Source organism: Shewanella saliphila (genome assembly GCF_014648295.1).
Lineage (GTDB): Bacteria > Pseudomonadota > Gammaproteobacteria > Enterobacterales > Shewanellaceae > Shewanella > Shewanella saliphila.
Genome location: NZ_BMQV01000019.1, coordinates 1 through 57,671 on the forward strand (window position 1 = coordinate 1; position 57,671 = coordinate 57,671).

55 protein-coding genes and 1 pseudogene (1 of these 56 running past the window's edge) are annotated in these 57,671 nt (G+C 42.8%); 21 read left to right on the forward strand and 35 right to left on the reverse strand.

All coding sequences use genetic code 11. The annotated features are described in order from the left end of the window. Positions 1-182: pseudogene (locus tag IEY48_RS20425) on the forward strand (hypothetical protein); the annotation flags it as partial. Here the strand turns inward: IEY48_RS20425 and fdx are convergent. The 9 genes from fdx to trmJ form a co-directional block, all read right to left on the reverse strand. Continuing rightward, complete coding sequence (gene fdx, locus IEY48_RS10550; protein WP_188920057.1) at positions 169-504, reverse strand: ISC system 2Fe-2S type ferredoxin; 336 nt, start codon at positions 502-504, stop codon at positions 169-171. The pseudogene IEY48_RS20425 and the gene fdx overlap by 14 nt on opposite strands. Before the next feature lie 8 nt (positions 505-512). After that, positions 513-2,372 carry a Fe-S protein assembly chaperone HscA gene (hscA, locus tag IEY48_RS10555; RefSeq protein WP_188920060.1) on the reverse strand — a complete coding sequence of 620 codons (1,860 nt, stop codon included), beginning with the start codon at positions 2,370-2,372 and terminating at the stop codon, positions 513-515. Between the two features lie 64 nt (positions 2,373-2,436). Next, positions 2,437-2,961: a co-chaperone HscB gene (gene hscB / locus IEY48_RS10560; RefSeq protein WP_188920063.1), complete on the reverse strand. Its 525-nt coding sequence runs from the start codon at positions 2,959-2,961 to the stop codon at positions 2,437-2,439. A gap of 48 nt (positions 2,962-3,009) precedes the next feature. Then, entirely contained in the window at positions 3,010-3,333 is a 324-nt protein-coding gene (gene iscA / locus IEY48_RS10565; protein WP_188920066.1) for an iron-sulfur cluster assembly protein IscA, read from the reverse strand. Between the two features lie 20 nt (positions 3,334-3,353). Beyond that, positions 3,354-3,737 (reverse strand): Fe-S cluster assembly scaffold IscU, encoded by a 384-nt coding sequence (gene iscU / locus IEY48_RS10570; protein ID WP_188920068.1) that lies wholly within the window; start codon positions 3,735-3,737, stop codon positions 3,354-3,356. Between the two features lie 32 nt (positions 3,738-3,769). After that, positions 3,770-4,984, reverse strand: coding sequence for an IscS subfamily cysteine desulfurase (locus IEY48_RS10575; RefSeq protein ID WP_188920071.1), 1,215 nt, complete (start codon positions 4,982-4,984; stop codon positions 3,770-3,772). 82 nt (positions 4,985-5,066) lie between these two features. Next, on the reverse strand, positions 5,067-5,528 hold the full coding sequence (iscR, locus tag IEY48_RS10580; protein ID WP_160054303.1) for a Fe-S cluster assembly transcriptional regulator IscR: 462 nt from the start codon (positions 5,526-5,528) through the stop codon (positions 5,067-5,069). Between the two features lie 231 nt (positions 5,529-5,759). Continuing rightward, the gene (gene cysE, locus IEY48_RS10585) at positions 5,760-6,581 is read right to left on the reverse strand and encodes a serine O-acetyltransferase (RefSeq protein ID WP_188920073.1); all 822 of its coding nucleotides are present in this window, start codon (positions 6,579-6,581) and stop codon (positions 5,760-5,762) included. A gap of 17 nt (positions 6,582-6,598) precedes the next feature. Continuing rightward, a complete protein-coding gene (gene trmJ / locus IEY48_RS10590) occupies positions 6,599-7,321 on the reverse strand; it encodes a tRNA (cytosine(32)/uridine(32)-2'-O)-methyltransferase TrmJ (RefSeq protein ID WP_188920186.1) in 723 nt (240 codons plus the stop codon). 149 nt (positions 7,322-7,470) lie between these two features. Here trmJ and suhB point away from each other — a divergent pair, with 149 nt between their 5' ends. From suhB to IEY48_RS10635, 9 genes are all read left to right on the forward strand, one after another. Beyond that, positions 7,471-8,274 (forward strand): inositol-1-monophosphatase, encoded by an 804-nt coding sequence (suhB, locus tag IEY48_RS10595; RefSeq protein ID WP_188920075.1) that lies wholly within the window; start codon positions 7,471-7,473, stop codon positions 8,272-8,274. Positions 8,275-8,434: 160 nt separating this feature from the next. Further along, positions 8,435-8,845: a phosphate-starvation-inducible protein PsiE gene (locus tag IEY48_RS10600; RefSeq protein ID WP_188920079.1), complete on the forward strand. Its 411-nt coding sequence runs from the start codon at positions 8,435-8,437 to the stop codon at positions 8,843-8,845. Positions 8,846-9,028: 183 nt separating this feature from the next. After that, complete coding sequence (locus tag IEY48_RS10605) at positions 9,029-9,331, forward strand: PilZ domain-containing protein (protein WP_188920087.1); 303 nt, start codon at positions 9,029-9,031, stop codon at positions 9,329-9,331. 100 nt (positions 9,332-9,431) lie between these two features. After that, positions 9,432-10,100, forward strand: coding sequence for an AAA family ATPase (locus IEY48_RS10610; protein WP_188920090.1), 669 nt, complete (start codon positions 9,432-9,434; stop codon positions 10,098-10,100). Then, positions 10,087-10,431: a replication protein RepA gene (locus IEY48_RS10615; protein ID WP_188920093.1), complete on the forward strand. Its 345-nt coding sequence runs from the start codon at positions 10,087-10,089 to the stop codon at positions 10,429-10,431. The genes IEY48_RS10610 and IEY48_RS10615 overlap by 14 nt, the downstream gene beginning before the upstream one ends. Positions 10,432-10,534: 103 nt before the next feature. After that, positions 10,535-12,211: a sensor histidine kinase gene (locus IEY48_RS10620; protein ID WP_188920095.1), complete on the forward strand. Its 1,677-nt coding sequence runs from the start codon at positions 10,535-10,537 to the stop codon at positions 12,209-12,211. Beyond that, on the forward strand, positions 12,208-12,918 hold the full coding sequence (btsR, locus tag IEY48_RS10625; RefSeq protein ID WP_188920097.1) for a two-component system response regulator BtsR: 711 nt from the start codon (positions 12,208-12,210) through the stop codon (positions 12,916-12,918). The genes IEY48_RS10620 and btsR overlap by 4 nt, the downstream gene beginning before the upstream one ends. Positions 12,919-13,083: 165 nt before the next feature. Next, positions 13,084-14,544 carry a carbon starvation CstA family protein gene (locus IEY48_RS10630; RefSeq protein ID WP_188920099.1) on the forward strand — a complete coding sequence of 487 codons (1,461 nt, stop codon included), beginning with the start codon at positions 13,084-13,086 and terminating at the stop codon, positions 14,542-14,544. Positions 14,545-14,652: 108 nt separating this feature from the next. After that, entirely contained in the window at positions 14,653-14,997 is a 345-nt protein-coding gene (locus IEY48_RS10635) for a VF530 family protein (RefSeq protein WP_188920100.1), read from the forward strand. A 76-nt stretch (positions 14,998-15,073) separates the two neighbouring features. On the opposite strand, the gene IEY48_RS10640 is transcribed toward IEY48_RS10635, so the two are convergent. The 3 genes from IEY48_RS10640 to IEY48_RS10650 are packed head-to-tail and all read right to left on the reverse strand — an operon-like array spanning position 15,074 to position 17,023. Beyond that, entirely contained in the window at positions 15,074-16,000 is a 927-nt protein-coding gene (locus IEY48_RS10640) for a hypothetical protein (protein WP_229786402.1), read from the reverse strand. A gap of 20 nt (positions 16,001-16,020) precedes the next feature. Then, positions 16,021-16,629, reverse strand: coding sequence for a GTP cyclohydrolase II (ribA, locus tag IEY48_RS10645; RefSeq protein WP_188920102.1), 609 nt, complete (start codon positions 16,627-16,629; stop codon positions 16,021-16,023). 37 nt (positions 16,630-16,666) lie between these two features. Beyond that, positions 16,667-17,023, reverse strand: a complete 357-nt coding sequence (locus tag IEY48_RS10650) for a YibL family ribosome-associated protein (protein ID WP_188920104.1) — start codon at positions 17,021-17,023, stop codon at positions 16,667-16,669. A 471-nt stretch (positions 17,024-17,494) separates the two neighbouring features. Here IEY48_RS10650 and IEY48_RS10655 point away from each other — a divergent pair, with 471 nt between their 5' ends. Together IEY48_RS10655 and IEY48_RS10660 are read left to right on the forward strand one after the other, a co-directional pair. Beyond that, complete coding sequence (locus IEY48_RS10655) at positions 17,495-19,945, forward strand: TonB-dependent receptor (protein ID WP_188920106.1); 2,451 nt, start codon at positions 17,495-17,497, stop codon at positions 19,943-19,945. A 345-nt stretch (positions 19,946-20,290) separates the two neighbouring features. After that, positions 20,291-21,529 (forward strand): NADH:flavin oxidoreductase/NADH oxidase family protein, encoded by a 1,239-nt coding sequence (locus tag IEY48_RS10660; RefSeq protein ID WP_188920107.1) that lies wholly within the window; start codon positions 20,291-20,293, stop codon positions 21,527-21,529. Here IEY48_RS10660 and nrdG read toward each other — a convergent pair. The 3 genes from nrdG to rssA all read right to left on the reverse strand — a co-directional run bounded on the left by nrdG (position 21,516) and on the right by rssA (position 25,289). Further along, complete coding sequence (gene nrdG / locus IEY48_RS10665) at positions 21,516-21,986, reverse strand: anaerobic ribonucleoside-triphosphate reductase-activating protein (RefSeq protein WP_188920109.1); 471 nt, start codon at positions 21,984-21,986, stop codon at positions 21,516-21,518. The two genes, IEY48_RS10660 and nrdG, sit on opposite strands and share 14 nt — an antisense overlap. After that, complete coding sequence (nrdD, locus tag IEY48_RS10670) at positions 21,986-24,103, reverse strand: anaerobic ribonucleoside-triphosphate reductase (RefSeq protein ID WP_188920111.1); 2,118 nt, start codon at positions 24,101-24,103, stop codon at positions 21,986-21,988. Before nrdD ends, nrdG begins: the two co-directional genes overlap by 1 nt. Before the next feature lie 241 nt (positions 24,104-24,344). Continuing rightward, complete coding sequence (gene rssA, locus IEY48_RS10675) at positions 24,345-25,289, reverse strand: patatin-like phospholipase RssA (RefSeq protein WP_188920113.1); 945 nt, start codon at positions 25,287-25,289, stop codon at positions 24,345-24,347. A 191-nt stretch (positions 25,290-25,480) separates the two neighbouring features. Between rssA and IEY48_RS10680 the strand changes: the two genes are divergently transcribed. From IEY48_RS10680 to IEY48_RS10690, 3 genes are all read left to right on the forward strand, one after another. After that, positions 25,481-26,836: a DEAD/DEAH box helicase gene (locus IEY48_RS10680; RefSeq protein ID WP_188920115.1), complete on the forward strand. Its 1,356-nt coding sequence runs from the start codon at positions 25,481-25,483 to the stop codon at positions 26,834-26,836. A 114-nt stretch (positions 26,837-26,950) separates the two neighbouring features. Next, positions 26,951-27,388, forward strand: coding sequence for a DUF3010 family protein (locus IEY48_RS10685; protein ID WP_160054323.1), 438 nt, complete (start codon positions 26,951-26,953; stop codon positions 27,386-27,388). A gap of 176 nt (positions 27,389-27,564) precedes the next feature. After that, positions 27,565-28,119: a YgjP-like metallopeptidase domain-containing protein gene (locus IEY48_RS10690; protein WP_229786405.1), complete on the forward strand. Its 555-nt coding sequence runs from the start codon at positions 27,565-27,567 to the stop codon at positions 28,117-28,119. A 69-nt stretch (positions 28,120-28,188) separates the two neighbouring features. On the opposite strand, the gene IEY48_RS10695 is transcribed toward IEY48_RS10690, so the two are convergent. Continuing rightward, a complete protein-coding gene (locus tag IEY48_RS10695) occupies positions 28,189-28,563 on the reverse strand; it encodes a VOC family protein (protein WP_188920117.1) in 375 nt (124 codons plus the stop codon). A 374-nt stretch (positions 28,564-28,937) separates the two neighbouring features. On the opposite strand from IEY48_RS10695, the gene IEY48_RS10700 reads away from it, so the two are divergent. After that, a complete protein-coding gene (locus IEY48_RS10700) occupies positions 28,938-30,203 on the forward strand; it encodes an MFS transporter (protein WP_188920119.1) in 1,266 nt (421 codons plus the stop codon). Positions 30,204-30,285: 82 nt separating this feature from the next. Here IEY48_RS10700 and IEY48_RS10705 read toward each other — a convergent pair whose 3' ends face one another. The 10 genes from IEY48_RS10705 to IEY48_RS10750 all read right to left on the reverse strand — a co-directional run bounded on the left by IEY48_RS10705 (position 30,286) and on the right by IEY48_RS10750 (position 42,928). Further along, positions 30,286-31,542, reverse strand: a complete 1,257-nt coding sequence (locus IEY48_RS10705; protein ID WP_188920121.1) for a glycoside hydrolase family 5 protein — start codon at positions 31,540-31,542, stop codon at positions 30,286-30,288. A gap of 158 nt (positions 31,543-31,700) precedes the next feature. After that, complete coding sequence (locus IEY48_RS10710) at positions 31,701-32,117, reverse strand: GNAT family N-acetyltransferase (RefSeq protein WP_188920123.1); 417 nt, start codon at positions 32,115-32,117, stop codon at positions 31,701-31,703. 120 nt (positions 32,118-32,237) lie between these two features. After that, positions 32,238-32,654: a VOC family protein gene (locus IEY48_RS10715; RefSeq protein WP_188920125.1), complete on the reverse strand. Its 417-nt coding sequence runs from the start codon at positions 32,652-32,654 to the stop codon at positions 32,238-32,240. Between the two features lie 119 nt (positions 32,655-32,773). Further along, entirely contained in the window at positions 32,774-33,349 is a 576-nt protein-coding gene (locus IEY48_RS10720) for a hypothetical protein (protein ID WP_188920127.1), read from the reverse strand. Positions 33,350-33,365: 16 nt separating this feature from the next. Beyond that, a complete protein-coding gene (locus IEY48_RS10725) occupies positions 33,366-33,701 on the reverse strand; it encodes a hypothetical protein (RefSeq protein ID WP_188920129.1) in 336 nt (111 codons plus the stop codon). Between the two features lie 309 nt (positions 33,702-34,010). Further along, entirely contained in the window at positions 34,011-35,123 is a 1,113-nt protein-coding gene (locus IEY48_RS10730) for an NADH:flavin oxidoreductase (RefSeq protein ID WP_188920131.1), read from the reverse strand. A 316-nt stretch (positions 35,124-35,439) separates the two neighbouring features. Next, positions 35,440-36,714, reverse strand: a complete 1,275-nt coding sequence (locus IEY48_RS10735; protein WP_188920133.1) for a peptidoglycan DD-metalloendopeptidase family protein — start codon at positions 36,712-36,714, stop codon at positions 35,440-35,442. 327 nt (positions 36,715-37,041) lie between these two features. Continuing rightward, complete coding sequence (locus tag IEY48_RS10740) at positions 37,042-40,734, reverse strand: AAA family ATPase (protein ID WP_188920135.1); 3,693 nt, start codon at positions 40,732-40,734, stop codon at positions 37,042-37,044. Then, positions 40,731-42,086, reverse strand: coding sequence for an exonuclease subunit SbcD (gene sbcD / locus IEY48_RS10745; RefSeq protein WP_188920136.1), 1,356 nt, complete (start codon positions 42,084-42,086; stop codon positions 40,731-40,733). The genes IEY48_RS10740 and sbcD overlap by 4 nt, the downstream gene beginning before the upstream one ends. An 80-nt stretch (positions 42,087-42,166) precedes the next feature. Then, complete coding sequence (locus IEY48_RS10750) at positions 42,167-42,928, reverse strand: TSUP family transporter (RefSeq protein WP_188920138.1); 762 nt, start codon at positions 42,926-42,928, stop codon at positions 42,167-42,169. A gap of 206 nt (positions 42,929-43,134) precedes the next feature. Here IEY48_RS10750 and IEY48_RS10755 point away from each other — a divergent pair, with 206 nt between their 5' ends. Next, positions 43,135-43,812 carry an SDR family NAD(P)-dependent oxidoreductase gene (locus IEY48_RS10755; RefSeq protein ID WP_188920140.1) on the forward strand — a complete coding sequence of 226 codons (678 nt, stop codon included), beginning with the start codon at positions 43,135-43,137 and terminating at the stop codon, positions 43,810-43,812. 46 nt (positions 43,813-43,858) lie between these two features. Here the strand turns inward: IEY48_RS10755 and IEY48_RS10760 are convergent, their stop codons facing one another. Continuing rightward, positions 43,859-44,065 carry a hypothetical protein gene (locus IEY48_RS10760; RefSeq protein ID WP_188920142.1) on the reverse strand — a complete coding sequence of 69 codons (207 nt, stop codon included), beginning with the start codon at positions 44,063-44,065 and terminating at the stop codon, positions 43,859-43,861. A gap of 92 nt (positions 44,066-44,157) precedes the next feature. Between IEY48_RS10760 and IEY48_RS10765 the strand changes: the two genes are divergently transcribed. Further along, positions 44,158-44,355 (forward strand): hypothetical protein, encoded by a 198-nt coding sequence (locus IEY48_RS10765; RefSeq protein ID WP_188920144.1) that lies wholly within the window; start codon positions 44,158-44,160, stop codon positions 44,353-44,355. A gap of 98 nt (positions 44,356-44,453) precedes the next feature. On the opposite strand, the gene IEY48_RS10770 is transcribed toward IEY48_RS10765, so the two are convergent. The 8 genes from IEY48_RS10770 to smc form a co-directional block, all read right to left on the reverse strand. After that, a complete protein-coding gene (locus IEY48_RS10770) occupies positions 44,454-44,849 on the reverse strand; it encodes a ribonuclease E inhibitor RraB (protein ID WP_188920146.1) in 396 nt (131 codons plus the stop codon). Between the two features lie 11 nt (positions 44,850-44,860). Continuing rightward, positions 44,861-45,094, reverse strand: a complete 234-nt coding sequence (locus IEY48_RS10775) for an RNA-binding S4 domain-containing protein (protein ID WP_188920148.1) — start codon at positions 45,092-45,094, stop codon at positions 44,861-44,863. Positions 45,095-45,144: 50 nt separating this feature from the next. Further along, the gene (locus IEY48_RS10780) at positions 45,145-45,951 is read right to left on the reverse strand and encodes an SDR family oxidoreductase (RefSeq protein WP_188920150.1); all 807 of its coding nucleotides are present in this window, start codon (positions 45,949-45,951) and stop codon (positions 45,145-45,147) included. Beyond that, complete coding sequence (locus IEY48_RS10785; protein WP_188920152.1) at positions 45,948-47,159, reverse strand: HD-GYP domain-containing protein; 1,212 nt, start codon at positions 47,157-47,159, stop codon at positions 45,948-45,950. The genes IEY48_RS10780 and IEY48_RS10785 overlap by 4 nt, the downstream gene beginning before the upstream one ends. A gap of 71 nt (positions 47,160-47,230) precedes the next feature. Next, positions 47,231-47,731, reverse strand: coding sequence for a DUF2919 domain-containing protein (locus IEY48_RS10790; RefSeq protein ID WP_188920154.1), 501 nt, complete (start codon positions 47,729-47,731; stop codon positions 47,231-47,233). Positions 47,732-47,785: 54 nt separating this feature from the next. Continuing rightward, a complete protein-coding gene (gene ligA, locus IEY48_RS10795; protein ID WP_373293724.1) occupies positions 47,786-49,798 on the reverse strand; it encodes an NAD-dependent DNA ligase LigA in 2,013 nt (670 codons plus the stop codon). 138 nt (positions 49,799-49,936) lie between these two features. Next, positions 49,937-50,992: a cell division protein ZipA gene (gene zipA / locus IEY48_RS10800; protein WP_188920158.1), complete on the reverse strand. Its 1,056-nt coding sequence runs from the start codon at positions 50,990-50,992 to the stop codon at positions 49,937-49,939. A 21-nt stretch (positions 50,993-51,013) separates the two neighbouring features. Next, the gene (gene smc / locus IEY48_RS10805) at positions 51,014-54,439 is read right to left on the reverse strand and encodes a chromosome segregation protein SMC (RefSeq protein ID WP_188920159.1); all 3,426 of its coding nucleotides are present in this window, start codon (positions 54,437-54,439) and stop codon (positions 51,014-51,016) included. Positions 54,440-54,599: 160 nt separating this feature from the next. Between smc and cysZ the strand changes: the two genes are divergently transcribed. The 3 genes from cysZ to IEY48_RS20590 form a co-directional block, all read left to right on the forward strand. Beyond that, entirely contained in the window at positions 54,600-55,373 is a 774-nt protein-coding gene (cysZ, locus tag IEY48_RS10810) for a sulfate transporter CysZ (protein WP_188920161.1), read from the forward strand. A gap of 168 nt (positions 55,374-55,541) precedes the next feature. Then, the gene (locus IEY48_RS20585) at positions 55,542-57,053 is read left to right on the forward strand and encodes a carbohydrate binding family 9 domain-containing protein (RefSeq protein WP_308424895.1); all 1,512 of its coding nucleotides are present in this window, start codon (positions 55,542-55,544) and stop codon (positions 57,051-57,053) included. A gap of 3 nt (positions 57,054-57,056) precedes the next feature. Continuing rightward, positions 57,057-57,671: the 5' portion of a hypothetical protein gene (locus IEY48_RS20590; protein ID WP_308424896.1), read on the forward strand. It continues 222 nt past the right edge of the window; only the first 615 of its 837 coding nucleotides appear in the window; its start codon is at positions 57,057-57,059; its stop codon lies beyond the right edge, outside the window.

Here is a 57,671-nt window from a genome sequence, read left to right on the forward strand (position 1 = left end):
TCCTTCAGACCCTGCCGTTGGCCAGCAACGCCCTTGCCATTCGGATTATCTTCCCCTCAGTCGGGGTGATTCAGGTTTCTTTCAACCTGACGGGTTTGCCAGCTTCGCTGGGCAAACAAAAAAGGGTAATGACATTATCATTACCCTTTTTACTATCCAATACGTTGTTTAGCCTTCGCTAACCATGTTAATGGTGTATTTAGGAATATCAATCACCATATCGCAGTCAACCACTTTAGCTTGGCAAGACAAGCGGCTTTCAGGCTCTAAACCCCATGCTTTATCTAGCATGTCATCTTCAAGCTCATCACTTTCTTCTAGTTGGTCAAAGCCTTCACGCACAACCACATGACATGTAGTGCAAGCACATGACTTCTCACAAGCGTGTTCGATGTGAATACCGTTACGCAGTGCAACATCTAAAATGGTTTCACCAATTTCTGCTTCAAGTACTGCGCCGTCAGGACAAAGCTCTTGATGGGGTAAAAATACTAACTGTGGCATTATTTCACCTATATGTTTTCGACCGACTGCCCTTTTAGCGCCGATCTAATAGAATTATCCATGCGTCGTGACGCAAAATCTTGAGTTTGTTCATCTAAATTAGCAATGGCTTTCTCGATTGCATCAACATCATCTTGTTGTGCTGTTGCTGCTAGCTCAGCAATGGCAGAAGCTAATTGCTGACGCTCTTGCTCTTCGAGTAAATCACCGTCTTTAGCCAGTGCAGCATTGAGCGACTCAATAACACGTGCGGCTTCGACTTTTTGCTCAGCCAGCATACGACGAGTGATGTCGTCTTTTGCGTGCTTCATTGAATCTTTAAGCATGGTGGCAATTTCAGTGTCAGACAAACCAAATGAGGGTTTAACCTGAATGGTGGTTTTCACCTCGGTTGATTTTTCCATCGCGGTAACACTTAACAGGCCATCGGCATCGACTTGAAACGTCACACGAATATGCGCAGCACCCGCAGCTAACGGTGGAATACCGTAAAGCGTAAACCGGGCCAATGAACGGCAATCTTCAACCAGTTCACGCTCACCTTGTACCACATGGAATGCCATCGCAGTTTGACCGTCTTTAAACGTAGTAAACTCTTGCGCACGGGCAACCGGGATTGTGGTATTACGGGTTACGACTTTTTCAACCAGTCCGCCCATGGTTTCTACACCAAGCGATAATGGAATGACATCTAACAATAACAAGTCTGATTCAGGTTTATTACCCACCAAAATATCAGCTTGAATTGCAGCGCCAATCGCCACGACGCGATCAGGGTCAATGGAGGTCAGAGGGGCTTTTTTAAAGAAGGCTTCGACTTGCTCGCGCACTAACGGTACACGCGTTGAACCACCCACCATGACGGTTTCAATGACTTCATCAACACTCACGCCAGCATCACGTAAAGTACGGCGGCAACTGCTAATGGTCTTTTTAACTAATGCGCTAATCAGTTCATTAAATAACGATTTATCAACTGAAGTCGTTAATGTTTGATTATCAATCACCACACTAGCATCAGTGCTGTCATTTTCTGTTAGGGCTTCTTTAACACGACGTGCTTCAATTAATAACTGACGCGCCAACTGATTGTTGGGCTCAGTGATATTCCACACTTGTTGTAAATGGCTCACTAATAGATGATCAAAATCATCGCCGCCCAATGCAGAATCACCGCCAGTGGCCAATACTTCAAAGACACCACGATTTAAACGCAGTACTGAGATATCAAAGGTACCACCACCTAAATCATAAATCGCAATCACGCCTTCTTGCTTAGAATCTAATCCGTAAGCAATCGCAGCAGCTGTTGGCTCATTGAGTAAACGCAGTACCTTGACGCCGAGTAATTCAGCCGCATCTTTTGTGCCTTGACGTTGAGCATCATCAAAATAGGCCGGCACGGTAATCACAATACCTTGCAGCTCGCCGCCTAACGTTGTTTCTGCTCGAGCAATTAACGGCTTGAGAATTTCTGCTGACACTTGTACAGGGTTAACCTGGCCCATTGGTGTGCTAAATACAGGTAAACCGTTTTCACTTGCGTGTAATGCATAAGGTAATTTATGAACGCCCGATTGCACATCAGCCAAGCTTCGGCCCATAAAACGTTTAACCGATACAATAGTGTTTTGTGGATCTAACGCTGATTTTGCTTGGGCTTCATAACCCACTTGCACAGCTTCTTCACCATAATGCACTACCGACGGTAATGAATGACGGCCATCGTCATCTTCTAGGGTCGATGCAAGTCCGCTTCTCACTGTGGCCACAAGTGAATTAGTGGTGCCAAGATCGATCCCCACAGCCAAACGATGTTGGTGCGGTGCGGCGCTTTGGCCAGGTTCTGCAATTTGCAACAGTGCCATAGTGTTCCAACTTGTTGTGTTATTGACCAGCATTGCTAGTCATAAAATTTAATGTATGCCTTACTTAGTCAAGCAAACTATCTTCAATGCGGCTTAACTCATCTTGCAATTTTGCCATAAACTTAAGCTTACGTATTTGATCTGCTGCTAATAATGCGTCAGTTTGATCGTTTGAGGCGAGTAACGTGGCTAATTGAACCGATAACGATGATTCAAATTCGCTGAAAGAGTCGTATAACTCGTCAATTAAGTCTTGTGGTTGCTGGCTATGCTGGATGTCTTCTAATGCTTCACGCCACTCCATTTGCTGCATTAAAAATGCACCATCTTTTAGGGTGGTGGTTTCATGGCTTAATTCAATGCCACGTAAACTCAACATGTGCTCAGCACGACGTAAGGGATTTTTAAGCGTTTGGTAGCCATCGTTAATTTGCGCTGTACGTTGTACAGACAACATTTTTTGTTGTTCAGTATCGTTGGCAAATTTATCGGGATGTACCGCCCGTTGCAGCTCGCGGTAGCGCTCTGCAAGTAAGGCGGTGTCGATATCAAAGGCAGGTTCTAGATTAAACAGATCGAAATAATTCATGGGCAGATATCATGCTTACTGTTTTCGATAAAACGGCTCAGGTAATGTTTAAACGGTAAAGCTTTCACCGCAACCACATTCGCCTTTTGCATTCGGGTTATTAAACTGAAAACCTTCATTTAGGCCTTCTTTGACAAAGTCGAGTTCAATACCTTGCAAATAAATAAAGCTTTTAGCATCGATGATGATATTAACACCATCGATGTTATAGACTTCATCATCGTCATTGAGTTCGTCAACAAACTCAATAACGTATGCCATACCTGAACAACCTGATGTTCTCAATCCAAGGCGTAAACCTAAGCCTTTGCCGCGGTTAGCAAGAAACGATCTGACTCGGTCTGCTGCCGCTGGTGTCATTGAAATAGCCATCTACACTCCAGGTCTAAGTCTTACTTAGCTTGCTTACTTTTATACTCTTCAATTGCTGCTTTAATGGCATCTTCAGCCAAAATTGAACAATGAATTTTAACCGGTGGCAATGCAAGTTCTTCAGCGATATCAGCGTTTTTGATTGTTGCTGCTTCGTCGACACTTTTGCCTTTAACCCATTCAGTAACCAGTGAGCTTGATGCAATCGCACTACCACAACCGTAGGTTTTGAATTTTGCATCTTCAATAATGCCATTAGCACCAATTTTAAGTTGCAGCTTCATTACGTCACCACAAGCTGGCGCACCAACCATACCGGTGACTACTGATGGATCGTTCTTATCAAATGAACCTACGTTACGTGGGTTTTCATAATGATCGATTACTTTTTCGCTATAAGCCATGATATTGCTCCTAAATCTTTGTCGTTAAACGATTAATGATGTGCCCATTGAACCTGGTTCAAATCGATACCATCTTTGAACATCTCCCAAAGAGGAGACATTTCACGTAACTTATCAATAGATTCAGTTATCGTTTTAATAGCATGTTCAATTTCTTCATCGGTAGTAAAACGACCGATAGAAAAACGAATTGAGCTGTGAGCCATTTCATCGTTTAAACCTAAAGCACGTAAAACGTAGCTTGGTTCTAAACTGGCTGAGGTACAGGCTGAACCTGAAGAAACGGCTAAGTCTTTCAGTGCCATCATTAGCGATTCGCCTTCAACAAAGTTGAAGCTTACGTTAAAGATGCCGCTGTAGCGCTGTTCCATATCACCATTGATATAGGTTTCTTCAATATCTTTGATGCCATTCCATAATTTGTCACGTAAACGAGTGATGCGTGCACCGTCTTCAGCCATGTCTTGCTTGGCAATGGCCGCAGCTTCGCCCAGACCAACAATTTGGTGAGTCGCGAGAGTACCACTGCGCATACCACGCTCGTGTCCACCACCGTGCATTTGAGATTCAAGACGAATACGTGGCTTACGACGAACATATAATGCGCCGATACCTTTAGGGCCATACATCTTATGACCAGAAATCGAAATTAAATCTACTTTAGTGGTTTGCACATCAATCGGTAATTTACCTGCGCTTTGCGCAGCATCCATGTGGAAGAAAATACCTTTTGAACGACATAACTCACCGATAGCATCGATGTCATGTACTACGCCAATTTCGTTGTTAACATGCATGATGCTAACTAAAATGGTGTCATCACGCATGGCCGCTTCTAAACGATCCATTGGGATGATGCCATTGGCTTCTGGCTCAAGGTAAGTGACTTCGTAACCTTCACGCTCTAACTGACGGCAAGTATCTAACGTTGCTTTATGTTCAGTTTTACTGGTGATGATGTGCTTGCCCTTTTTATTGTAAAAATGAGCAATACCTTTAATAGCGAGGTTACTAGATTCTGTCGCACCAGAAGTGAAAACGATTTCGCGGTGGTCTGCATTAATCAAGTCAGCAACTTGATTACGGGCAATATCAACTGCCTCTTCAGCTTGCCAACCATAACGATGTGAACGCGATGCTGGATTACCAAACACGCCGTCCATTGTCATGTGTTGCACCATTTTTTCTGCGACACGCGGATCTACAGGGGTTGTTGCGGCATAATCTAAATAGATAGGAAGCTTCATAACACACTCCGTACTTAGCAGTCTCAGATGAGGCTACATACAACGTACAAATAATAATTATTTATCAATCAACATAGTTGAGTTACAAACTCACTCTATGTTCCTTTTGCATTTCGTCTTGCTTTAACGAGATAAATTGAACATCGCGTTTTTGCATTAAGCCTGCAAGCGAAATACCATCTAAAAACTCAGAAATTTGTTTACTTAAGTCGCCCCATAACGAATGGGTTAGGCAACGAGTGCCACTTTGGCAGTTACCTTGTCCTTGACAGCGAGTAGCATCGACTGATTCATCAACGGCATGCACGACCATACCAACTGAAATATCAACGGCTTCTAAACCTAAACGATAACCACCACCGGGTCCACGAACACTCGACACTAGACCATGTTTACGTAACTTTGCGAAGAGTTGTTCAAGATAAGACAAAGAAATACCTTGTCTCTCAGAAATATCGGCTAAGGGCACTGGGCCTGCAGCTGAGTGAATAGCAACATCTAACATAGCTGTCACTGCATAGCGACCTTTTGATGTAAGTTTCATAACTTGTACTGCTCCCAAAAAGTATGCAGTAATTTCATCATACCCGAGTAATTTAGTCAAGTATTAATCCGACTAAATAACTCAGGTATTAAGGTATTTGATATAACAAAAAGGTATCGGTTTTCGCCGGGCTATTTAACCTTTTTATCCGCTAAGATTCAATGCCGATAAGGTAATTAATCGCATTATCGGCTATTTTTTTGACCTGTATCTACAATGACTTAGTTATGGTTAAATACTTGGATCAAACTTATCGATATCTTGCTTACGATTACTGGCTGCATTTCGCTCTGCTTCATCGAAGGCATCAACGGTTAATTCTGGTAACTTTTTAGTACACACCTCACCGCCCATTTGTTGAATGGACTGGCATACCTCTTGAAGTTTAGAATCCATTAAATGCATATGATCAAGCATTTGGCCTATGGCATTTGCCACCGGATCAGGATTATCAGGCGACACAGCGTAAGCATCAAAGCCATACTTTTTGGCCATTTCTGTGCGGCGCTCAGTTTTTTCTTTTGACTGGTTAGTGGGTGATGCAACCACTCGGCCAGGGATCCCCACCACAGTGTGATCGCTTGCCACATCTTTTACGACTACCGAATTTGAACCAACCCGCGCACCATCGTGCATCGTAATGGGGCCTAATACTTTTGCACCCGCGCCAATCACCACGTTATTACCTAACGTTGGATGACGTTTACCTGCTTGCCAGGTCGTTCCACCTAAAGTCACACTGTGATAAAGCGTACAATCATCACCAATCTCAGCGGTTTCACCTATTACTACGCCCATGCCGTGATCGATAAAGAAGCGTCGACCTATTGTTGCCCCAGGATGAATCTCAACCCCAGTTAACCAACGTGAAAACGTCGATAAACAGCGCGCAGTAAAATGCCATTTTGCTAACCACAATTTGTGGCTCACTCTATGTATCCAAATGGCATGCATACCCGGATAGTTAAATAAAATCTCGAGGGTACTGTTTGCAGCAGGATCACGATGGTAAATCGACTCGATGTCTTCTTTCATTCTAGCAATGACGGCCATGGGGTGTTCCTTATGGATTAGTCTTGTTTGTCCATTTTCTTATCAACAGAACTCAAAATACCACGAAGAATATTCATTTCAGGCGCTTCAATTCGCGCACGAGTGAATAAACGACGCAGTTTAGTCATCACTTGACCAGGATGATTTTTTATCACAAAACCCGTTTTCGATAAGGTTGACTCTAAATGCACAAAAAATCTATCAAGCTCAACTGTCAACGGATACTCTTCAGCTTCTGCTGGCGCTTCTGTCTGGGCTAAATGCGCCACACGCGTTTCATAACAGATAATCTGTACCGCTTGCGCTAAGTTGAGTGAACTGTATTCAGGGTTAGCAGGTATCGCCACATGATATGTGCATTGCTGAAGTTCTTCATTGCTTAACCCATGGTTTTCACGGCCAAATACAATCGCAACGGGACCATTCAAACACTCTTGGGTCAGCTTTTGCCCTGCTTGACGCGGGTCGAGCATTGGCCAATCCAAAGTACGGCTACGCGCACTAGTGGCAATCACTAAACTGCAATCTGCAATGGCATCTTGTAATGAGTCAACTCTAGTGAGATTTTTTAAAATATCTGACGCACCAGCAGCAAGAGCAATTGATTGGCCATCTGGCTCAACTCGAGGCTCAGCAAGGTATAAGTTTGATAAGCCCATGGTTTTCATCGCTCTTGCAGTAGAGCCAATATTGCCAGGATGAGACGTTCCAACTAAAACAACACGAATATTACTGAGCATGTACCACTTTCTTTCAACAAAAAATATTGCTCGCATATTAACACAGTCATTTTTATTACGTTATATGAAAATCTGCATTTGATATAATTGTTAAATTGAGTATAATGCGGGCGCTATTTTACTCGTTCTTTAACATCCAGGGGATTGCAATGCATCCGATGCTGACTATTGCCACGCGCGCTGCACGCGCTGCGGGCCAAACTATTATGCGCGCCTATACTGAACTTGACCGTGTTGAGGTTAGTAGTAAAGGTATTAATGATTTTGTGACTAGTGTAGACAAGGAAGCAGAAGCAACTATTACTTATCAAATTCGTAAATCTTACCCAGATCACACTATCGTGGGCGAAGAAGACGGTGAAAACCGTGGCGACAACAAAGATTACGTTTGGATAGTTGATCCTTTGGATGGCACCAACAACTTCGTTCGTGGTATTCCTCATTTTGCGGTTTCTATCGCAGTTCAATATAAAGGCAAAATTGAAGTTGCCGTTATTTATGATCCTGTTCGTGAAGAATTGTTCTCTGCCGTTCGCGGTAAAGGCGCAAAGTTAAACGAATTCCGTTTACGTGTAACCAATGTCAATGACCTAAGCAACACCATTATTGGTACTGGCTTCCCATTCAAGGCACGTCAACACACCGAAAGCTATATGGCTATTTTAGGTGAAGTCTTCCCACAATGTGCTGATTTACGTCGTGCAGGTTCTGCTGCATTAGACCTTGCGTACGTTGCTGCTGGCCGTTTAGATGGTTTCTTTGAAATCGGCTTAAAGCCATGGGACATCGCTGCAGGCGACTTAATTTGTCGTGAAGCTGGCGGTACCGTGACCGACTTTATGGGCGCTCACAATTATATGACTTCAGGTAACATTGTTGCCGGTAGCCCAAAAGTAACCACGCAGCTAGTGAAAACGATGCGTCCGTTACTGAACGATGGGTTAAAGCGTTAAGCTAATACCTCAATACGACACGTATTCATAAAACCGCTAATAGCAGCAATGCTATTAGCGGTTTTTTTATCTTTGAATTTGTTAAAGTTGAGCCTGATCACTGGGCAAATATTCAAAACTCGTTGATAATACAGATTCATTTGCTCAAAGAATAACAACTATGCCATTACATAAAGCGAAAGAGTTAAGCATCAAATCCTTAAAGAGCTTTGAACACCTAGTCTTGTTCATCATTGCTCTGGCCACCTTATTTGCCATTGGCGAAGAAATTCTCCACATGATTGACATTCGTACCGTTGAATTGGCAGATCTGTTATTGCTGTTTATTTATCTCGAAGTCCTGGCCATGGTGGTTAACTATATTGAGTCAGGCAAGTTGCCCATCCGCATGCCACTGTACATTGCAATTGTGGCATTAGCGCGATACCTGATTTTAGACATGAAGGGGATGGAAGACTGGCGCATATTGGCCATATCATTATCCACCATAGTATTGGCGTGTACTGTGATTGTGATCCGTTGGGGGCAAATCAAAATGCCTTACCCTAAAAACCAAGATTACGACAGTTAACAGCTCAGTAGCGACATCGATAACAACGTCTAATCTGGTTTTTGAGTTTACTACAAGGATAGCTTAGCGCTTGCTTAACAAAGCATTTGTGCTAACAATATGGTTAAGATAAAACATTAAGCCATTTAACGTGGCAGACAATGATGCATTATTTCAGTGTTTTGATATTCAAGGAGCGACACTATGGGCCAAGAGCCAACTGGATTTGATGAAAAACGCGGTTCACTTCGAGTCGATATGGAAGCTGAGCGAGTGCGTTTGGACTGGATAAACACCAAAGGTGAGTCTTGCCAAGATCATGGAATTTGTATCGATTTAGCCCGTAAAGGTATTTTGTTTGATTTTAAAGCCGCATTTAAGCTCGGTGACTTAGTGGCGGTGACATTTAATGAGAATACCCCTAAGCAAAATACCATTAAAGGCCAAGTGTGCCGATGCACAGAATGTCATGCACAAAGTTACCATATTGCACTTCAATTAATTTAAATCATTGAATATTTCATGCAGTCTTAGTGGGCTGCTCTATACTCAATAAATAACCAGCATCAACTATTTGCAGCGTTAGTTAAGCATAGAGGACCCAAACATGATATTGCTCGTTGGTGGAGAAAAAGGGGGTAGCGGTAAAAGCTGCTTAGCCCAAAACCTTGCGGTGTATATTACCCAAAAATTTGATGCCAATGTGTTGATGGTTGATTGTGACCCACAGCGAACCACATCTGATTGGATCCAAGCTCGTAACAATGACCCCAGCTTAAAAGCTATTAACTGTATTCAACTCTACGGCAAAATCCGTAATGACTTATTAAGTTTGGACGAGCGCTTTGACTATGTGATTGTTGATTGTGGTGGCCAAGATAACTTAGCCATGCGTGCGGCTATGTCAGTCGCCACTTATGTGGTCATTCCATTACGGCCTAAACGCCGTGATTTAAAAACCTTACCGCACATGGAAGACATGCTAAGCACCTGTAAAATGGTAAACCCTAAAATGGTGGCGTCGATTGTTATCACCCAATGCCCTGCTCTGCCATCACAAGCTAAACGTATTTTAGAAGCTAAAGAAGTCGTACAGTCTTTTGGATTACGCGCCCTAAACTCTGTCACCTTTAGTCGTAATATCTATGATGACAGCGAAGAAAGTGGCTCTTCAGTATTAGAAATTGAATCCGATGGCAAAGCGGCCGACGAGATACGTGCCATCGCCGATGAGCTTTTTGCCATTCCGCCAGAAAACCGTTATGAGTTTAACTGATCTTAAGCGCAAGAAGCTCAAAGACACGCGTAACAAAGTGTCCGTCGATGAGTTTATTGAAGACGCCAATAACTATGCTCAAGGTAAAACTGCGGGGCAAAATCCGCCAGGGCAAACCACGGCGCAATTTCTTAAAGGGCTCGATAAAAAGAGCACTAAAATTTACCGCCATGCCACGTTTACCCTGACCGAAAAAAGTATTTCACAACTTGACGAAATAGCTAAAACCACCAAAATAGCTAAATCAAAAATCCTTAGAGTGTTGATAGATGAGTTTTATCAGCAGCAAGACACGGCTCAATTAACCATATTGAGTAAGTCGTCACGTTAACGGTGTTTCATTTCACTTAATATCATTCACCCATGCTAATTTAGCTACGCCACTTAACTTCGATTGGGGTAACTCAACCGTTATCATTATCTTGTGAGAACTCATGTCGCTGATTTTATTACTCACGCAACAAATGTGCGTGTACCTCGTTATTGTGTATTTGGTAAGTAAAACGCCGCTATTTAAGTTATTTGCCGAAAGCTCAAAACGTTTACCCCACAAAGTCTTTATTTATGTGGTGTTTTCGCTGTTTTGTATTCTGGCAACCTATTTTGGTGAACAAACCACCGGCGCGATAGCCAACACCCGAGCAATGGGCGCCGTGTTAGGCGGACTACTTGGCGGACCGGTTACTGGTTTCTTTGTGGGCTTAACAGGTGGCTTGCACCGATACTCTATGGGCGGCTTTACCGATCTGGCTTGTGCAATTTCAACAACACTCGAAGGATTATCTGCCGGTTTATTCAGTTATTATTTAAAAAAACTTGGCAAAGAAGAGTCGCTATACAACCCTGTCTGGGTTTTTATGGTGACATTTGCGGCCGAGTTATTACAGATGAGCCTGATTTTGCTCATTGCCAAACCGTTCGATCAAGCCTGGGAATTGGTTTATGTGATTGCTCCTCCCATGCTATTAATTAACTCTTTGGGCGCGGCCATGTTTATGAGCATAGTGCGCGACCAAAAAACCATGTTCGATAAATTATCTTCAAGTTTTTCAACCAATGCCCTAAAAATTGCTGAGCGCAGTGTCGGTATTTTATCGAAAGGATTTAATGAAGAGTCTAGCCAAAAAGTGGCGCAAATTATCATTGAAGAAACCCGAGTTGGAGCAGTAGCGATTACCGACCGACACAAACTATTAGCCTTTATTGGGATTGGCGCCGACCACCATCTGCCCAATACGCCGATTTCATCAAAAATCACCTTAGACGCCATCGCTCAAAACAAGGTGATGTTTGCCGACGGCGTTGACACAACTTACGCTTGTTCCATATCAACTCATTGTAATCTTGGTTCAAGTTTAGTTATTCCCTTGCGCAGTAACGACGAAGTTGTTGGCACCATTAAACTGTATGAGCCTAAAAATAAGCTGTTTCTTAACATCAACCGTACTTTGGGTGAAGGTATTGCCCGTTTGCTGTCCAATCAGATTTTATATGGCCGCTTTGAACAGCAAAAAAACTTATTGATGCAAGCCGAAATTAAATTACTCCACGCCCAGGTTAACCCCCATTTTTTGTTTAATGCTTTAAACACCATTGGCGCAATTATTAGCCGTGACCCACCCATGGCCAAAAAGCTGATTAAGCAATTGTCGCAATTTTTGCGCATCAACCTCACACGCACCACAGGCTTGGTGACCCTCGCTGATGAGCTAGAACATATCGACGCTTATCTCGCCATTGAGCACGCCCGTTTTATCGACAAACTTAAGGTGAGTATTGCTATTCCCGCCATTTATCATCACCACAAAATGCCAGCATTTACTTTGCAGCCGTTAATCGAAAATGCGGTTAAACATGGTACTTCATTGCTGCTCGATGAAGGCGTGATAAAGGTCGAAGCCAGCACCGACGGCACAGATTTGATCCTCAGCGTTACCGACAATGCTGGGTTATACCAACCCTCAACCAATACTGAGGGATTAGGGATGAACCTCGTCCATAAACGATTACAAAATCTTTTTGGTGAACGATATGGTATCGAGGTTCACTGCAAAACAGATGAATACACTTGTGTACAAGTGCGTATTCCCCTTGAAGAGGCCACATTATGATCCGCTGTTTAATTATTGATGATGAACCCTTTGCTCGTCAGGAAGTGGCTGATTTGCTTGATAAATATCCAGACTTTGACGTGTTAGGTCAATGCGGTAATGCCATTGAAGCTTTACAACAAATTAATCAACATAAGCCAGACTTAATCTTTGTTGATATTCAAATGCCGCGGATCAACGGTATGGAATTAATCGCCATGCTCAACCCAGAACAAATGCCACGAGCGGTATTTATTACCGCCTTTGATGAATACGCCGTAAAAGCGTTTGATAACAATGCATTCGATTATTTATTAAAACCGATTGATGAAAAACGCTTTAATCAAACCCTCGATAAAGTGCGTAGTAATATGACACCACAACCGATGGAAAACATATTACCCAGCCAACTGGCTCACTTACCTTGCTACATTGGCAGTAAACTCAAAGTGGTCACCACCACCGATGTTGAATTTATTGTCAGTGATGTGGGCGGTATTCATGTTCACTCAAATAGAGGGGTGTCTCACACTCAGCTCACCCTCAAAGTATTAGAAGAAAAAACGTCGTTATTTAGATGCCATAAACAATATCTACTCTCAGCAGATGCGATATCAGAAATTGAAATCACCGACAGCGGCGCAGAAGTCACCACTCACACAGGCGCTAAAGTGCCGGTATCACGTCGCTACCTTAAAGAGTTAAAGCAATTACTGGGGTTTCAGTGATCAACTTTATGCGTGATATACAGCACGCTTTGCTTAACGATAATACGGATTAAGGGGGTTATTTACCGCTTACACCATCAAATTGACCTGTTACTGAGTTTCGTCCCCATTGTTCACAGAGATACTTTAACCTTGTCTTACTATATTTATGGGGAGATATAAAAAATGACTTGGTTTCTACTCTGCGTTGGCTTACTCATCGGTGGGTATTTTATTTACGGGGCTTTTGTTGAAAAAGTATTCGGCATTAACACTCAAAGACAAACACCTGCTTTTACCCAAACGGATGGCGTCGATTACGTGCCAATGTCTAAAGGTAAAGTGTATTTAATTCAGTTATTAAACATTGCCGGTGTCGGCCCTATTTTTGGCCCTATTTTAGGCGCATTATATGGCCCAGCAGCCATGTTATGGATTGTATTTGGTTGTATTTTTGCCGGTGCCGTGCACGATTACTTCTCAGGTATGCTATCGGTGCGCAACAATGGTCAATCGGTACCTAATTTAGCCGGTAAATACTTAGGTAAAAACGCTAAACACTTTATGAATCTGTTTGCGATTATCTTATTACTGTTAGTGGGTGTGGTCTTTATTTCGGCGCCTGCAGGCTTATTAAGCAAATTAACAGGATACGATGCCGCTATCTTTGTTGGGGTCATTTTCTGCTACTACTTAATCGCGACCATCGTACCAATCGATAAAATCATCGGTCGTTTTTACCCATTCTTTGGCGCGTTATTAGTGTTTATGTCAGTGGGCCTAACCATTGCATTAATGCTGTCATCTGAACACACCATGTTACCTGGTTTTGTTATGGGTGATTTCTTTACCAACCTTAATCCTAACGATATGCCATTATGGCCAGCGCTGTTCATTACCATTGCATGTGGTGCCGTATCAGGGTTCCATGCAACTCAATCACCATTAATGGCGCGTTGTGTTGAAAACGAATCCAATGGTCGCTTTGTGTTCTTTGGTGCCATGATTGGTGAAGGTGTTATCGCGTTAATCTGGTGTGCCATTGCATTATCATTCTTTGGTGGTGTTGAAGGTCTTAATGCCGGTATGGCGGGTAACCCTGCAAACGTAGTATACGAAGCATCTAACGGGTTACTTGGCGCATTTGGTGGCTTCTTAGCAATTTTGGGTGTTATCGTACTGCCAATTACCTCTGGCGATACCGCATTTCGCTCTGCACGCTTAATCTTGGCCGAGTTCTTTAACATCAAACAGGTTCAGTTACCAAAACGTCTTTTGTTAGCCATTCCATTATTTGCTATCGGTGCGGTATTAACTCAAGTCGACTTCGGTATTATCTGGCGCTACTTTGGTGTCGCTAACCAAACCACAGCGGTACTGATGCTTTGGACTGCTGCGGCTTACTTACTTCGTCATAATAAGTTCCACTGGATTTGTACTGTACCAGCGATGTTTATGACCTGTGTTGTGATTAGCTTTATGTTGAACTCATCAACCTTAGGTGCAGGCTTACCCATGACAGTATCGACAGTGGCAGGTATTGTGACTACAACAATTGTTGCCGCACTGATTATCATTAAAACCAAAGGTAAAGGTAATATTGATTCAGATGATGAAGACAACATCACGCTAGCAAACGAGCAATAATCTTCCCCTCATGATAAAACGGCAGCCTCGGCTGCCGTTTTTGTGTGGATATCACTTTCGTTGTTATACAGGTATAATATCGACAAACTTAATTAGCTCAAACGGTCCATGACACAAGCAAACAACCCTCTTCACGGCATTAAGCTGGAAACTATCGTCACCGAACTTGTTGAAAAATATGGTTGGGAAGAATTAGCTTCTAGAATTAACATTATGTGTTTTAAAGAAAACCCAAGTGTTAAGTCGAGCTTAAAGTTTTTACGTAAAACCCCTTGGGCACGTGACAAAGTTGAATACTTGTACCTTAAAGCCAATAAGCTACCATTACCGCCCCCTAAAGATGACTCTCGCAGAGCCGCAGCCAAGCCGCAATTTGCCGCTAAAAAATCGACCGCTGAGGGAGCAGAGACTCCAACAAAACCGGTTAATGCCGACATTTGGGGAAATGGATAATACTAAAAGCAAAAAGTGCTGATAATTCAGCACTTTTTTAAGTTTTCGATAGCACGGTTATAATCACACGCTCACTTTACAACGGAAACTCAAAGATCAAGCGCCACACCTTTAACCCACCACCCACTTGATAACTCAGGCCTAAACGATCAAATTCAACACTGTCTAACCCAATAGCAGCCAATGTTAACGGTTTTGAAAACGCCAACGTCGTTCCGACTTCGTACGTATATGACGTCAATACATTATCGCCAACAGGTGTAACAAACTTTAGCTGATCAAAATACCAATGTCCGGCGGCAAAAAAGCGCGGTTCAACGCGAGTATCATTCCATGTCCAATCATAATTAACACCAAAATCAACTCCGGTTTTAAATACCGAATACCCTTCAGTGCTGTCGTTTTGATTACTTTTATAACCAGCATAATAAATACGATTAACCCATACAGGGCTATATTCAGGAGAGTTAAAACGGTATTGAGTCGACAAGCCAGTCGAAAATATCCCTACATGGCTATGGGTTGAAAAATTATGGCCGTAACCTAAATCAACATAACTTTCGATGGTTAACTGCTCGTCCACCAGCCAATGGTATTCAATGCCAGGGGTAATGGTAATTGTCCCGACACTTTTAGGGAAACTGCCGCCCGGCAAATCATTAAACGAGTAATCAAAAAAGCCTAATGAAGCGGTTAAACGCAGTTTCAATATATGCTCGTCAGAGTGGTCTAAATCAAACCCTAACGGCACATTAACAACGGCGGCGCTTTGACCAGAAGTGCGGTAAATACCGCTACCAAGGTAATTGGCAAACGCATAATGAGAGGCATCGGGTTCAGAGCTGATAAGTTCATCGGCTACAGCATGATGGCTCATGCTGTTCAAACCGATAATGGCACATATTGATAAAACCTGGCGGTTTAGCGCGGGGAAAGCAAACGTTGATTGACTCAATGGTGATAAATCCAAATGCCAAAGATGACGTTCTGGTTTCATTGCCATATGATTAGCGTTCGTTTTGCTTATTCATCGTTGAAATGATGTTCAGACATCATATGGCCAAGCTCAGTTGACTTGGTTTTTAAATATGACTCATTGTAACGGTTTTTGCCCACTTGCAATGGAATACGCTCAACCACTTCAATGCCCACATTTTGCATGGCCATCACTTTACGTGGGTTGTTGGTCATTAGGTTGACTTTTTCTACGCCAATTTGTTTAAGCATAGGCGCTATCATGTCATATTTACGCATGTCAGCCTCAAAGCCTAAACGCACATTGGCTTCAACCGTATTAGCACCAGCATCTTGTAACTCGTAAGCACGAATTTTATTAAGCAAGCCAATACCGCGGCCTTCTTGACGTAAATACAGTAAAAAGCCTTGGCCTTTTTCAGCAATACTTTGCATCGCAGATTGTAATTGGAAACCACAATCGCAACGCAAACTGAATAATGCATCACCCGTTAAACACTCTGAATGAATTCGGCCCAATATAGCTTGATTAGGATCAATTTGACCAAATGTCAGCGCAACATGTTCTTTACCTGTAGCGGTTTCTTCAAAACCGTGCATATCAAACACACCCCAAGGAGTGGGTAATTTAGATGTTGCGATATATTTTATCGACATGAATTAACCTTACGACAACTAACTGTAAAAGATTTAATTAAAATTTAGCTGGAGCAAAACCAGTCACTTCTGAAATGCCCATTTCACGACCTAGTGCCGTTAAAGGATGCACAACAACCAAGCCTTTAACAGACTTATTTAATTTGCCCATATCAGCTTGTTCAGCTTTCGTTAGCACGCGCTTAAAACCAAGCGTTTTTAACGCAGTACCTTCTTTGCTTAACTGGCGAGTTTGCTGACCTTTAATGCTGGCAATACGCTTAGTGACAGTGGTAATTTCTTTCTTAAACTGCATGATAACCGCAGTATCACCGCGTTGTTCAGCCGCAACAAGCTTGCGACGAAACTTGTCTAATTTATCATTTAATGTTTGCAGTTCTTGCTTTAAATTCATTTGAATACCTTAAATACTTTGGTGTGTTTAGTGAAAGGCGACTTTATTGTGCCGATACAACACCTTTTCGGACGCAGATTATATACCCAAAACCACTTAATATGCGACAACCAAACCAAGGTTATCTGAGTCAAATAACAATTTTCCTGCTATTTCGGTGCACCTTCTAATCGCGCATTCATAAACACAAAGAGTTAAACTAAAATTGTGTTTGCAGCATTTTCTTTGACAATAACTTTTAGTTGAAGGATTCCATTCAATTAAAAGCGATTAATCGTAACAAGTCATCTCTTCACACTATCTATATCGCTTAACGTCATGGTTGATGGTTAGGCTTCAATACGATTTTGGTTATTTTCCACACAACCTATTGTGTCTAAATGTAAATTTTTACATTTAGACAATAATAATATTGCAATGTTTATGATAATCATTATCATTCGCGCCCTTATCTACACAAAGGTCGCATCTATGAAATCGCTCCGTTTATCACTGCTCACTATCGCATGTCACAGTGCGTTATTTCCTGTTTATGCTCAAGATAAGTCACCCGATGACATCATCGCAGAACCCCAAATCTCATCTGATGATTATGAACGGATTACGGTTTATGGTCGTCAAAACCTGGTGGTCAGGAATTCAGGACTTGCAACCAAATCCGACATGTCACTCATGGAAACACCTGCTGCGGTCGTGATTGTCGATGAATCGTTAATTGACTCACAAGGCGTGAGCAATATGCAAGATTTAATACGTAACATCAGTGGTGTAACTCAAGCGGGTAACAACTATGGTATAGGTGATAATTTAATTATTCGAGGTTTAGGCGCTAATTACACTTATGACGGAATGTATGGAGGTGCCGGTTTAGGCAATACGTTTAACCCTACAAGATCGTTAACTAACGTCAGTTCAGTTGAAGTCTTAAAAGGCCCTGCTACTGGGCTTTACGGTATTGGCAGTGCTGGCGGCGTAATCAATTTAATAGAGAAAAAACCAGAGTTTGTCAGTCAACACCTATTTGAAGCAGAGGTGGGCCAATGGGACACTTATTCATTTATGGCTGACAGCACTGGGGCCGTCAGTGATGATGTCGCTTATAGGGTTGTCGCCAAAAGTGCGCGCAGTGATGGATATCGTGACCTCGGAACCGATAGAGATGAAGTGTATGGCACGTTGAAGTTTGACTTAAGCGATGACCAAAATATCATGCTATCTGTCGCTTACATCAACGATTCAATTCCTGTTGACTCCATCGGTCATCCTATACGAATCTATAACGCAGACTCTGTCGATGGGAAAACAGCAGACCAAGTTAGCGGGGAAGATCTGGTTAATGATCCTAATGGTAATGGGGTGCAACTCTCAGATGAACAGCGTCAACAACTCGCAGATTCTCTTAGTAGCACAGATGGGCAAACCCCCTATGACTTTGGACATAATGGCTTAATTTCGCCTATGGCTAAAGATAACGAAGGCGAAGAACTTCGCTTCAAATTAACCCATAATATTTATTTAACGGATAATCTATTCTTAAATCAACAGTTGCAATACCGTAACTATGACACCAGTTTTGCTCGCCAAACGGGCGCCTATAACTATGTTTATTGGGAAAGAAACGGTGTCATTAACGATGACCCACGAGCCCCACTAGTTGAAGACGATGTTCTTTACCCTTACGCAGCCCGTCGTCAGGAATACCGTAAAGTCTCTGCAGATGAAGAATCATGGCAATACTTTGCCGATTTACGATACAACTTTGATATTGGCAACATTGAAAACGAATTGTTGGTGAATGCCAACTTTGAAGACCGTACCATTCGTTTTCAGCAATATTCAATTTGGGATGCTGATTATGTATTAACAGACAGCAATGGCGACGTAACATATCAAGGTTCACTTCCATATATCTACGACATTAGAGATCCTAATTGGGGTGAAGGTGATTTTGAAGACTACGATCCATTATTGACCAGTAATTACAATAAAACTGTAGCCGCTTGGGGTGTAGGTGTACAACATGTTGGTTATTTAGGTGGCGGATTTACTAGCCGTATTGGCGTCGCATTTAATGAAATTAAACAAACTTACCAACATCTAGGTGTTGATTCACGTTACAGCAGTAGTTTAGCTGAGCCGCAACCGGAAGCAGATACCACAGATAACGGCATAACCTTCAATTTAGGGTTAACTTATATGCCAACTGACGATATTTCAATTTTCGTCAATCATTCTAAGGGCCGTACAGCCTATAGCGTCCTCGGTGATGTAACAGGCAGCGAAGCTGATAGAGAAGATTCTGAATCGGTCAGTAGCGATATTGGTCTTCGTACGAAAGCGTTTGACGATCAATTACTGGCGTCATTGGTGTTCTTTAAAACATCGCGAACAAACGTGGCTTATTCGAATCCAGATTATGACAGTAGCCAGACAACCACAGACATTGAACCCTATTTCTATGATGGTAGCGAAGACACTAAAGGGGTTGAATTAGATCTCAATGCCTATTTGAACGATCAATGGCAAGTTAACGCAAATGCAGTGTATCAAGATGCACGAGACAACCAAAATCCAAATAGTAGTGACTATGGGCAACGTCAAAAAGGGGTACCATACGTCACTGCAAGCACTTGGGTCACTTATGCTGCTGAGCTTGATCTTCCCGCACCGGTTTCTATTAGTTTAGGCGCTGAATATGTCGGCCAGCGTAGCACTAACTCAAGCTCATTTGGTATTCCAGACGGTTATGTGCCAAGTTACACCGTATTTGACACAGCCATTAGTTATGATGTGGAACGTTATAAAGTTCAACTAAATATTAATAACTTGCTCAACAAATCATATTACGAAAAAGCCATGTTCCTAGGTGGTTTACCAGGTGAAGAGCGTAATGCGAAATTAACGGTAACCTACCGTATCTAATCAAAACCACTCAACACCACACAAAACACTGCCTGCACGTTACTGTGTTTGGCAGTGTTTTTGTTTATGGTGGTATTACTTTATGATAACGGGCATTAATCAACCTGAGCTCGAGATAATAAATGTCTTTCAAACAGTCCTTTGCCCTACTAACTGCCTTGAATCGACTTACAATAGACTCGCTATTGACGCGTCAATTCGCCTTGTTAGCAGAACAAATGACAAGCCTGAAAGTCAGTAGGAGTAACATGTTGATTTTAAAAAAATAAGTTCATCCCTTATCCCGAGCTCAGGTTAATCAATAAAGAGGGATAATCTAATCCCCTTCATTAAGGACAATATTTAATGGCCGACAGATTATTTAACTCATATACCTTACCTAACGGTAGCATTATCCCTAATCGCCTCGCCAAAGCGGCCATGGAAGAAAACCTAGCCAATGCAAAACAACAACCTGATAGCGCACTGTTTGCACTTTATGATGCATGGGCAAAGGGTGGCGTGGGTTTAATGATTACCGGTAATGTCATGGTTGACCGTTACGCCATGACAGGCCCAGGAGGCGTCGCATTAGAGGCCGACAGTGATTTAGCGCCATTTACACAGTGGGCCAACATTGCCAAACAAAACAACGCCCGAGTATGGATGCAACTTAACCACCCTGGTAGGCAGGTGTTCAAAGCCATGGGCGGTAAAAACCTAGCGCCGTCGGCTATCGCGCTAGATTTGGGCAAACATTCATCGATGTTTTCACAGCCTAAAGCCATGACTCATGAACAAATTATCGATGTCATTAACCGCTTTGTGACCACAGCAAGCTTAGCCCAGCAAGCCGGCTTTGATGGCGTGCAAATCCATGCTGCTCACGGTTATTTATTAGCGCAATTTTTGTCACCGCTCACCAATAAGCGCAGCGATGAATGGGGCGGCAGTCTTGAAAATAGAGCAAAATTACTGCTTGAGATCGTTAAGCAAGTCAGGCTGCGCTGCGGAGATAAATTTGATATCGCAGTAAAGCTTAATTCAGCTGACTTTCAACGTGGCGGCTTTGATATTGATGACGCCGAAAAAGTCATTGCTATGCTGGCGCAATATCAAGTTGATATGGTGGAATTATCTGGCGGCAGTTATGAAGCTCCCGCCATGCAAGGTCGCAGCGCCGATGAACGCACCCTCGCCCGAGAGGCTTATTTTCTCAGTTTGACTAGCCAATTAGTGGCCAAGTCGACGGTTCCATTGATGTTAACCGGCGGGATTAGCCGTAAAGCGGTTGCCGAACAAGTACTCGATGCAGGCTTTGTGATGTGTGGTGTAGCCAGTGCATTGGCATTTTACCCTAACTTAGCGAATTTATGGCAAACGCAGCCAGAATTTAGCCCACAATTGCCTCGGGTTGATTGGCAAAATAAAACGCTGGCGGGATTAGCCACAATGGCAATGATTAAACGACAATTAAGACGCATGAGTCAGGGGCAAGCGCCACAAACCAATGATTCGCCGTTGTGGTGCTTAGTGGTTGATCAATTTAAAACCAAACAACGCACTAAGCGTTATCGCCATCAGCTTGGGATCACTCACGGGTAAATCGGTGGATTATCTGATTGCTGCTTCCGCGCCACAATAGCGCGGGTTCAGCATTTTCTTGCTCAAACTTACCGTCAATCAATACATCAACCAATGCAATCACAGCGTGTTGCGCCTCGCTTAACTCATCAAGCTGATAACCGCTCCACAGCCAAATGTCTTTGTTTGGACATTCACGCTTAACCCGCTTAACTAAATGTAAAATGGTTTCAACATTAGCAGGGTGCAGCGGATCGCCGCCACTTAACGACAAACCACGACGCGAAATGCGAGTGTCCGTTAAATCAGCAATGATTTGGTCTTCAAGTGCTTGAGTAAATACATGGCCCGCATCAACACGCCAGGTGCTTTGGTTATAACACCCTTTACAGGCATGTTCGCACCCGCTAACAAATAATGTACAGCGGGTGCCCTCGCCATTAATAACATCAACACTGTGATAAGCACTGTAATGCATTACAAATGTTTCACTCTGCGTTTAACTTCTTCTTGTTTACCAAAGTTAAATGGTCTTGCATCTGGGCTGCCCAAATAACCACATACTCGGCGGGTAACCGACACTCGGCTAGGTTCATGGTTGCCACACTTAGGGCATACAAAACCTTTGCTGGTACAATTAAACTCACCAATAAAGCCGCAATCGTAACATTCGTCAATGGGGGTATTAGTGCCGTAATAAGGCACTCGGCTGTAGCTGTAATCCCACACGTTTTCTAATGCTTCAATGTTATGTTGCATATTGGGGTATTCGCCGTAGCAAATAAACCCACCATTAGCGATTGCTGGATAAGGCTGTTCAAAATCAATTTTATCGAACGGATTAACTTTTTTCTCAACATCTAAATGGAAGCTGTTGGTGTAATACCCTTTGTCGGTCACGCCAGCAACAACCCCAAACTGTGCGGTATCAAGCTGGCAAAAACGGCTGCATAAGTTTTCGCTTGGTGTGCTGTATAAGCTAAAGCCATAACCGGTCTCTTGTTTCCAAGATTCAGTCGCTTGCTTGAGTTTACTGATAATCGCCACCGCTTTATCGCGAAGTGCCGCATCATCAAACACATGTTTGTCGTGGCCATAAATGGCATTGATGGTTTCATGTAAACCAATAAAGCCTAATGAAATCGATGCGCGGCCATTTTTAAAGATTTCGCTGACATCATCATCAGCATTTAAGCGCACGCCGCATGCACCTTCCATATATAAAATCGGTGCAACACGCGCTTTAACGCCTTCTAAACGCGCAATACGAGTATCGAGCGCTTTACGAGCGATTAATAAACGTTGATCCAATAACTGATAAAAACGCTGTTCATCGTTACCAGCTTCTAAGGCGATACGCGGTAAGTTTAAGCTCACTACACCTAGGTTGTTACGCCCTTCGTGGATTAATTGACCGTCTTCTTCATAGGCACCCAAAAATGAGCGACACCCCATTGGTGTTTTAAATGAACCAGTCACTTTAACCACTTGATCATAATTTAAAATATCAGGATACATGCGCATGCTTGAGCAAGTAAGCGCCATTTTTTTAATGTCGTAATTAATGTCAGTCGCTTTATGATTCACGCCATCTTTAATGCCAAACACCAATTTAGGGAACACTGCTGTTTTGCGGTTTTTACCCAGACCTGCCATACGTACGGTGAGCATTGACTGCTGAATTAAACGTGACTCCCACGAGGTACCTAGGCCAAAACCAAAGGTCACAAATGGCGTTTGTCCATTTGCGGTATGTAAGGTGTTGACCTCATACTCTAAAGACTGGAAGGCATCGTGACACTCTTTCTCGGTTTGCGTCATCGCAAACCCTTCTTCGTCAGCTACCTGCCATTTTTTTGCCACAGCAAGGTGTTTTTGATAACTCTTTTGCACAAACTCCGCTAACACTTCATCGATACGATTAATGGTTGTGCCACCATAAATATGGCTCGCCACTTGGGCAATAATTTGCGCCGTGACCGCTGTTGCTGTCGAAATTGATTTAGGTGTGTCAATTTCAGCATTACCCATTTTAAAGCCGTGAGTTAACATGCCAGCTAAGTCAATTAACATGCAGTTAAACATTGGGAAAAAAGGTGCGTAGTCTAAATCGTGGTAATGGATTTCACCCTTTTCGTGGGCGGCGACGACATCTTTAGGCAATAAATGCGTTTTAGCATAGTGCTTAGCCACAATGCCGGCTAATAAGTCACGTTGAGTGGGGATCACCTTAGCGTCTTTATTGGCATTCTCGTTTAAAATAGCACTGTCTGATTGCTCAACTAAACCACGAATTGCGCAATTTAATTTGCTTTGTGCTTCACGATGTTTGTCACGGTCGTGGCGGTATTCAATATAATGACGTGCGACTGATTTAAAGGGGCCAGACATTAACAAGACTTCAACGGCATCTTGTAAGTCATGAATATCTACCTGGGCTTTATCAGCCATTTGCGCTTGTACCGTTTCAGCCAGTTCTAACGCATATTGATGGTCTGCTTGCCCTGCAGAATCCATTGCAGCCACTACCGCATCTTTAATACGACTCGCGTCAAACGCAGTACGGCATCCGTCCCTTTTCACCACAACAAGCATACAATTCACCTTTTTCTGACTGCCGCATAAAACACCATATATCGGCGCGGCAGTATCAATTAACACTATATGCTGTGTATTAGGCGCTATATCGAGATAAGCTTCTTTGATCCAGATCATAAGAAAGCAGACTGGTGGGTATAACAGGAATAGTGAATCTACTTAGCAAAAAATGCTAAAAATCGCGCCGCAACAGGCTACATCTGGATGCCATGGATAATGTGTAACCTGTTACGACTTATTATCGCTTAAATAATGTTGCTTCTAATAAATGGGCAATGTCATGTACTGCGGCTTCACCCGCTTTAATCGCTTCTTTAGCACGATGAAATTCCATGGTACCGATATCAGCAACATCGGGCACAATACAAATATCAGGTGGTTCGCCCATCAACCGTGAACGTTTATGGCGCTGCTCAAGAATGTCCATTGATTGCGACATTACAGCAATCATCCCAGGGTGTGTTTTACTGCCGCCAAGGGAAAACTTATCGGTTAAGCCGCTCATGTAATCTTTGCCTTTACCCCATAAATCCATAAAACCCGACTCTAACTGTTTTTTCTCGGCTATCGGTTCTGATGGTTTAGGCACGCGGCTTTTAATTTGTTCTGGTAACATGTGCATATGACCACGGCGATGACCGTTTAAATCAACCGCAATAACAATATCGACCCCCATGGCACGGCACAAAGACACTGGCACAGGGTTCACCACAGCGCCGTCGACTAACCAGCGGTTGTCTTGCTGTATTGGCGGTAAAAATCCCGGCATCGAGCACGATGCTCGCACGGCATGGCGTAAGTCTCCTTCTCTGAACCAAATTTCCTGTCCAGAATATAAGTCTGTTGCCACCGCAGCAAAGGGACATTTGAGCTGTTCAATGTTAAGATCGCCAATACGGCCCGCTAAAACGTCAAACACTTTTTCGCCACTAATTAAGCCGCCTTTACGCCAGCCTAAATCCATGAGCCCGAGTACATCCCAGCTAGAAAAACCACTGACCCAGGTTTCAAGCTCATCTAAATGCTCATTAGCATAAGCCGCTCCAACCAATGCGCCCACAGAGCAACCGGCGATTTTATCTGGATAAATATCTAACGAGGCTAATCCTTTTAAGACCCCAATATGCGCCCACCCTTTTGCGGCGCCGCTGCCTAATGCTAATCCTACAGTCAGCTTTGTCATATTTATTCCTTTCTAGCACACTATGATCCCTATCACTCAACCACCATCGTTTATGTCAAAAGCAATCTTCCTATCGATTTTACCCACAAATGATGACTGTCAAAAAATAGCATAACTAAAGCGACTCTTGTTGGCTATAGCACAGTGAAACGGCTATAATCCGTGGCTATCATTTTTTAGGGGATTTACCTTTGCAATTTACCGATTTTCAATTGGACAAGCGCCTGCTTGACAGTTTAAAGCACCTTGGCATTACCACGCCGACCGATGTTCAAGCGCAAGCACTGCCCATTGCCTTATCTGGTAAAGATTTAATGGCCTCGTCTAAAACGGGTTCAGGTAAAACTTTAGCGTTTTTATTACCCGCTATGCAGCGCGTTATCTCGACTCGCGCTTTGTCTAAAAAAGACCCGCGGGTATTGGTATTATTACCCACTCGCGAATTAGCTCAACAGGTATATGGCCAACTGCGTTTATTAGTGGCCAACACCCAATACAAAGCGATTAGTGTATTAGGCGGCGAAAACTTTAACGACCAGGCTAAAGCTCTGGCACGTGACCCACATTTTATTGTGGCTACGCCAGGTCGTATTGCCGATCACTTACAACAACGTCACCTGTATTTAAATGGGCTTGAGTTGCTGGTACTTGATGAAGCCGACCGTATGCTCGACTTAGGGTTTGCACCGCAGTTAAAAGCCATTAATGATGCAGCCGATCATAAGCGTCGCCAGACATTAATGTTCTCTGCCACGTTAGATCACGACAGCATTAACGAAATTGCTGCCACTTTGCTTAAAACGCCGAGCCATGTGGCCATTGGTGAGTCGTATACTGAGCATAAAGATATTGTCCAGCGTATCATCCTTGCGGATCACTTAGACCATAAACAAGCATTGTTGCAGCACATTCTTAAGCAAGAACAGCACAAGCAGGTCATCATCTTTACTGCGACACGCTCTGATACCGACCGTTTAGCGACATTATTAGCAGCAGAAGGTTTTGCCACCTCAGCATTGAGCGGCGACTTAAAACAATCTGCTCGTAATCAAATTATGGACAAGTTTGCTCGTGGTCAGTCGCAAATACTGGTTACCACCGATGTGGCATCTCGTGGTCTTGATTTAGTTAACGTGTCATTAGTGATTAACTTTGACATGCCAAAATTTGCTGAAGAATACGTACACCGTATTGGCCGTACAGGCCGTGCTGGCGCTAAAGGTGATGCTATCTCATTTGTTGGTCCTAAAGATTGGGACAGCTTTAAGAAAGTGCAGCTGTTTTTACGTAAAAACTTTGACCTCACAGTTATTGAGGGCATGAAAGCTAAATTCAGTGGCTTAAAAGATAAGCCAACAACCGGTAAAACCGCCACCAGCAAAAGCAAGGTCGCTGCAGGCAATAAAACCAATAAGGCTAAAAAGGCCAAAGCAGCACCTAAGCGCGACAAACGCTTTATTACTGGTGTTGACGTGGGTGACGCGCCAATGCGCCGTAAAGTCAAACCGATTCAAATTATTGATGAAGACAACAGTTCAGAAGACTAAATAACGTCTTTTAAGTAAACAATATAAAGGGTTGTGCACCATCATTTGCGCAACTCAATGAATAACGACACGTCAGTAAAACTGATGTGCAGTAACAAAACAGTAAGGATTAACATGAAAATTTGTGGTGTAGAATTAAAAGGTGGCGAAGCCATTATCAGCATGCTGACTTATGAAGGCGAAACTTATAACGTACCAGCATGCCGTAAAGTGTCTTTTAGCATATCAAACTCAAATGAAACCGAGAGTATTCGTGAGTTTCACTTCGCCTTTCACAAACTGATGGAAGATTATAAAGTCGATCAAATTGTCATTATTGAACGTGAACAAAAAGGTAAATTAGCCGGCAGTGCCACCAGCTTTAAATTAGAAGCGGCAATTCAAATTACCGACCTTCCGGTCAACCTTATCTCACCTGTTGCAATCAAAGAGCAGTTAAAACGTAACCCACCGCAGGTTGATTTTGAATCGTTAGATCTTAAGCGTGTGCAACAAAACGCATTTGATGTGGCTTATGTACAACACAACCGTATTATTTTTGGTAAAGCGTAAACTGCCACATTATGGCGTTACTGCAATAGTCAGTAACGCCGCTATCATGCCTTTATCACTCACTTCTCATTTGCACGCAAGTTGCCAACATGTCAGACAGTAAACCCAAAAGCCGCCAAGCTCCGCCAAAAATGCCGCTTAAATCGGCTAGTCAGGCATTAAAGCCCAAAACAGATATGAGCAAGCTCATTACCAGCGCCGACATTAAACAGCGTCAGAGTGAACAAAGTGCTTTACGTTATTTAAGCGGTTACCGACCTGAAGTTGTCGCGCAAATTGGTCAGCTTATTGATAGCAACGCATTAGGTGCTCACTTTTTAAGTCGCTACCCACGCGTGCACGATATCCGTACAGACAAAGCATTATATGATATGGCGATAGAGTTAAAAAACACCTATATGCGTCAATCAGATCCATTAGCAAAAGTGATTTTTGATGAAAAAATTAATGTCAGCCATCACGCACTCGGATTACATTCTTATGTCAATCGCCGCCAAGGCAGCAAAGTGAAAGCTAAAAATGAAATTCGTATCTCTTCACGCTTAAAGCACATCTCGTTTGAACTGCTGCAAATGGTGGTGGTACATGAACTCGCCCACCTTCGTGAAAAAGACCACAACAAAGCCTTTTATCAATTGTGCACTTTTATGCTGCCAGATTATCACCAGTACGAGTTTGATATGCGAGTATGGCTGGTCGCCGAAGAAGTGGGACAATCGCCTTACGCTTAAGTTTTTTGAATAATCACAACTTAATTATTTAAAAGAATGATAAAAAAGAAATCATTGAAATTCATAAACTCAAGCTTTCACTCGCCAGGGTGGATTTAAGCGATTCTCCCCCGCCCAATAAAGCTTAAGTTTATTACCACTTGGGTCAAACAATATCGCTTCACGCCATAAATAGGCTTCATCTTTGGGTAACTGAGCAAACTCAATCCCTTTTGTTAGCAAGTCATCTACCCAGCGGTCTAACTCAGCATGCTCAAAGTAAATCACCGCGCCATTCATTGTCGGCTCAGGCTCTAGTGATAACGAAAAAGTACTCTGCCCCATCGGGCATTCAAAGCGCGTATAATGTGGCGTATCAACGATTAAGGTAAACCCCAAAGCTTGATAAAACGCCACCGCCTTATCCATGTTCGACACAGGTAATGTCACTTGATTGAGATTCATCGCTTCCCCTAATTGTTTGGCACTTTGTGATATTCAAGTTTGTTCAATATAAGTGCAACATTGATTAAATGCCTACCGAGTTGGTGCTATTAAGTTAATCTCATCGTGACACTCAAAAACTAATCATCTGATAATATTGAATAAAAAACAATCCCAATAGTTGGCATAAATCTTCCAACCTTAATGATGCTGATAAGCTCATCTAACTGCAACAGTCGCTCATTAGCACGCTAGTCATAGTCGAGTTGCACAACAATAGCATCTACATCGGCCACACACAGGATTAAAGTCCGCATAAAAAAACCTGAATTTAATACTACAGATATTGGCTCAACGTATGCCTGTGCATATGACATAGTAGCCTTTGGAGTAACATGTTAAATGCGTTAATCCCAATTTCATCTCTACTCTTGTCTAATGCCTTCCTATTACTTGGCCACGGTTTATTGCTTACTTTGCTGCCTATTGCAGCGAGTGAATCAGGGTTCAGCGACACACAAGTGGCATTAACCGGTTCGGGCTATTTTTTAGGCTTTGTCTCAGGTTGCATAGCCACCCCTTACATGCTGAAGCGGGTGGGCCATATCCGCAGCTTTGCCGTACTCGCAACAAGCTACTCTGTTGTTATTTTAGTGTTCCCTCTTTTACCTGAATTTTATAGCTGGCTGTTGTTACGCTTTCTTATCGGTGTGGTGATTTCTGGCTTATATATGATTATTGAAAGTTGGTTAAACGGCACATCATCAGCAAGTAACCGAGGTTCAATACTGTCTATTTACACCACATTAAATTTAGTCATGGTGATGTGTGGTCAGCAGCTATTTAACTTAGGCAGTGCAAGGGAATCCATGTTGTTCGGTTTAGCGGCTATATTCATCTCCATTGCGATAATCCCAGTGTCATTGACTCGTTCATCTGCGCCGGCAGTCGTTAAACAAGTGACATTAAATATGGCCAAAGTGTGGAAACACTCTCATGTCGCGCTGATTGGCGCCGTAGTTGCGGGGTTTGTTACTGGTGCATTTTGGGCTTTGGCCCCTATTTACGCGAAAGATAATGGTTTTGACAGTATCCAATTAGGCGCATTTTTATCCGCTACAGTGCTTGGTGGCGCTTGTTTTCAGGTGCCTTTAGGTAAGTTTTCTGACCGTTTTGATCGACGAAGTGTGCTGATGTTTACCGCGCTAGGCGGTGCTTTGGTGTCAATGTTATTTATCGGTCTTCCCTATGTTGTCAGTACCTTTGGCGGTTGGCCGGCCGCTATTTCAGCCTTTTTTTGGGGAGGTACCTGTATGACGTTGTATGCGATATGCTTAGCTCACGCTAACGATAACGCGACCTCAGAAGACTTTGTTGAAATAAGCAGTGCCATGCTCATCACACTTGGCCTATCGTCTGCCATTGGGGCACCAATCGCATCACTTGCTATGGGGCTAATCGGTGCTCAAGGGTTATACGCCTTTACCGGTATATGCCTCGCGACCTTTTTTGTTATCGTATTATTGAGACGCCGTAGTCACACAATCCCATCAATGCTCGAAACCAAAGAAAGCTTTCGCGCTGTGACAGATATGGCCAGCCCAACGGCTTATGAAATGGACCCAAGAACAGAAACCGATGTAGATAATGTTAGGCATTAGTGATGACTCGTTATGACAAACCAATGCGACATATGAACATTGACCATTTTTATAATATCACTTCCACACGAATCCATATACTTCATTGTTTTGGAATTAATGCTTCTATTAACTGCGGTCGCCATTTTTGGGTATTATTATCGTAAGCGCCAAAACTCGATGAATATTCCCAATATGCCCAGCTAATATTCCTTTTTTCAGCTTCTCTGGCAATGAAAGCGGTCCAGGCTTTTTGTTGTAGCGGATCAACATAGCGCGAATAAACACCAAACTCGCCCAAAAAGATTTCAAAATTACGCTCAGGTTTCGCATTCCAACGCGCGATATTGTCAAACATCTTGATTAATGGAACCTGGTCATTTTCAGTGCCCAGCCAGGTAGTGCCAATCCATTTTCGTGAATCTCTCACCCACTTAGCTCCTTGGTGAGTAAAATGGAAAGGTTTATAATTATGGATGGTTATAATGGTGTTATTTTTATTTGCATAGCTTGGTAACACCAACTTTGTCAGCATTTCTGGGATATTCCAATCAGCGGTCCCAACCATAACAATCCTCTGTTGTTTACTATCGCTGAGTTGTTTAGTCATGTCGCCCCAAATAACGGTGAGCAAATTTTCAACAATATGGTTCCAATCATTATAATGAATACTGCCATTAGGTTCGTTCAATAACTCAAAAACCACATCCGCTCGCGAATATTCAGATAATGGAAAATGTTGATTAATTTGTTGCCAAATGACATTTAATCGACTGATATGATGAGCTTTATTCCTTTCTGAAGCGCGTATTAACTCGGTGTAATGATGCACATTTATAATCGCTTTTAAACCGGCATTATTGGCCCAGTTTACAACGTCTTTTACTCGATTCATAAATGCAGCATTAATTGTATAGGGAGATGACTTTTCAGCATGAGCAGACCAGCGAATAGGAATTCTTACGTTTTTAAAACCTGCTTTGGCTATTCTTTTAAAATCCTCCTCAACAAGCAGTCTTCCACCAGTCCAATTACCTTCATATGGCGCTTCTAAATAATTACCAACATTAATACCTCGACCTAAACGAGTCTGTTTCAACCCTCCTGTATGATTCCAAGCATATAAGTCACTGTAATAGTTACTTGATAACACTACCGCTTTTTGGGGGACATTAGAATAGGCATCAGTTGCACCGCAACCGGATAAAATAATAAGAAAGATCAGACATAAAAAGTGATATGAAAGTTTAGTCACCAAAAAAAATGACGTTGATATACGATCCATCAAAGAGCTAGCTATTAGATGAAAAATATTAAAATTAATAAATTTTTTTTGATGTACTGCGTTTTCAACTGACATATTTTAATCCTTTAAGGTATCGATATTCCTTGAATGATACGTTGTCGTTGGTCGTTAAGATAACAGGCTGTTGTTACATTTTTAGTGTAGACAAGTATAGTGGCTTGTCATGAGGCGATAAAATGTTCTTTATAGGCTATCGTTTTTCATTGGGAAATTTAACTATATTGTTTCATCATAAAGTATCGAGCTGGACTTCCTGAAAATTTAGGCACTTTGCCTACCACAGAAAACCCTAATTTTTCATAAAATATCGGCGCTTGAAAATCTAATGTATCAAGTTGTGCGATTAAACACCCACGCTTAATGGCTTCTATTTCGGCTAACTGCATCAATTCTTCACCTAAGCCTTTCCCTCTATACTTAGCATCGATCCACACTATATTAATCAGGAAGTTTTTATAAATAGTTTGCCCCGCTACCCCACCAATGACATCTCCGTCATCGCTACGAGCAACTATTGTTAGTGGCTGCGTGCTTTCGTTACCTAAATGTTCTACATTAAATTGCCGCAAACCAGCCGTTAGCGAATTCATGACTTGCTCATCTTCATGGTGGGAAATGTCTATATCCATTAAAATCTCTATACTTACAATATGTTGTAGTTAGTTAAAAGATAAGACTTTATATAAGTCATTAACCTAACGTTTCATTAATAAGCTATTAATAAGCACTGCTAAGATTAGCGTTCGCCCTTACCTTTTTGCCATTGGGTGATCAGGATTTAGCTGAAGTAAATCCCATAAGTTGCCGTATAAATCTTCAAATACAGCAACGGTGCCGTAGTCTTGTTCTTGTGGCTCACGTACAAAGTGAATACCTATCGATTTCATCCGCTTGTAATCGCGCCAAAAGTCATCGGTATTCAAAAAGATGAACACGCGCCCGCCCGTTTGATTACCGATAAAATCGTGTTGTTCAGGCTTGGAAGCCTTAGCCAGTAATATCGCAGTGCCATGTGAGTTTGGCGGCGCGACAACCACCCAACGTTTATCTTGTTCGGGCTGATAAGTGTCTTCGATAAGCTCAAAGTTTAATTTGTTTACGTAAAAATCGATTGCGTCATCGTAATCTTTTACTACTAATGCTATATGGACGATATTCTGCTTCATTGCTTAACCTAATTGTTAATCTAATACTTGCTCTAATACTTGCTCTAATACTTAGTCTAAAGTTGAATTCACCTTCAAACTGAAGCGCTTGAACCTCAGCTAGCACAGCTGTCTAGCGTTTATTCTTCAGAATAACTGTATTGCATAACCTGCATTTTGACATTAAATGGCACGTCGATTTCTTTGAGGTGAAAATACACACTCGGTCCAGAATGATATGTCGTCGTTATCTCGAAAAAGCCTTTAAAGCGGATCATCGCGATACCAGTACCACCTGCGCTGTATTCATAGGTGGTATTGTCAGTCATCGTTAGTACTAGGTAATGACCAGAACAAATCAGTTCGTCAATATGGTCATATATAGGTAATAACAGCGGTACATTGACAATATCTTGGCTAAGGATGGCATCAATATCAACCTGACATTGCGCTTGAACAAGTGCATGTTCTTGTGTTGCTAAACTGCTATCAAGCACGTTATCGATATAGACTATTTTGTCATTATTGCGCTGTAAAAATGCAATCACACCGGAGTCAGAGTTGCTAGCAGTCAGGGATATTGGTTGTTTAAACACCTCTATAGACGAACGAGCCAAAAAGCGATCGTAAATTTGAATCGCCCCAGCCATTGAGGTAATCAATAATCCTAAACACAGCGCAGCTACTAGCCATTTATTTATTTTGTCATTCTTCATAATCCGTCACTTAAGCCTATTGCCCCTTAACACCCAGACGCATTTCATAAGACGCTGAATTAACCACATCTTGTGAGTTAACCTTGATGTCGCATCTAAATAAGTAAAGATGAACTAAGCTACTTAGAACAACATGCTTGCCTGATGACACATTTTCAATGGTATAAGTGGATAAGTTAGCTGTATCCAATTGTTTTATCACACTTGAATAACTCACATCAGCTTTAACGTTACCACAAAGGTAATATATTTCTTTTCTCGCTTCGTTGGCGAAAAAGCCATAAACAATCAATGCCAAAGCACTCATTACAGCAATCAGTATTTTTACTTTAGCCACATTGTTATTGTTCATATTATCAAAACCTTTAAGTCACCTATTCCCAAGCAGACTTACTGTAAATTGATTTACATTTAACAGCAAAAGCAATCACATACTTTATATCTTAGGTGTATCGTGTGTTTATAGATTGGTGCAAGAAGCCGATGCGCTAAGCCCAGTATTCTCGCTTAATTGAATAAACGCATATAGCTTTAGCTTGTTTACCTAGAGTGTAAATATGGCCTTTAACAGGGATGATACTCTGTTTAGCCGCTTTTAAACGCCATGAGCCAGCAAATTATTACTGACTCATGATGTCATTGAGAAAGGTTATGGCTCAGTTTATAAACTGGCTAACTGCAACTTTCTGTCCTTATTAACGACACAAAAATTGCCACGCTTTGTGCGGCATTTGGAACATCTTTCACACTCAACGGGGGCTCTATCGCCTTCTTTCCAGCGCTTTATTAAATGCGGTTCAGACAACAAAGGTCTTGATAGCGCAAAGAATTGAATATCGGTTGTATTGGCAATCTCTTCTATCGCATCAATATCCGTTAATCCGCCCACGGTAATAATAGGCACATTAACGTCTTGGCTAATCGCGTGACCGTATTCATGAAAGTAACCTTCTTCTTGGATGGTATATCCATCAAAAAACTCACCCACCATGGTATTGGCCTTACCATGGATATTACCCGAGATAATGATGGCATCTACCCCAATCGCGGCTAATTTTTGACAAACAGTGCGAGTTTCATCAAAGGTTAAGCCACCCTCAAAAAACTCAGAGGCGGTCAACTTGACCAGTATCGGATAATCATCACCAACAAGCTTTCTGGTTTCAGCGTAGATGTCTAATAAAAATCTCATTCGATTATCTAAGCTACCGCCGTACTCATCTTCACGTCGGTTATAATATGGGCTTAAGAACTGATTGATCAAATATGTATGTGCCGCGTGAATTTCAACGCCATCAAATCCAGATTTTTGTGCTCTTCGGCTTGCTTGAGCAAATGCCTGAACGATATAGTCTATTTCAGCCTTGGTCATCGCTTTGCCTAAGGTTTTTGTACCTCTTTCGCATACTTCGCTTGGTGCGTAAATCACTCTTTCACCAATGTTATGGGTAGTTTTGGTACCACCATAGGCAAGTTGCATGATGATTTTTGCGTCATAAACGTGGACTAAGTCAGTCAGTTTTTGGTATTCATCCACAAAAGAGTCGTTGTACATGCCCATCATGCCAGCATTAGGTTTTTCTTCTTCTACAATATTGGCATAACCCGTCACTATTAAGCCGACTTCACCTTTAGCCAGTTCTTCGTAGATACCGTATAACTTTTCCGTCATATGGCCATCTTCTGTTGCCATATTTTCCCAGGTAGCGCTTCGAACAAAACGGTTTTTTAGTGCCATGTTGCCAATGCGAGTTTCTGTAAACAAAGTGCTCAAGTCCAACCCTCTTAATTATCGTGTTTTTTGTACGGCTGCTCTATAAACAACAAAAAAACAGCACACTTTCGCGTTGCTGTTTTTTATTCACTTTTACTGTTTATGATCAGCGATTGATAAGCTATGACAAATATTACCGATAAATCAAAGGGAGTAACTTAATCTAGATTAAGATAATGCTATTTAGTTGAGGAAAAGGAGCGCAGCTTTTATTCACTGGGTATTAGACAAGCAAACAGACATAAAAAATGCAGCCATTAGGCTGCATCTTTATTGGTATGATTCTACCGAGTGATTCAATCAAGTATAAGCGACATCACCCTAAATCCATCATCATTGTGCGACTACGTACTAGCGCCTGAAACTCTTGTAATTGCTTTTTAGGCAACACTTTGGCTTCTGCGATGTTGGCTTTCATTGCATCAACTGGGCGGCCATTTACAATAAACTCATAATGTAAATGTGGTCCTGTCGATGCGCCGGTGTTACCCGATAAAGCAATCACTTGACCGCGGGTGACACGTTGGCCTTTCTTGACTAAAAATCTCGACAAATGCAGGTAGCGAGTGCGCACCTTGTTGTCATGTTCAATCACAATATAATTACCCGCAAACGCATGTTTTGTCACCATGGTGACAACACCGTCTCCTGGCGCAACCACTTTAGTGCCAATAGGTGTGGCAAAATCGGTGCCGTTATGTGGACGAACACGACCTGTGATTGGGTGTTTACGATTAGGATTAAAGCGCGAGCTTAAACGGTACTTTTTATTAAGTGGAATACGCTGAAACGCTGGCGCCAAACTCTGGCCGTTCACATCGTAATAATTACCGTCGATATTTTGGAATGCGGTGACATCACGACGGCCAGTGTTAATACGAATACCTTCAATTGAGGTCACGCCCGTTGGTTCACCTTCAACAAATTGATCGTTAACCAGCACTGAGAAGGTATCGCCGGCACGTAACTCACGAGAAAAGTTGAGTTTCGATTTTAATAAAGATTCGACTTTTTGAATTTCGCCAGCACTTAAGCCTGCTTTTTTTGCCGAAACATAAAATGATCCGTTAATTTCACCACCGACAATACGATTTTGCCAAATACCATCAATGTGGATATCGTTCACTTCGAAACTACCATCGTCAAAGCGAGTAAATACCACTTGATGAGCAGGATTAAAATACAGTTCTAGTTTTTCAAGTTCGCCGTTGGCATTGTCCCAAAACTGGATACGGTTGCCTGGCAGTAACGTATCTAAAGCTAATACTTCTAAGTCTGCCTCTAGCACTTTATACATGGTACGTTGATCGATACCGGCAAGCTCAAACAAGTGGCTTAAGGTGTCGCCACGTTCAATCACGCGGTTTAAAATCGGCGTCACTTGCTGAGCAATAGTTGGCGCCTGAGACTGTTGTGCTATTTGCGGTAATAATGAATCGATATCGATAGCTACAGGGATACGTTGAGATGAAAACTCTTGTTGTGTTGGCCATAACAAGGCTGCACCAACCACAAACACACTTGCTAGCAATAACTTCTTGTGCAAGTTGGGTAAGTTCAGTGAACTTACATCTGGCCTTTGAAAGCCCATAATTTTACTCGTTAGCAATGTCTAATCCACCCTAAAAGATGACGCTTTATATTTATTATTTTCTTTTACTGCAAATTGTTATTGCGAAATAGGCATAGCACGAACTAACTCTATGCCATCACATCGTTTTTATTAAAAATATGCCCCAATATTTGATGCTACGCCGTCCGGTAAAAACTGCTTAAAATACCGTTCTTTGCACTCAAACTGCATATCAACGCTCTTTTATATCAAAAAAAAATCATATTACAAATATAAAATATCATTTAATTCATAATTAATTTGAACTTGATTGCAGCAATCACGGGAGTTTGAGGCCGATCGCTATCATGCAACGGCAAATTCACTTTGTAATTTGCTGATGCCGAGCCCGTTCATTTTATTCACTTTTACTTGCACACTGATCCGCTCTTTCATCGCTTCAATATGACTGATCACCCCGATCATTTTACCCGATGCATTAAGATTATCTAAAGCATCGAGTGCGGTATCTAAGGTTTGACTGTCTAACGTACCAAAGCCTTCATCTAAAAACAGTGAGTCAATGCTCGTTTTATGACTCACAAGGTCAGAAAGCGCTAAGGCAAGGGCTAAACTCACTAAGAAACTCTCACCACCCGACAAGGTTCTGGTGTCACGCACCGCATCGCCCTGCCATGTATCAAGCACTTGTAGTTCTAATGCATCAGACTCTTTTCGCTCTAATAAGTAGCGTCCTTGCAGGCGCTCTAGTTGTCGGTTAGCTAACGCGACTAAATGGTCCAAAGTAAGCCCTTGAGCAAATTTACGGAACTTATCGCCTTTTTGTGATCCAATTAACGAATGTAAGTAAGCTAAATCATCGTACTCTTGCTGCATTTTAGCTTGTTCAACTAACAGTTGTTGCTGCCCTGCTCTTTTGCTGGCGTCTTGTTCTAGTTCGTGACTTAAGCGCCACAGTGTTTGTTTATGTTGCTGTATCTCAACATCAAGGGTTTGGTGCTTGTGCGCAATAACCTCATGTTGACTAACATCATATTCATGCTGTTCACCAATGTGAGTCAGCTCAGTTTGCCGTATTAAGGCTTGCTCAACTAAGGTGTTTGCTTTGACGATATCGTTATCAAGTTGCTGTTTAAGGAGTTGCAATTTTTCACGTGCTTGTGGTGTCAGTAACGCTGCATTAAACGCTGTTTCATCGGTGAATGGACTGCGTTGTAACGCATCTTGCCACTGTGTTTGCAGTTGTTGTAACTCTTGCATTGCATCTGCACTTTGGCTAGTCACACCTTGTTGCTGAACCTGTAACTCGGCACGTTTTTTGTCTGCCGCTTGTAACTGTTGTTGTGCAAGTGCCACTTGTTGCTGGGCTTGCTCTAACGTGTGCAGACTTAATTGTTTTTCATCATCGACCACTTTGTCTGCAAACAGGCTTTGACGCTTGGCTTGTAAGTTTTCAAGTTGGCTTTGTACTTGCTCAACCTGTTGCTGCTGCGCAGTTAACTGGGTATTAAGCTCACCTAACTGTTGTTGGTTACTGGCGATTTTTTCGCTGGTGATTGTCAGTTGTTGTTGGTTATCGATGGCTTGTTGTTGCGCGTTGGCCCAATCCGTTAACTGTTGTTGTAATGCTGCTAACCACTGCTTGGCGTCATGGAGAGTGGGTGCACTCAATCCATTGGCGCTAATTTGCGTTGTCAGCAGATTAACCATGTCAGTTTGTTGTTGGGTTAAGGTGTCAATTCGCTGCTGCAGTGCCACAACACTTTGTTTGGTATTTTCAAGTTGTTGTGTCAGCAAACCTTGCTGATTAACCCGTTGGCTCACCGCTTGCTCAGCTTGAACGCATTGTTGCTGATGTTGATGCAAGGTTTTTTGACATTGGTTGAGCTGAGTAAGCTTTGTGGCTAATTGTTGCTGCTGCGCTTCGGCGGCGGCAATATAATCATCTAACGCTGCTTGTTGTTGATTATCAAGAATTAAACTTACCGACAAGGCATGAGTTTGCTGTTGCCATTGTTGCTCAATACTGTGTAATTCTGCTTGTGCTCGATTGCGCTGTGCGCTGCTGTTGTCAAACTTGACTTGCAGTGCAGTTTGCTGGTTTTTAAGTTCCTCACCCTGCTTTTTAATGCTGTCTAGCTCGGTTTGTAATTGCTGTGCCCGCTGCTCAGTGGCAGACACATTAAGCGCTTCATAATGCTCAACTAATGGATGCTCTGTCGCACCACATAATGCACACGGCTCGCCCGCTTTTAATTTAGCTCGCTCTAAAGTCAAGTTAGCGATTTGCTGTTCTTGCTGCAATAAAGTTTGTACATCTTTAACTTGTTGATTTTTATCGCTCCACTGAGTTCTAACCGCTGTTAATGATTGCGCGATAGCGGTTAAATCACTGTCAAACTGGGCAGACTGCTGACTCAGTTGCTGACATTGCTGCTCCGAGCGGACAAATTGAGCAAACAGTTGGGTTAGTTGATAGCGCCCTGCTTGTTGATCAACACATTGCTGATACAGCGCGCTGATCTGCGACTCATCTTCACCGGCCAATAAATTGTCCAGAGCTTGCTGGCTGTCAGTTTGTTGGGCTTTCGCTTGGGTTAATGCCCATTGAGCCTGGGTAATTTGTGGGCTCAATTGGTTTAAAGATGCTTGAGTTTGCTCAGTATTGAGTTGATGCTGTTTGGATTGCTGTTCAAGCTGTGCCAGTTGCTCAGTTAATTGCTGCGCCTGGGCAAATTGCGATTGCCACGCGCCGAAGGCCTTAGCGATATCTTGACCTTGTGGCAGCGCATTGAGTTGCTGCTCAATTTGTTGTTTAGCAGTATTAAGCGATTGCTGCTGGTTTAGCAGTTCTTGTTGCTGTTGTTGTGATTTTTGTTGTTGTGACTGGGTTTGTTGAAAACTGGATGACAGTTGCGATAGTTGATAATTGACCTGATGAATGTTTTGATCAAGTGGCAATACTTGTTGGTCAATCAAGGTCAATAAGGCTTTATGCGCTTGGGTAATGTGCTCAAGCTGTTGTTGATGCTGACCATGTTGTTGCTGATGAGTCTGTAACTCAGATTGGGCTAACTGAGCCTGCTCATCAAGCAGAGTCATTTGCGAAGCCAAGGCTGTGACTTTTTGTTGTGCTTTTTGTTGTTGCTCAAACAAGGGGGCAATGAGCTGAGCGGGTTCACTGTGCGCCAATTGTGTCAGTTCAGTGCCATGTTGTTGCTGGCGCTCAAGCGCTTGCTGTTGCTGATCATTAGCATTGCTTAACACTGTTTGAGTTTGTTGGACATTATCCGCCCAGGTTAAATACCCTGTTAATTGGGTTAACTGTTGCTGCTGGGCTTTCAAGGTTTGATCGAGTTGCTCAATGTGTTGTTGCTGCGCTTCACGCTGCTCATCATCGAGTAATTCAACACTGCCAAGCTTGGCTTCTAATACCTTTAAATTGGTTTTAGCTTCACTAAAGTGTTGGTGCACTCGCGCTGAAATTAAGCCATAAATCTCGGTGCCGGTCAGTTCTTCTAATAATTCGGCACGGTCATTGGCATCGGCATTTAAAAAGGCGGCAAACTGCCCTTGCGATAACATCATCGACTTTGTAAAACGGGCAAAATCAAGGCCAGTGATTTGCTCGACTAATTCGGTTTTACGTTTAATTTGGCTGGCAAGGATTTTACCGTCGCTTAGTTTAGCCAGTTCAACCTGTGCATCCTGTAGATTGCCATCGGCTTTATCTCGTGAGCGACGCTGACTCCAAAAGGCACGATAAGCCACGCCTTTTACTTCAAACTCCACTTCGGCTAAACATTCTGCCGTGCCACGAGTCATGAGCTCGTTGGTGGTTTTAGAAATGTTATTTAATCTCGGCGTGCGATGATACAGCGCTAAACAAATGGCATCTAAAATGGTGGTTTTACCTGAACCTGTTGGGCCAGTAATGGCAAACAGGCCGTTTTCAGCAAATGGTGATTGGGTAAAATCAATTTTCCACTCATTTTTAAGTGAGTTAATGTTTTTAAAACGCAGGCTTAAAATCTTCATCCTTGTTCACCTTCTTGCGCGTTATCCAGTTGTTTATTTTTCGCGGTTGCTGGGCTATTTTCCTCTTGCAGCACATGGCTTGCTGCGGTTTCTTGATATTTGTGATCAGAGTTACGCTCAGCCTCAACCTCGGCGACCACTTGCTCAAAGCATTGCTTAATCCTACTGAGCTGTGCTTGTTGTACTTCTGTGTCAAATTGCTCTTGAGCTAAACGGCGGGCAAACACCTGGCTGACACTCAGCTCTGATAGGGTTTCGTTGTCCAGTTGTTTAATGTGCTGCTGACGTTGGCTTCGGGCCCGTTTTAGCTGTAGCACTTCGACGGCTTTGTCTTGAGTTAAATCAGCAATTCGCGACTGTAAGTCAGATAAATAATCTTGCTGGGACACTTCAATGCTTAACCAGGTAGTTTGTTCTGCGCTAAGTTTGTCATCAAAAGCACTCAGTTGTTGCTCAATACTGGCTAAATCGCCTTTTAATACTTGCATGGGCTGAAACAGCGGCACCATGAGTGGTGTGACAGAATTGAGTTTTCCTTTAGTCAATTCAACTAAAAACACTGATTTATTGGTTTGATGTTGGCTTGATAACTCATCGAAACTCAAAGGGATGGGTGAACCGCTATAACGAATGTGTTCAGACTTAGCCACCACTTGTGGGCGGTGAATATGCCCAAGGGCTATGTAATCAGCTGGCGGGAATTGCGCCGCATTAAAAGCATCTAAACTGCCAATGTAAATATCACGCACGGACTCTGATGTACTGGCACCGACAGTAGTTAAATGTCCGGTTGCGACGATAGCAACGGGGCTGGGTAACGTGGCATTTAACGCACAAGCTTGCTCAAAACAGCTCTGGTATAAATCACTAATGGCTTCGCCAAGCTTACGCTGTTTATCTCCCGACGATTCTCCCGATTCGCTCAGTACCATATCTCGTGGTCGCAAATAGGGCAGCCCACACAAAATAGCGCCCACCTCACCTTGACGATTTTTGAGCGGCATAACGTGTTCATTAACACTGTCAAATGCGCCAGGAATTACGGTGGTATTCAGGCAAGCCAAAAGATGTCTTGATTCGTTAAGGGTTGAGACGGAATCATGGTTGCCGCCTAAAATAATCAACTGACAGCCGCTTTGTTGAATTTGCACCACAAATTGATTATATAAGGCACGGGCATAGCTTGGTGGAGTGCCGGTATCGAAAATATCGCCGGCTATAATCAGAGCATCGACTTGATGTTGCTCAATTTGGCTTAGCAACCAGTGCATAAAAGCCTGATGCTCAGCCGCGCGGCTCTTGCCGTAAAAATATTGGCCTAAATGCCAATCAGATGTGTGAATAATGCGCATAACATCCCTTTAATTCTAAGTATTACCCACCGCCAAAGCTATTGGCGGGTTTAATCATAAATACCGTCACATGACCATACTTACATATATTGCGACCATAATAATTTGAGGCTCATGCCAAATGACATCACCACCACCAAAGGCTTAATAATTTTAACACCTTTAGTGACCACTAAACGTGAGCCCAGTGTTGCACCAATAGATTGTCCCACCAGCATAATTAGCCCTAAAACGATAACGACTTGGCCACCAATTAAAAAGAAAATCAGTGAGGCGATGTTGGTCGAAAAATTAAGTAACTTGGCATGTGCTGTGGCTTTGGCTAAACCAAAACCGGCCAGCGACACAAAAGCCAATGCAAAAAAGCTCCCGGTACCGGGACCAAAAAAACCATCATACAACCCAACCCCTAACGCTGCAGTAAAGGCAAACACACTTGGGGTTAACACTTGCTGGCGATCATCTTCACTGATCTTTTTAGAAAATAAAAAATAACAACCAATCGCTAAAATTAAAAATGGCAAGACTAACTCAAGTAATTCAGCGTCAATCATCTGCACAAAGATGGTACCTATTGCCGCGCCAATAAAGGCACACATCAGCGACAGCTTCATGCTGCGTAAATCCACCATGCCTTTACGAACAAAGTACAAGCTGGCAAAAAAACTACCACCACAGGCTTGAAGCTTATTAGTACCAAGTGCCGCTGCCGGAGGTAAGCCGGCCCACATTAATGCCGGAATGGTCAAAAGCCCGCCGCCGCCGGCTATAGAATCAATAAATCCGGCAAGTAAGGCGACAACAAATAAAATCAACGCGAGTTGGAGTGTGAGTTCAAACATGAAGGTTCTCGTTAATAGCGACGTCAGAAGGACAATGAGCAAGGCGTTATTAGACAATCTTTAACGACAAAATACAAAGCGTTCCGGTAATTTATTCACATTTACTGAAATAACACTTAACTCGCCATTAATTCACGCCATGATTGCGGTTTAGCATTGCATTGGTATAGTGACCAGCTTAGTGAATATTTACCTAAAGGTTTATTATGATAGTGATTACTGGCGCCAGCAGCGGCTTAGGTGCAGCCCTTACCCAACAATATGCAGCAGACCAATGCCAACTGCTCATTAGCGGTCGTAGCGAGCAAAAATTGGCCGCGGTTATGGCTAAGCTCAGCCCAACAGAACAAGCTAATGTCTCGATACAAGCTGCTGATTTATGTGTTGCGGAAGATGTCAGCCAATTGTTTTCTCAATTATCTTCGCCGCCGACCACGGTAATTCATTGTGCTGGCAGTGGCTATTTTGGGCCGATTGAACAGCAAGACCCACAAGCTATAAACCAGCTCACCCACAATAATCTGACCTCAAGTATTTTGGTATTACGCGAACTGGTGAGTCGTTATCGCAATCAAAAAGTCAATGTGGTGGTAGTCATGTCTACTGCAGCTCTTGCCGGCAAAGCAAATGAGTCGACTTACTGTGCGGTAAAGTGGGCAGTAAAAGGCTTAATTGAATCGCTAAGGTTAGAACTAAAAGGCAGCCCAATGAAGTTGATTGCGGCTTATCCTGGTGGCATGGCAACCGACTTTTGGTCTACTAGCGGCAAAGACATCGACACATCAAGTTTTATGACAGCCGATGAAGCTGCACTGATGTTAAAAAATGCTTTAGTCGCGACGGAGCACGGCTATATATCCGATTTAACCATTAACCGTGGTTAATCTCATGCTGATATAGCACAATAATAGTTTGCGATATTGGCAGGCGTTACTTTTTAGGTAACTGTGGCTTTGTTGACCAGTACCAGCAAAATACCCAACCTGCTGGTGCAAAAATAACATTGAGCAAAATGGCATAAAAGCCAATTAAGGGTAAGTTTGTCGTTTTACCTTTGGCAAATTTTAAGGTAAAAAACACCACAATGATGGTGAGAACAAAGATAATTTGACCTATTTTTGTGGCATTAACATCCATAATATTCCCTTATTTGACTCTGTAATCATCGAACGAATTTTTTCAATAAGCTAAAGACATGGTTAACATTTTCTAATTAACAGGTTACTACAATGCATAACAAAATCATCTTAATATTAGCGCTGGGTATGATGCTGTGCTTATCAGCATGTGCAGAATTAAAACAAACAGGTAAAGAAATCGGTCACACAACCAAAAATGTCACCACCGCAATTGGCCATGGCACCCGCGACACGGTAAAAGCCATTGGCCGAGAAACTAAAGAAGTGATTGACGAAATCAAAGAATAGCGTGTTGAATTAATGGCAATGACTCATTGATTCTCGGCAATAAAAAAGCCGTTAATGCTCAGCATTAACGGCTTTTTTCACCATAAACTTAAACTGGTTTAGTGGTGGCAATGCTCACTGCATTCGTGATCGTCATCGTCATCGTCAGCAAACTCATCATCGCCATGTTGGTGCTGCATAACGCCCCAACCGTCAGAAATACCGTCAAACTCTTGGGCAAAGCTGTTTAACTCAGTTTCTTTGGCCACAAGTGCAGCATACTCTGGCACCATTTGTAGGCAAACAATCACTTCCCACTTGGTACTTTCTTCGTCAAAATTAAGCTCTAATTCGCCTTGTAACTCAGTTTGCGTTAACGCTTCCATCGCGGATTCTGCATCACGCTGATCGTCAAACACCAAGAAGAAGTCCACTTCAAGAGGTTGAGTTAAATCAATACCGGCGTCTGCCATTGCTGCCAGCATTTGGCCATTATCATCATCTGGAAATTGCATGTATTTGTCCTTTATTGCGCCGCAACTATTTCAATATTTGCACCGTTAAACGAAATAACATCGCCAACTACGCATTTTTTACGTTTACGGGTGTCAATTTCACCATTGACGGTTACTTGACCTTCAGTGATAACATGCTTTGCATCGCCACCGCCGTTGACTAGGCCTTGCACTTTTAACACTTTGTACAGTTCTACGTATTCATCACCTGGAAGTAATGCAAACGCTTGAGTTTGAGTCGTCACAATAATTGCCTTTTATTCAAAATATGCCGGCTATTATAGCCTATGCAAGTTTAGCAAGCATCAAGCATTTTAAGCGGATTAGGTTGACGATACTCATAGCCTAAATGGCGACAAATTAACTGACCATCAATCACTTTATTGGGCTGTTGTTGTTGATTAAATTCAGGGGGCGTTAAGCCAAGATGCTCAGCAGCTTTCACATAAAACTCGCCGCGTGTAGGATGAACAGGCGCGGCCAGATTATAAATCGGCAAGGTGTTAGGGTTTGATAAAATCAAGCTAACAGCAGCAATGCAATCTTCTAAGTGCACCAAATTGACCGCCACATTCGCGCCGCTCACATCGGTTTTACCCGCAAAAAAGCGACCAGGATGGCGTTTGGGGCCAATTAAGCCAGAAAATCGCACAATACAGCTATTGGGCATGGCTGCAAACATGGCTTCCGCTTGCAACAATGTCGTGCTGGTATCACTAAATGCACTGGCGTCAGCTTCGGTTACGGTTTGATCAGCAGAGGGATACACTCCCGTTGTGCTGATAAAAATAACCTTTTGATACAGCCGCGTTCCCATTAATGATTTAAGTTCAGTTAAATAGGCAATGTAGTCAGAATCGCCGCGACGAAGCCTAGGAGGAATATTAATCACAATGGCGTCGGCATCAAACAGCGAAGAGCTTTTGACGTCATCGCTAACATTGGCTAAATCTAGCTGGTAGGCTTTAATGCCTAATTGCGGTAACGAGACTAAATCATCGACCTGACGTTTAGACGCTTTGACTTGAAAACCCTGGTTTATAAGGTGTTTCGCCAAAGGAAGACCGAACCAGCCACATCCAATAAGTGTTATTGTTTTCATTGATTCTCTTGGTGATTAAAATGATTAAAGTAAAAGCTAATAGGATTATTGGCTTGCAGTGTTTTAACTGCACCTTCTGATAGATCGTCTAGCTTAATGACTTCTTTAACGTGCACATTTTCACTGATTAAAAAGCGAAAACTAGGGTCGGCGCCAGTCACATCGCAAGACCACACATGCGGTTTTTTTACATCTGCGGTTGTCATCATGACTTTGGCAATCGCGTCATCGCTTAAGCGGACAATGGTGCCTGGAGGATAGATACCAAGTATTTTAACCAACACAGAAATAAGTTTATCACTGTGCTTTTTACTGTGATTTTTAAATAAAATACCTAAGGCGACTTGCGGAGCACGATATTGATTAAGCAAGGTTTCGTAATCATTGGCTAATGATACAACTTGCGTAGTGATTAACAATTTAGCTTCGGTTAATTGGTGAGGAAAACCACTGCCGTCAATAAACTCATGGTGGTGTAATACAATATCAAGCATCGCTTCAGGAAATAACCCAGTACGTTTTAGCATATCGTAGCCAAAGTTAGGGTGCATTTTTAAAAAATTAGCTTCAACATCGGTTAATTCACCGCGTTTGCGCCTGATGTCTTCGGGGACTTTTAGCTTACCAATGTCATGAAACAAACTGCCTAGGGCGATATCTCGCTGTTCTGTTTTGCTTAATGACAATACATGAGCAATCATCATTGATAATACGGCTACCGAAATACCATGCTGAGTTACACTCACGTCAGCTTCGCCACTGCCCACTAGGGTTAAATGCGGCGTTTCGCTTTCGTACAAATGTTCAATTAAATCTTCAACTAACGTGGCGGCTTCACGGTAGGCGCCTTCTGGATCGCTCAACACTTTACCAAACACAGTGCGGCTGTCGTTAACAGACTTAACAAACCGTTGCTGACTGACTCGCATACTTTTTTTAGCTAATGGGCGGTAATCTATCTCTTTGACTTGCTCTTCTTCGACTGGGGTTTCTTCAATGACCTCTTCTATCTCAGGTAATAAATCATGGCCATCAATAACATAAACAAATTCAACATCAAGGCCTTTAATCATCTCGATTTGCACTTGTTGTTCTAGTTTTACTTTACTGCGGAAAAATGGATGACTAGTCCACGACAACGGCAGCTTAACGGTTAAACCGATAACCATTTGCGAAACAGGTATTTTGGTTAATTCTGTTTTTGCCAAAGTCGTGATCCTTTCACAATAGCCTATGAGGCTGAAATGAGAATATCATTGGGGCGATGATGCCGTTATGATTAATTACGTTTTTCTGTCACCTCAGACGGTTCATTGTCGTCGACAGTCCAATCGGCAAAGTAGTAATGTAACCGCTTTGATTTTAGTACATAAATAACAGACCAAAATAAAAAAAGTGCATCAAGTGAGTAACCCAGTTTAAATAAATAGTCATCATGCACGATTCGTTGCAGTAAAAACACCCCATCTAAAATAAGTAAAGCCCATAAAAACCAAATACTTTTACTAAACAGTGGCCTTAATATTAGCCAACTGCGTTTACGCTCGGCGATAATCAAGCCATAAACCAGTACCGCACCTACACCTGCCACTAACGCTAAGATAAAGTCAGTTTTTTCTGGGTAAAACAGCCGCACAAGCCCTGAACGGTCATTAAACTGAGTGAGTGAAGCGACAAAAATACACCACCCACGAGCCAAAAACACCAATATTAAATACAAAAATAGCGGTGGCTTGATATGACCGCGATCATCGAGCCAGGTAATATGACTAAAATTCACAATATACTCTTATCGGCGGCCATAGACATAAACTCAGTCTTCATCACGTCCAGATTAATCACTTGCATTGAGCAAGTCTAATAATCCTTGCTCATCAATCACTTTAACGCCAAGTTCTTGCGCTTTTGCTAATTTCGACCCTGCAGCCTCACCAGCGACCACACAATCGGTGTTTTTAGAGACACTGCCAGCTACTTTTGCGCCCAAGGCTTGCAACTGCGCTTTGGCGTCATTTCGGTTAAGCTGCGTTAAAGTCCCCGTTAACACCCAGGTTTGGCCTTTGAGGCTTAATTGTGACTCATCTGCTTGCTCTATTGCTGGCCAGGTAATGCCTGCCTCAAGTAACTGTTCAATGACTTCAATATTATGCGGTTGTGCAAAAAATTGGCTTATGTGTTTAGCCACCACTTCGCCCACATCACTCACTTCAAGTAACTGTTCAACACTGGCCGTGCGGATCCGTTCAAACTCAGCAAAGTGCTGGGCTAGGTTGGCCGCTGTGGCCTCGCCGACTTCTCGAATACCTAAACTATACAAAAATCGCGCTAAGGTCGTGCTTTTGGCTTGCTTAATTGCGTTAACGATATTAGTGGCCGACTTCATTGCCATACGGTCTAGCATAGTGACAGCTGAAGCAGTCAGCGAAAATAAATCCGCTGGGGTTTTCACTAATTCTTTATCAATTAATTGTTCAACAATTTTATCACCCATGCCATCAATATTAAGCGCTTTACGTGATGCAAAGTGTTTGATGGCTTCTTTGCGCTGGGCTTCGCAAAACAATCCGCCACTGCAACGCGCAACGGCTTCGCCTTCTAAACGTTCAACCACACTTTGACACACTGGGCAATGTTGCGGAAACACAATATCTTTAGCATCATCAGGGCGCTGCTCTGCCACAATGGCAACAATTTGTGGGATAACATCACCCGCACGGCGAATAATCACAGTGTCGCCAATTTTAACCCCAAGGCGGGCAATTTCATCAGCATTATGTAATGTGGCATTCGAAACGGTTACACCACCGACAAACACTGGCTTTAAGCGGGCTACTGGTGTGACCGCGCCAGTGCGACCCACTTGAAAGTCAACAGATTCAAGCAAGGTCATTTCTTCTTGTGCCGGAAACTTATAGGCAATTGCCCATCGTGGTGCCTTAGCAACAAAACCTAGCGATTGCTGCTTAGTGATGTCATTAACTTTAATCACTACGCCATCGATTTCATAATCAAGTTGACTACGACGAGTCATAATATCTTGATAATAAGCAAAGACTTTTTCAACAGAATCGCACACTTTCACTTCTGGGCTCATCGGTAACCCCCACTGCTTAAGTTGGGTTAACTGGCCAAAATGAGTCATTTGCATTGGTTGCGATTCACCCTCGACAACCCCAAGAGCATAAGCGTAAAACCCTAAAGCGCGCGAAGCGGTAATTTTACTGTCTAACTGGCGTAAACTGCCTGCGGCTGCGTTACGCGGATTAACAAATACTTTGTCGCCTTTGCTAATTTGACGTTGATTCAACGCCTCAAATGCCGCTTTAGGCATAAAGACTTCACCACGAACTTCAACCAGATCTGGAAAGCCTTCGCCACGCAATTTAAGCGGAATTGAGCGAATAGTGCGGACGTTTTCAGTAATGTCTTCACCTACAGAGCCATCGCCACGGGTCGCTGCACGTTCAAGCACACCGCTGCGATAAGTAATCGATACCGCTAAGCCATCGAGTTTAGGTTCGCAAACATAGTCAACTTGGTCGACTTTATCGGTAATTCGTTTGTTAAATGCGTCAAAATCACTTTGTTCAAAGGCATTATCTAAACTGAGCATCGGCTTTAAATGAGTAATTTGATCAAACTTTTGTAATGCCATCCCCCCCACTCTTTTACTTGGCGAATCTGGCAACGTAAATTGTGGATACTCACCTTCAAGTTGAATCAAACGTTGCATCAATCTGTCGTATTCAGCGTCGGGGATCGAGGGCGCATCATCAACATAATAGCGAATGTTGTGTTGATTGATGGTCTGAGTCAGTTGATCCATTTCGGTTTGAATTGGGTGCATTTGGGTATCCGTCATACAAGGGTTAACTTAAATTTTTCATCAAATAGCATAGACCGCTATTGCCGATGGGAATAAAACAATTAAGGCCGCTGCTGCGGCCTTAAAGCGGTAATGTTCAATACTATATTGAGTTTCTTCTTACGCAGCGTTTACACGTCTTATGTAGTCTTTTTTAGTGGCTTCAGACCAAGGTTGACGTTGGCCGTCAAGCAGCTCGGCGCCTAAATCATCAGCAATTTGATACGCCGAGTTAAGCATAATGGTAAAGTTCATCATTGGGTCGCCATATGCCGGTAAAGTCATAAACATGACCACGCCCTGGGTAACAAACTGCTCCATATTATCTGGGTCAAATACCCCAGGCTTTAACATGTTTGCCAGTGAAAACAATACTTTTCCCGTGCCAGCGTTATCGATATGACGATGAAAAATATCCATATCGCCAAACTTAAAGTTAAGTGATAACAAGCTTGGCAATAATTCAGCGCCATTAATTTGCTCGCCCGGTTTTGCCACAACATGAAGTACTAACACATCAGTTGGCTCAATTGGCTCATCGATTTGCGGCGCAGGTTCGGCTTTAACTTCTGCAGAAACCGAAGGCTGTACTTGTGGTTCAGCTTCAACTGCTTGTGGCGCCTCGTCAAGAATGAGCGGTTCAATTTTGGCTGGCTCTGTCTTTGTCGATTCTGTTTTTGCTGGTGCAGGCTTGGTTGGCAGTGGCTTACCAGTATAGCTTTCTAATTTGGCGGTACTGGTTGATGGATTTACAATTTTTTTCGGGGTGCTCAACGAGGCGTGAGATGACGCCGCTTCTGACACCTGATCGTCGTCTGCAAATAATGGTTGTTGAGTCGGCTGCTGCGCTTTTGCAGGCGTTTGCTCAAATGCATCTTGCAGTGGCGTATCACTTAATTTGGGCTCTGTTGGCTTTTGACTTAAATTGGTTTTTAACACCGGTTTAATGACTGTTTCTTCAACTTCGTCAGCTTTGCGCACTCGCACTTGACCAATACCATCAGCATCGAACCCTTCTGAGTCACGACGTTGAGCTTGGTTTTTGTAAAATCCGGCCATCGGACTTTGCTTCATTGATTTAGGTTGTTGTTTTCTAATTGACCAAAAACCATGCACTAACACCGCAATAATTGCGATCGCGCCTAATATAAACAACACCAATTGTAGATCTTTCATTAGTATCCCTGTCTTTCAAATTTATACCGCGTCGGCTAAGGCAACTGCGGCTTCAATATCCACTGCGACTATCCTTGAAACGCCTGGTTCATGCATAGTAACGCCAATGAGTTGATCAGCCATTTCCATCGTTATTTTATTGTGACTGATATAGATAAACTGCACGCTTTGTGACATTTCTTGCAGCAAGCGGCAAAAACGTTCGACGTTGGCGTCATCCAAAGGTGCATCAACTTCATCTAACATACAAAAAGGTGCTGGATTTAGTCTAAAAATAGCAAAGACTAATGATAAAGCGGTTAACGCTTTTTCTCCACCACTAAGTAAATGTATGGTGCTATTCTTCTTACCTGGCGGTTGGGCCATGATGGTGACTCCGGTTTCGAGCAAGTCATCATCGGTGAGCGCTAAATAAGCTCGACCACCGCCAAACACTTTAGGGAACAACTGCCCTAAATCGTGATTGACCGCTTCGAATGTTGCTTTGAAGCGGGTTTTGGTTTCTTTGTCTATCTTTCTAATGGCATCTTCTAACGTGGTTAAGCCTTTATTTAGGTCATCATCTTGACGGTCTAAATAGGCTTTTCGCTCACGTTGAGTTTCAAATTCTTCAATTGCCGCGAGGTTAATCGCGCCTAAACGACTAATTTTTTGTTTGACCTTTTCGAGCTGCTCTGTCCACACACTCGCCGTTGCGTGTTCAGGCATGTCGGCAATCACTTGTTGTAACTGAATTTGCTGCTCTTGCAGTAATTGCAGTTGTGCATTTGCTTGCCCTTTTAAACCCTCACGACGTAACTTTAACGCGCTTATCTTTTGAGTCAAGTCTTGTAACGCTACAAGCTGTTGTTTTTGCATCAATACTGAGCTATCAAAACTGGTTTGCAGTTCGGCTTGTTGGGCCCTATTTTGTTGCAGTTGTTGCTGCAGGGCTTGCTGTTGCTCAAGCGCTTGCGTTAGCTGGGCCGATAATTGGGCAATTTGGTGCTCGCCACGTTGATGTTGATTGTCTTGCAACATTTTTTGCAGCTGAGTGTATTGGGCTGATAATTCAGTCTGTTTTTCTGTTTGCTGTTGTAATTGTTGCAGGCCAAGCGCTTGTTGAGTGGCATGTTGTTGCACTGTAGTTTGCTGTTGTGTCAGCTTGCTAACTGCCTCAAGCCGTTTTGTTTTGGTTTCTCGTAATTTAGCCTGACTATTTTGCCATGCATGTTGCGCCACTTCATGTTGATTAATGGCATCTGCCATTGCTTGCTCTTGGCTAAAGATTTGCGCTTCATACGCTTCAATCTGCAGTTGCTTGTCATGATAGCTTTGCTCAAGCTTGGTCAGCAAATCATGACATTGTTGTTGCTTTTGCTGCTTATCATCACGCTGCTGTTGCAAACTGACTAAGGTTGATTGCAACTTAGTTTGTTGTATTTGTAATTGATGACTGTGTTGTTGCACTTGACCTAATGCAAGTTGATCGTCTGCAACTTTTTGTGTGTGCTCAGTGAGTTGCTGCTGAGCTAAGTTAAGTTGATGCGCTAGCGATTCTAACTCTGCACTGAGTTCGTTGCGCTCTTGACTTAACACAATGGCCGACTGGCCTGATTGAGTATGATTTAACACAAAACCATGACCGACTAGATAGCCTTCTTGGGTGGCAATGTATTGATCATCTGCAATTTGAGGCAGCAACTGGCTTGCTTCATCAAGGTTTTGCGCCCAAACAACTGATTTAAACCAAGGTGCGAGATTGGCCTGGGTATTAAGCGCTTGGTTGCTTAGTACTTCACCTTGCGTAAAACCAATGCGACTGGGTGTTGCCATGCCTTGGGCTTGCGTCAGCACAGGCAATTGGCTCAGCCCTTGTAAGACCATATCAACCGCTTTCTCCCAACCGGGCTGCACATCAACCACTTGCCATAATTGTAGGCCTTCTGCTTGGGTGTGTCCGGCAAGTAACTCATCAATTAACTGCAATCGTGAATGTCGATGAGTCATGGTTTGCTTTAGGCTTTGATACGCCTCACGATGCTGCTCAAGCGTATGCTGCAGCGAGCTGACTTGCTGTTCAAGTTCCTGCTGTTGTTCAAGGGTTGCGCTGAGCGTTTGATCTAATGAGGTTAATTCAGTTTCAGCCTCAAGCAACTGGGTTTGATTGTCTTGTTGATTGAGCGCTGTCAGTTCTTGATTCAGTTGCTGTTTTTGGCGGTCATCTTGTTGCAAAGCTTGCTGTTGATGGGTCAAACTCGATTGCGATAATGCCAACTGCATCTTAGTCGAGGCTAAGGTTTCTGCGTGTTGGGTGAGTTGAGTTTGTTGCTCATCACAGGCGTCTTCAACGATAGATAACTGCTCGTCAATGAGATCGAGTTCACTTTGCGCTTGCTCAGTTTGCGGTGCTAAAGCATCCGCTTGGGTAACAAGTTGTTGATAACTGTCACTTAAATTGGCAATGGTGCGCTCGCCAGTGGCTATTTGTTGTTGTAATCCACTGATTTGCTGCTGTAATTGAGTATCTTGTTGCTGCTGATGCTTAAGTTGCTGCTCAAATTTAGTGATATTGTTGCCGGTAAGATAATACTGTTCAACTAACTTATGCTCAGCGTCACTTAACTCTTCAAGCTGCTGTTTTAGTTGAGTGACTGTGGTTTCGCTATGTCGGCTGGTTGTTTGCAACTGTTCGGCTTGGGTTTCAAGCACGCTTGACTCTTGGTCAAGTTTGTCAGTTTGATTTAATAATTCTTGATAGCGGATCACTAATAACTGGCTGTGCAATAAACGTTCGTTCGTTTTAAGCTCGCGGTACTGTAAAGCCGCTTTAGCTTGTTGTGATAATTTGTCGAGCTGCGCGCCTAATTCAACTCTAATGTCGTTTAAGCGTTCAAGATTTTCTCGGGTATGTCGAATGCGGTTTTCGGTTTCACGGCGGCGCTCTTTATAACGAGAAATCCCTGCGGCTTCTTCAATAAACACTCGTAATTCTTGCGGCTTAGATTCGATTAAGCGAGAAATGGTCCCTTGTTCAATGATCGCATAACTGCGCGGTCCAAGGCCGGTGCCCATAAACAGTTCGGTAATGTCTTTACGACGACACTTTTGACCATTTAAAAAATAGGTGGATTCACTGTCGCGGTTAACCTGACGTTTAACAGAGATTTCTTGGTAACTGGCATATTGTCCGGCTAAGCGGCCTTGGGAGTTTTCAAATACCAGTTCGACACCGGCTACTGATATAGGTTTGCGGGCAGATGAGCCGTTAAAAATAACATCGGTCATCGAGTCGCCACGTAAATTTTTGGCGCTACTTTCTCCCAGCACCCAACGCACGGCATCAATCACATTGGATTTACCACAACCGTTTGGACCAATAATTGCTGATAACGCATTATCAAAAGGGATTTTAGTTGGGTCTACAAACGACTTAAATCCAGCAAGTTTTATTTGTTTTAATCTCATGTTGCCAGTTCAGGTACGCATTAAAAGGAAAAAGCAGCTCACTTTAGCAATTGAGCTGCATTTTGTAACGATTTTTATCCTTTTGATACAGTTTAACGCTTGTTTTATTGCCGTTGGCTGGTCAAAATTAGTGGCATGAGTCACAAAATAGGCGCGTTAGATGATAAATAACTCTCAGAGCATGAAGAAGAGCGGTGTTAATTATTTTATTCAAGGCTTTCAATTGATTAAACAGCCGGGTTTACGCTCGTTTGTGTTTATCCCTTTAATGATCAATTTAATCCTTTTTGCTGGGGCAATGTACCTTGCCGTGGGCCAACTGACAGTGCTGTTTGATTGGATGAACGGCCAACTACCAGACTACCTTAGTTGGTTGCACTTTTTTTTATGGCCATTAGCAGTGTTAACCATGCTTGTGGTGATGTCGTTTATATTCAGCTCAGTAATGAATTGGTTAGCCGCCCCCTTTAACGGCTTACTTGCTGAAAAGGTAGAGCAGCACCTCACGGGTAAAAACTTAAATACCGGCACATCAATCGATATGGTCAAAGATTTACCACGGATCCTTGGCCGTGAATGGACTAAATTGAAATACTACTTACCCAGAGCGCTACTGTTTTTGGTGTTATTTTGGGTGCCTGTCATTGGTCAAACTGCCGCACCTATATTGTGGTTTTTATTTACCGCGTGGATGATGGCAATTCAATATTGTGATTACCCGTTTGACAACCACAAGGTTGCTTTTAATGACATGAAATTTGCCCTAAAAAATACCAAAGGCTCAAGCTTCAGTTTTGGCGCAGCTGTGACATTATTCTCTATGATCCCAATTGTTAATTTTATTGTGATGCCCGTGGCCATTTGTGGCGCAACATCAATGTGGGTAGATAAATATCGTGAAGCCTATAAACACCCAACGATTGCCCCAGAGTAATCGATACCTATAGACACTAGCCTGCTCAAATGAGCGGGCTTTTTTATCAAAACACCTCCCTACGCAACAAACACCCCGTAACAATTTATTGATATTTTATTTACAAATCAGACCTGCCATTAGCACTAATTTTTGCGACAATAGGCAAAATAACAATAACGAGAAACCATGATTGTGATTAACTATTTTCGTGCGCTATTTGCGGTAAGCCTTATATCGAGCCTAATGTCTCCATGCGTTTATGCGGGTTCGAGCCAACAATTTCATTTAGATATACCCACCATTAATGAAGAAATTAATGTCGATGGCGACATTAATGAGCCGGCCTGGCAACACGCTGCGCAAGTGATGTTGCAATATGAAACCTCACCCGCTGAAAATACCGCCGCCCCGGTTAATACTTATGCCAAAGTGTTTGCCTCGAACACCAGTTTGTATTTTGCTTTTATTGCCCACGACCCTGCACCAGAAAATATCCGCGCCAATTTAAGAGACAGAGATAATGCATGGGGCGACGATATGGTGGGCATTAAACTCGATACCTTTAACAATGCCCGTTTGGCTTATCAGTTCTTTATCAATGCCTATGGGGTACAAAGCGATTCGATTGAAAATGAACTCACAGGTCAAGAAAGTGATGCCTGGGATGGTATTTGGTATAGCAGAGGTAAAATAACCGACCAAGGTTATCAAGTTGAAATACAACTGCCACTGCGCTTATTTAATTTTGATGATCGCCACCCTGTGCAAACATGGGGAATAGAGTTGGTGCGTTTTTATCCAAGAAACGAAACTCATCGTCTGTCGACTCACCAAATTGATCGCAATGTGTCATGTCAGCTTTGCCAACTCGGTACGGCGACAGGCCTTGCTGGTGCAACACAAGGTAAAGACCTGCAATTGACCCCCTCACTGGTCGCCAATCAAAATAGTCAACGTGATGTTGCGCCCACAGGTCCATGGACTGACGATACCAATGTTGAAGCAGGTTTAGATTTACGCTGGGGGATCACGCCAACCACCTTATTAAATGCCACCATTAACCCTGATTTCTCTCAGGTTGAGGCGGATGCCGGCCAATTAGATGTGAACAACACCTTTGCCCTATTTTTTCCTGAAAAACGCGCCTTCTTTTTAGACAATAAAGACTACTTTGACACCCAATTAGATTTACTCCATACCCGTAATATTGGCTCGCCTGATTATGGTGTAAAGCTCACCAGTAAAACCGATGACCATACTTTTGCCGTGTTGGCCGCCAATGACATTCAAAGCCAATTTTTGGTACCGGGCAATTTAAGCTCTGATATTGCGGTAATAGATGATACTAGCCATAACGTTGCCAGTCGGTATCGTTTTGATCCCAGTAAGCAGTTTTCGGTGGGCGGTTTGCTAACCTTAAAGCAAGCCGACGATTATCATAACTACCTTCTCAGTGGCGACATTAAATACCAACCGACCAAACAAGACACCTTTACCGCGCAATATGCGCACTCGGTTACCCAATATCCTGATGAGTTTTTTAATCAGTTTTGCGGGAGCGACGATTGCGCTCAAGTCGTGGATGAATGTGACATTGGCGAGTGCGCGATTAACGAACGAGTACTGCGCACCCAAAAAGACGGCGAATTTAATGACGGTATGTACAATATCGCTTATGAACATCAACGCCGAAACTGATATGTGTCTAGCCAATATGAATCGATTGGCCGAGATTTTAGGGCCGACTTAGGCTTTATTGATAAAGTTGATTTAGCTAAGTTCGTGTTTGGTGGGGGTTATACCTGGTATCCAGACGACCACTTCTTTAATCGAATTGAAGTTGGCGGCGATTGGGATATAACCCATACCCAACAACATGAACGCCTTGAACAAGAAACAGAAATGTTTATTGAATTTGAAGGTGGTTTGCAAAGTTATATTGCCGCAGGGGTTATTGAGCGCGAGCGAGTCGGTAGACGCCATGACCCAAGCGATATTGCCATTAATGGTAACACCACCATGTTTGAAGAAACCTTAGGTTGGTTTTACACTAATTTTACCCCTGTTGGCTCACTCAAATTAGAACTCGACATGTATTTTGGCGATGATATTGATTATGCCAATAACCGCCCTGCATCGGTCAATATGTTCAATCCTGGCGTTGAGTGGAAAATAACCGAGTCATTAGTGCTCGACATTTCACATCGTTACCAAATATTAGATGTTGACGATGGCCGCTTATTTACAGCAAACCTCAGTGATTTAAGATTAAACTGGCAACTGACACTCAATAGCTTTATTCGTTTAAGCAGTGTT

Excerpts from the sequence above, each read along its gene's own strand:
- fdx (WP_188920057.1), bottom strand. The coding sequence starts at position 504 with ATGCCACAGTTAGTATTTTTACCCCATCAAGAGCTTTGTCCTGACGGC.
- hscA (WP_188920060.1), bottom strand. The coding sequence starts at position 2,372 with ATGGCACTGTTGCAAATTGCAGAACCTGGCCAAAGCGCCGCACCGCAC.
- hscB (WP_188920063.1), bottom strand. The coding sequence starts at position 2,961 with ATGAATTATTTCGATCTGTTTAATCTAGAACCTGCCTTTGATATCGAC.
- iscA (WP_188920066.1), bottom strand. The coding sequence starts at position 3,333 with ATGGCTATTTCAATGACACCAGCGGCAGCAGACCGAGTCAGATCGTTT.
- iscU (WP_188920068.1), bottom strand. The coding sequence starts at position 3,737 with ATGGCTTATAGCGAAAAAGTAATCGATCATTATGAAAACCCACGTAAC.
- IEY48_RS10575 (WP_188920071.1), bottom strand. The coding sequence starts at position 4,984 with ATGAAGCTTCCTATCTATTTAGATTATGCCGCAACAACCCCTGTAGAT.
- iscR (WP_160054303.1), bottom strand. The coding sequence starts at position 5,528 with ATGAAACTTACATCAAAAGGTCGCTATGCAGTGACAGCTATGTTAGAT.
- cysE (WP_188920073.1), bottom strand. The coding sequence starts at position 6,581 with ATGGCCGTCATTGCTAGAATGAAAGAAGACATCGAGTCGATTTACCAT.
- trmJ (WP_188920186.1), bottom strand. The coding sequence starts at position 7,321 with ATGCTCAGTAATATTCGTGTTGTTTTAGTTGGAACGTCTCATCCTGGC.
- suhB (WP_188920075.1), top strand. The coding sequence starts at position 7,471 with ATGCATCCGATGCTGACTATTGCCACGCGCGCTGCACGCGCTGCGGGC.
- IEY48_RS10600 (WP_188920079.1), top strand. The coding sequence starts at position 8,435 with ATGCCATTACATAAAGCGAAAGAGTTAAGCATCAAATCCTTAAAGAGC.
- IEY48_RS10605 (WP_188920087.1), top strand. The coding sequence starts at position 9,029 with ATGGGCCAAGAGCCAACTGGATTTGATGAAAAACGCGGTTCACTTCGA.
- IEY48_RS10610 (WP_188920090.1), top strand. The coding sequence starts at position 9,432 with ATGATATTGCTCGTTGGTGGAGAAAAAGGGGGTAGCGGTAAAAGCTGC.
- IEY48_RS10615 (WP_188920093.1), top strand. The coding sequence starts at position 10,087 with ATGAGTTTAACTGATCTTAAGCGCAAGAAGCTCAAAGACACGCGTAAC.
- IEY48_RS10620 (WP_188920095.1), top strand. The coding sequence starts at position 10,535 with ATGTCGCTGATTTTATTACTCACGCAACAAATGTGCGTGTACCTCGTT.
- btsR (WP_188920097.1), top strand. The coding sequence starts at position 12,208 with ATGATCCGCTGTTTAATTATTGATGATGAACCCTTTGCTCGTCAGGAA.
- IEY48_RS10630 (WP_188920099.1), top strand. The coding sequence starts at position 13,084 with ATGACTTGGTTTCTACTCTGCGTTGGCTTACTCATCGGTGGGTATTTT.
- IEY48_RS10635 (WP_188920100.1), top strand. The coding sequence starts at position 14,653 with ATGACACAAGCAAACAACCCTCTTCACGGCATTAAGCTGGAAACTATC.
- IEY48_RS10640 (WP_229786402.1), bottom strand. The coding sequence starts at position 16,000 with ATGGCAATGAAACCAGAACGTCATCTTTGGCATTTGGATTTATCACCA.
- ribA (WP_188920102.1), bottom strand. The coding sequence starts at position 16,629 with ATGTCGATAAAATATATCGCAACATCTAAATTACCCACTCCTTGGGGT.
- IEY48_RS10650 (WP_188920104.1), bottom strand. The coding sequence starts at position 17,023 with ATGAATTTAAAGCAAGAACTGCAAACATTAAATGATAAATTAGACAAG.
- IEY48_RS10655 (WP_188920106.1), top strand. The coding sequence starts at position 17,495 with ATGAAATCGCTCCGTTTATCACTGCTCACTATCGCATGTCACAGTGCG.
- IEY48_RS10660 (WP_188920107.1), top strand. The coding sequence starts at position 20,291 with ATGGCCGACAGATTATTTAACTCATATACCTTACCTAACGGTAGCATT.
- nrdG (WP_188920109.1), bottom strand. The coding sequence starts at position 21,986 with ATGCATTACAGTGCTTATCACAGTGTTGATGTTATTAATGGCGAGGGC.
- nrdD (WP_188920111.1), bottom strand. The coding sequence starts at position 24,103 with ATGCTTGTTGTGGTGAAAAGGGACGGATGCCGTACTGCGTTTGACGCG.
- rssA (WP_188920113.1), bottom strand. The coding sequence starts at position 25,289 with ATGACAAAGCTGACTGTAGGATTAGCATTAGGCAGCGGCGCCGCAAAA.
- IEY48_RS10685 (WP_160054323.1), top strand. The coding sequence starts at position 26,951 with ATGAAAATTTGTGGTGTAGAATTAAAAGGTGGCGAAGCCATTATCAGC.
- IEY48_RS10690 (WP_229786405.1), top strand. The coding sequence starts at position 27,565 with ATGAGCAAGCTCATTACCAGCGCCGACATTAAACAGCGTCAGAGTGAA.
- IEY48_RS10695 (WP_188920117.1), bottom strand. The coding sequence starts at position 28,563 with ATGAATCTCAATCAAGTGACATTACCTGTGTCGAACATGGATAAGGCG.
- IEY48_RS10700 (WP_188920119.1), top strand. The coding sequence starts at position 28,938 with ATGTTAAATGCGTTAATCCCAATTTCATCTCTACTCTTGTCTAATGCC.
- IEY48_RS10705 (WP_188920121.1), bottom strand. The coding sequence starts at position 31,542 with ATGTCAGTTGAAAACGCAGTACATCAAAAAAAATTTATTAATTTTAAT.
- IEY48_RS10710 (WP_188920123.1), bottom strand. The coding sequence starts at position 32,117 with ATGGATATAGACATTTCCCACCATGAAGATGAGCAAGTCATGAATTCG.
- IEY48_RS10715 (WP_188920125.1), bottom strand. The coding sequence starts at position 32,654 with ATGAAGCAGAATATCGTCCATATAGCATTAGTAGTAAAAGATTACGAT.
- IEY48_RS10720 (WP_188920127.1), bottom strand. The coding sequence starts at position 33,349 with ATGAAGAATGACAAAATAAATAAATGGCTAGTAGCTGCGCTGTGTTTA.
- IEY48_RS10725 (WP_188920129.1), bottom strand. The coding sequence starts at position 33,701 with ATGAACAATAACAATGTGGCTAAAGTAAAAATACTGATTGCTGTAATG.
- IEY48_RS10735 (WP_188920133.1), bottom strand. The coding sequence starts at position 36,714 with ATGGGCTTTCAAAGGCCAGATGTAAGTTCACTGAACTTACCCAACTTG.
- IEY48_RS10740 (WP_188920135.1), bottom strand. The coding sequence starts at position 40,734 with ATGAAGATTTTAAGCCTGCGTTTTAAAAACATTAACTCACTTAAAAAT.
- sbcD (WP_188920136.1), bottom strand. The coding sequence starts at position 42,086 with ATGCGCATTATTCACACATCTGATTGGCATTTAGGCCAATATTTTTAC.
- IEY48_RS10750 (WP_188920138.1), bottom strand. The coding sequence starts at position 42,928 with ATGTTTGAACTCACACTCCAACTCGCGTTGATTTTATTTGTTGTCGCC.
- IEY48_RS10755 (WP_188920140.1), top strand. The coding sequence starts at position 43,135 with ATGATAGTGATTACTGGCGCCAGCAGCGGCTTAGGTGCAGCCCTTACC.
- IEY48_RS10760 (WP_188920142.1), bottom strand. The coding sequence starts at position 44,065 with ATGGATGTTAATGCCACAAAAATAGGTCAAATTATCTTTGTTCTCACC.
- IEY48_RS10765 (WP_188920144.1), top strand. The coding sequence starts at position 44,158 with ATGCATAACAAAATCATCTTAATATTAGCGCTGGGTATGATGCTGTGC.
- IEY48_RS10770 (WP_188920146.1), bottom strand. The coding sequence starts at position 44,849 with ATGCAATTTCCAGATGATGATAATGGCCAAATGCTGGCAGCAATGGCA.
- IEY48_RS10780 (WP_188920150.1), bottom strand. The coding sequence starts at position 45,951 with ATGAAAACAATAACACTTATTGGATGTGGCTGGTTCGGTCTTCCTTTG.
- ligA (WP_373293724.1), bottom strand. The coding sequence starts at position 49,798 with ATGCACCCAATTCAAACCGAAATGGATCAACTGACTCAGACCATCAAT.
- zipA (WP_188920158.1), bottom strand. The coding sequence starts at position 50,992 with ATGAAAGATCTACAATTGGTGTTGTTTATATTAGGCGCGATCGCAATT.
- smc (WP_188920159.1), bottom strand. The coding sequence starts at position 54,439 with ATGAGATTAAAACAAATAAAACTTGCTGGATTTAAGTCGTTTGTAGAC.
- cysZ (WP_188920161.1), top strand. The coding sequence starts at position 54,600 with ATGATAAATAACTCTCAGAGCATGAAGAAGAGCGGTGTTAATTATTTT.
- IEY48_RS20585 (WP_308424895.1), top strand. The coding sequence starts at position 55,542 with ATGATTGTGATTAACTATTTTCGTGCGCTATTTGCGGTAAGCCTTATA.